52 protein-coding genes are annotated in these 57,066 nt (G+C 64.7%); 28 read left to right on the forward strand and 24 right to left on the reverse strand.

Annotated elements, in window-relative coordinates; genetic code table 11:
- Positions 1-171: 171 nt before the first annotated feature.
- Positions 172-567, forward strand: coding sequence for a group II truncated hemoglobin (locus AYJ54_RS17575; protein WP_063700570.1), 396 nt, complete (start codon positions 172-174; stop codon positions 565-567).
- 115 nt (positions 568-682) lie between these two features.
- On the forward strand, positions 683-1,363 hold the full coding sequence (locus AYJ54_RS17580; protein ID WP_063700572.1) for a transglutaminase-like domain-containing protein: 681 nt from the start codon (positions 683-685) through the stop codon (positions 1,361-1,363).
- 135 nt (positions 1,364-1,498) lie between these two features.
- On the opposite strand, the gene AYJ54_RS17585 is transcribed toward AYJ54_RS17580, so the two are convergent.
- Together AYJ54_RS17585 and AYJ54_RS17590 are read right to left on the reverse strand one after the other, a co-directional pair.
- The gene (locus AYJ54_RS17585; RefSeq protein WP_063700670.1) at positions 1,499-1,831 is read right to left on the reverse strand and encodes a PRC-barrel domain-containing protein; all 333 of its coding nucleotides are present in this window, start codon (positions 1,829-1,831) and stop codon (positions 1,499-1,501) included.
- Positions 1,832-1,976: 145 nt separating this feature from the next.
- Positions 1,977-2,762 (reverse strand): IclR family transcriptional regulator domain-containing protein, encoded by a 786-nt coding sequence (locus AYJ54_RS17590; RefSeq protein ID WP_063700574.1) that lies wholly within the window; start codon positions 2,760-2,762, stop codon positions 1,977-1,979.
- Positions 2,763-2,877: 115 nt separating this feature from the next.
- On the opposite strand from AYJ54_RS17590, the gene AYJ54_RS17595 reads away from it, so the two are divergent.
- On the forward strand, positions 2,878-4,236 hold the full coding sequence (locus tag AYJ54_RS17595) for an aromatic ring-hydroxylating dioxygenase subunit alpha (protein ID WP_063700576.1): 1,359 nt from the start codon (positions 2,878-2,880) through the stop codon (positions 4,234-4,236).
- Between the two features lie 199 nt (positions 4,237-4,435).
- A complete protein-coding gene (locus AYJ54_RS17600; protein WP_063700578.1) occupies positions 4,436-5,872 on the forward strand; it encodes a glutamine synthetase family protein in 1,437 nt (478 codons plus the stop codon).
- A 557-nt stretch (positions 5,873-6,429) separates the two neighbouring features.
- Here AYJ54_RS17600 and AYJ54_RS17605 read toward each other — a convergent pair.
- From AYJ54_RS17605 to AYJ54_RS17635, 7 genes are all read right to left on the reverse strand, one after another.
- Positions 6,430-7,143, reverse strand: coding sequence for an ABC transporter ATP-binding protein (locus tag AYJ54_RS17605; RefSeq protein WP_063700580.1), 714 nt, complete (start codon positions 7,141-7,143; stop codon positions 6,430-6,432).
- A complete protein-coding gene (locus tag AYJ54_RS17610) occupies positions 7,136-7,903 on the reverse strand; it encodes an ABC transporter ATP-binding protein (protein ID WP_063700582.1) in 768 nt (255 codons plus the stop codon). The genes AYJ54_RS17605 and AYJ54_RS17610 overlap by 8 nt, the downstream gene beginning before the upstream one ends.
- Positions 7,896-8,840: a branched-chain amino acid ABC transporter permease gene (locus AYJ54_RS17615; protein WP_063700584.1), complete on the reverse strand. Its 945-nt coding sequence runs from the start codon at positions 8,838-8,840 to the stop codon at positions 7,896-7,898. Before AYJ54_RS17615 ends, AYJ54_RS17610 begins: the two co-directional genes overlap by 8 nt.
- Positions 8,837-9,754, reverse strand: a complete 918-nt coding sequence (locus AYJ54_RS17620) for a branched-chain amino acid ABC transporter permease (protein WP_063700586.1) — start codon at positions 9,752-9,754, stop codon at positions 8,837-8,839. Before AYJ54_RS17620 ends, AYJ54_RS17615 begins: the two co-directional genes overlap by 4 nt.
- A 446-nt stretch (positions 9,755-10,200) precedes the next feature.
- Complete coding sequence (locus AYJ54_RS17625; RefSeq protein WP_063700588.1) at positions 10,201-10,419, reverse strand: hypothetical protein; 219 nt, start codon at positions 10,417-10,419, stop codon at positions 10,201-10,203.
- 1 nt (position 10,420) lies between these two features.
- Positions 10,421-11,080 carry an acyl-homoserine-lactone synthase gene (locus tag AYJ54_RS17630; RefSeq protein ID WP_063700590.1) on the reverse strand — a complete coding sequence of 220 codons (660 nt, stop codon included), beginning with the start codon at positions 11,078-11,080 and terminating at the stop codon, positions 10,421-10,423.
- A gap of 82 nt (positions 11,081-11,162) precedes the next feature.
- Positions 11,163-11,891, reverse strand: coding sequence for a helix-turn-helix transcriptional regulator (locus AYJ54_RS17635; protein WP_063700592.1), 729 nt, complete (start codon positions 11,889-11,891; stop codon positions 11,163-11,165).
- A gap of 166 nt (positions 11,892-12,057) precedes the next feature.
- Between AYJ54_RS17635 and AYJ54_RS49400 the strand changes: the two genes are divergently transcribed.
- The 10 genes from AYJ54_RS49400 (at position 12,058) to AYJ54_RS17680 (ending at position 22,124) form a co-directional block, all read left to right on the forward strand.
- The gene (locus tag AYJ54_RS49400; RefSeq protein ID WP_136623761.1) at positions 12,058-12,234 is read left to right on the forward strand and encodes a hypothetical protein; all 177 of its coding nucleotides are present in this window, start codon (positions 12,058-12,060) and stop codon (positions 12,232-12,234) included.
- Positions 12,235-12,599: 365 nt separating this feature from the next.
- Positions 12,600-13,538 carry a LysR family transcriptional regulator gene (locus AYJ54_RS17640; protein WP_063700671.1) on the forward strand — a complete coding sequence of 313 codons (939 nt, stop codon included), beginning with the start codon at positions 12,600-12,602 and terminating at the stop codon, positions 13,536-13,538.
- 132 nt (positions 13,539-13,670) lie between these two features.
- A complete protein-coding gene (locus AYJ54_RS17645; protein WP_063700594.1) occupies positions 13,671-14,549 on the forward strand; it encodes a shikimate dehydrogenase in 879 nt (292 codons plus the stop codon).
- Between the two features lie 56 nt (positions 14,550-14,605).
- The gene (locus tag AYJ54_RS17650) at positions 14,606-15,736 is read left to right on the forward strand and encodes an ABC transporter substrate-binding protein (RefSeq protein WP_063700596.1); all 1,131 of its coding nucleotides are present in this window, start codon (positions 14,606-14,608) and stop codon (positions 15,734-15,736) included.
- A gap of 106 nt (positions 15,737-15,842) precedes the next feature.
- A complete protein-coding gene (locus tag AYJ54_RS17655; protein ID WP_063700598.1) occupies positions 15,843-16,718 on the forward strand; it encodes a branched-chain amino acid ABC transporter permease in 876 nt (291 codons plus the stop codon).
- The gene (locus AYJ54_RS17660; protein WP_063700600.1) at positions 16,715-17,713 is read left to right on the forward strand and encodes a branched-chain amino acid ABC transporter permease; all 999 of its coding nucleotides are present in this window, start codon (positions 16,715-16,717) and stop codon (positions 17,711-17,713) included. Before AYJ54_RS17655 ends, AYJ54_RS17660 begins: the two co-directional genes overlap by 4 nt.
- On the forward strand, positions 17,710-18,453 hold the full coding sequence (locus tag AYJ54_RS17665; protein ID WP_063700601.1) for an ABC transporter ATP-binding protein: 744 nt from the start codon (positions 17,710-17,712) through the stop codon (positions 18,451-18,453). The genes AYJ54_RS17660 and AYJ54_RS17665 overlap by 4 nt, the downstream gene beginning before the upstream one ends.
- Before the next feature lie 10 nt (positions 18,454-18,463).
- Complete coding sequence (locus tag AYJ54_RS17670; protein ID WP_063700604.1) at positions 18,464-19,201, forward strand: ABC transporter ATP-binding protein; 738 nt, start codon at positions 18,464-18,466, stop codon at positions 19,199-19,201.
- Positions 19,198-20,256 carry a Gfo/Idh/MocA family protein gene (locus AYJ54_RS17675; protein ID WP_063700606.1) on the forward strand — a complete coding sequence of 353 codons (1,059 nt, stop codon included), beginning with the start codon at positions 19,198-19,200 and terminating at the stop codon, positions 20,254-20,256. The genes AYJ54_RS17670 and AYJ54_RS17675 overlap by 4 nt, the downstream gene beginning before the upstream one ends.
- Positions 20,253-22,124 (forward strand): bifunctional sugar phosphate isomerase/epimerase/4-hydroxyphenylpyruvate dioxygenase family protein, encoded by a 1,872-nt coding sequence (locus AYJ54_RS17680; RefSeq protein ID WP_063700608.1) that lies wholly within the window; start codon positions 20,253-20,255, stop codon positions 22,122-22,124. Before AYJ54_RS17675 ends, AYJ54_RS17680 begins: the two co-directional genes overlap by 4 nt.
- A 184-nt stretch (positions 22,125-22,308) precedes the next feature.
- Here AYJ54_RS17680 and AYJ54_RS17685 read toward each other — a convergent pair whose 3' ends face one another.
- Positions 22,309-23,481, reverse strand: coding sequence for an ABC transporter substrate-binding protein (locus AYJ54_RS17685; RefSeq protein ID WP_063700609.1), 1,173 nt, complete (start codon positions 23,479-23,481; stop codon positions 22,309-22,311).
- A 302-nt stretch (positions 23,482-23,783) separates the two neighbouring features.
- On the opposite strand from AYJ54_RS17685, the gene AYJ54_RS17690 reads away from it, so the two are divergent.
- Positions 23,784-25,049 carry an NAD(P)/FAD-dependent oxidoreductase gene (locus AYJ54_RS17690; RefSeq protein WP_063700611.1) on the forward strand — a complete coding sequence of 422 codons (1,266 nt, stop codon included), beginning with the start codon at positions 23,784-23,786 and terminating at the stop codon, positions 25,047-25,049.
- A 174-nt stretch (positions 25,050-25,223) separates the two neighbouring features.
- Here the strand turns inward: AYJ54_RS17690 and AYJ54_RS17695 are convergent, their stop codons facing one another.
- Genes AYJ54_RS17695 through AYJ54_RS17705 form a run of 3 tightly spaced genes read right to left on the reverse strand, consistent with a single transcriptional unit; the run spans position 25,224 to position 28,050 of the window.
- Complete coding sequence (locus AYJ54_RS17695) at positions 25,224-26,435, reverse strand: ABC transporter substrate-binding protein (protein WP_063700613.1); 1,212 nt, start codon at positions 26,433-26,435, stop codon at positions 25,224-25,226.
- 58 nt (positions 26,436-26,493) lie between these two features.
- Positions 26,494-26,817: a 2Fe-2S iron-sulfur cluster-binding protein gene (locus AYJ54_RS17700; RefSeq protein WP_063700616.1), complete on the reverse strand. Its 324-nt coding sequence runs from the start codon at positions 26,815-26,817 to the stop codon at positions 26,494-26,496.
- Positions 26,818-26,829: 12 nt separating this feature from the next.
- Entirely contained in the window at positions 26,830-28,050 is a 1,221-nt protein-coding gene (locus AYJ54_RS17705; protein ID WP_063700618.1) for a cytochrome P450, read from the reverse strand.
- A gap of 83 nt (positions 28,051-28,133) precedes the next feature.
- On the opposite strand from AYJ54_RS17705, the gene AYJ54_RS17710 reads away from it, so the two are divergent.
- On the forward strand, positions 28,134-28,640 hold the full coding sequence (locus AYJ54_RS17710) for a MarR family winged helix-turn-helix transcriptional regulator (RefSeq protein ID WP_063700621.1): 507 nt from the start codon (positions 28,134-28,136) through the stop codon (positions 28,638-28,640).
- Positions 28,641-29,186: 546 nt separating this feature from the next.
- Here the strand turns inward: AYJ54_RS17710 and AYJ54_RS17715 are convergent.
- Positions 29,187-31,040, reverse strand: a complete 1,854-nt coding sequence (locus AYJ54_RS17715) for a feruloyl-CoA synthase (protein ID WP_063700623.1) — start codon at positions 31,038-31,040, stop codon at positions 29,187-29,189.
- A gap of 202 nt (positions 31,041-31,242) precedes the next feature.
- Between AYJ54_RS17715 and AYJ54_RS17720 the strand changes: the two genes are divergently transcribed.
- Entirely contained in the window at positions 31,243-31,755 is a 513-nt protein-coding gene (locus tag AYJ54_RS17720) for a MarR family winged helix-turn-helix transcriptional regulator (protein ID WP_136623762.1), read from the forward strand.
- Positions 31,756-31,948: 193 nt separating this feature from the next.
- A complete protein-coding gene (gene atzF / locus AYJ54_RS17725) occupies positions 31,949-33,757 on the forward strand; it encodes an allophanate hydrolase (RefSeq protein WP_063700625.1) in 1,809 nt (602 codons plus the stop codon).
- A 199-nt stretch (positions 33,758-33,956) separates the two neighbouring features.
- Here the strand turns inward: atzF and AYJ54_RS17730 are convergent, their stop codons facing one another.
- The 10 genes from AYJ54_RS17730 to ugpB all read right to left on the reverse strand — a co-directional run bounded on the left by AYJ54_RS17730 (position 33,957) and on the right by ugpB (position 45,564).
- On the reverse strand, positions 33,957-34,679 hold the full coding sequence (locus tag AYJ54_RS17730; RefSeq protein ID WP_063700627.1) for a GntR family transcriptional regulator: 723 nt from the start codon (positions 34,677-34,679) through the stop codon (positions 33,957-33,959).
- Positions 34,680-34,683: 4 nt separating this feature from the next.
- Complete coding sequence (gene hpxZ / locus AYJ54_RS17735; RefSeq protein WP_063700629.1) at positions 34,684-35,076, reverse strand: oxalurate catabolism protein HpxZ; 393 nt, start codon at positions 35,074-35,076, stop codon at positions 34,684-34,686.
- A 1-nt stretch (position 35,077) separates the two neighbouring features.
- Positions 35,078-36,472, reverse strand: coding sequence for an AtzE family amidohydrolase (locus AYJ54_RS17740; protein ID WP_063700631.1), 1,395 nt, complete (start codon positions 36,470-36,472; stop codon positions 35,078-35,080).
- Between the two features lie 7 nt (positions 36,473-36,479).
- Positions 36,480-36,659, reverse strand: a complete 180-nt coding sequence (locus AYJ54_RS17745; protein ID WP_063700633.1) for a DUF4089 domain-containing protein — start codon at positions 36,657-36,659, stop codon at positions 36,480-36,482.
- A gap of 19 nt (positions 36,660-36,678) precedes the next feature.
- Positions 36,679-38,469 (reverse strand): dipeptide ABC transporter ATP-binding protein, encoded by a 1,791-nt coding sequence (locus tag AYJ54_RS17750; RefSeq protein WP_063700636.1) that lies wholly within the window; start codon positions 38,467-38,469, stop codon positions 36,679-36,681.
- A 331-nt stretch (positions 38,470-38,800) separates the two neighbouring features.
- Positions 38,801-39,700, reverse strand: coding sequence for an ABC transporter permease (locus tag AYJ54_RS17755; protein WP_063700638.1), 900 nt, complete (start codon positions 39,698-39,700; stop codon positions 38,801-38,803).
- A gap of 64 nt (positions 39,701-39,764) precedes the next feature.
- The gene (locus AYJ54_RS17760) at positions 39,765-40,778 is read right to left on the reverse strand and encodes an ABC transporter permease (protein WP_063700675.1); all 1,014 of its coding nucleotides are present in this window, start codon (positions 40,776-40,778) and stop codon (positions 39,765-39,767) included.
- A 299-nt stretch (positions 40,779-41,077) separates the two neighbouring features.
- A complete protein-coding gene (locus tag AYJ54_RS17765) occupies positions 41,078-42,700 on the reverse strand; it encodes an ABC transporter substrate-binding protein (protein ID WP_063700639.1) in 1,623 nt (540 codons plus the stop codon).
- Between the two features lie 338 nt (positions 42,701-43,038).
- The gene (locus tag AYJ54_RS17770) at positions 43,039-43,998 is read right to left on the reverse strand and encodes an aminoglycoside phosphotransferase family protein (protein ID WP_063700641.1); all 960 of its coding nucleotides are present in this window, start codon (positions 43,996-43,998) and stop codon (positions 43,039-43,041) included.
- Positions 43,999-44,241: 243 nt separating this feature from the next.
- Positions 44,242-45,564: a sn-glycerol-3-phosphate ABC transporter substrate-binding protein UgpB gene (gene ugpB, locus AYJ54_RS17775; protein ID WP_430641432.1), complete on the reverse strand. Its 1,323-nt coding sequence runs from the start codon at positions 45,562-45,564 to the stop codon at positions 44,242-44,244.
- Between the two features lie 213 nt (positions 45,565-45,777).
- Here ugpB and AYJ54_RS17780 point away from each other — a divergent pair, with 213 nt between their 5' ends.
- The 10 genes from AYJ54_RS17780 (at position 45,778) to AYJ54_RS17825 (ending at position 56,978) form a co-directional block, all read left to right on the forward strand.
- Positions 45,778-46,773 carry a TRAP transporter substrate-binding protein gene (locus AYJ54_RS17780; protein WP_063700645.1) on the forward strand — a complete coding sequence of 332 codons (996 nt, stop codon included), beginning with the start codon at positions 45,778-45,780 and terminating at the stop codon, positions 46,771-46,773.
- Between the two features lie 6 nt (positions 46,774-46,779).
- On the forward strand, positions 46,780-48,858 hold the full coding sequence (locus AYJ54_RS17785; protein WP_063700646.1) for a sensor histidine kinase: 2,079 nt from the start codon (positions 46,780-46,782) through the stop codon (positions 48,856-48,858).
- Positions 48,828-50,573 carry an ATP-binding response regulator gene (locus AYJ54_RS17790; protein ID WP_063700648.1) on the forward strand — a complete coding sequence of 582 codons (1,746 nt, stop codon included), beginning with the start codon at positions 48,828-48,830 and terminating at the stop codon, positions 50,571-50,573. Before AYJ54_RS17785 ends, AYJ54_RS17790 begins: the two co-directional genes overlap by 31 nt.
- A gap of 24 nt (positions 50,574-50,597) precedes the next feature.
- Positions 50,598-51,335, forward strand: coding sequence for a response regulator (locus tag AYJ54_RS17795; RefSeq protein WP_063700651.1), 738 nt, complete (start codon positions 50,598-50,600; stop codon positions 51,333-51,335).
- A 325-nt stretch (positions 51,336-51,660) separates the two neighbouring features.
- On the forward strand, positions 51,661-52,272 hold the full coding sequence (locus AYJ54_RS17800; protein WP_063700653.1) for a sigma-70 family RNA polymerase sigma factor: 612 nt from the start codon (positions 51,661-51,663) through the stop codon (positions 52,270-52,272).
- A gap of 458 nt (positions 52,273-52,730) precedes the next feature.
- A complete protein-coding gene (locus AYJ54_RS17805) occupies positions 52,731-53,429 on the forward strand; it encodes a cytochrome c biogenesis CcdA family protein (protein WP_063700654.1) in 699 nt (232 codons plus the stop codon).
- A 26-nt stretch (positions 53,430-53,455) separates the two neighbouring features.
- On the forward strand, positions 53,456-54,019 hold the full coding sequence (locus AYJ54_RS17810) for a thioredoxin family protein (protein ID WP_063700677.1): 564 nt from the start codon (positions 53,456-53,458) through the stop codon (positions 54,017-54,019).
- A gap of 102 nt (positions 54,020-54,121) precedes the next feature.
- Entirely contained in the window at positions 54,122-55,096 is a 975-nt protein-coding gene (locus AYJ54_RS17815) for a hypothetical protein (RefSeq protein ID WP_063700656.1), read from the forward strand.
- A 196-nt stretch (positions 55,097-55,292) separates the two neighbouring features.
- Complete coding sequence (locus AYJ54_RS17820; protein ID WP_063700658.1) at positions 55,293-55,886, forward strand: L,D-transpeptidase; 594 nt, start codon at positions 55,293-55,295, stop codon at positions 55,884-55,886.
- Between the two features lie 54 nt (positions 55,887-55,940).
- Entirely contained in the window at positions 55,941-56,978 is a 1,038-nt protein-coding gene (locus AYJ54_RS17825) for an amino acid ABC transporter substrate-binding protein (protein ID WP_063700660.1), read from the forward strand.
- Positions 56,979-57,066: the final 88 nt, after the last annotated feature.

Here is a 57,066-nt window from a genome sequence, read left to right on the forward strand (position 1 = left end):
CGCAAGCGATCCGATCAAACCTCACAAAGCTCTTGTGCCACGGGGGCCGTCCACATATGGGTCCCGGATCTTCGCTCCGCTTCGCTGCGCTTGTCCGGGACGACAGTGGAATTTGTGCGCGCGCCGCAATGACACTATATCCGAGCCCAACAGCAAGCTTTGGGATGAGCAATGACCGATAGCGACGTCGCGGTTTCCATGTTCGAGCGGATCGGCGGCAGCGCTACGATCGATCGACTGGTCGAGCGCTTCTACGAACGCATGGACAAGCTGCAGGAGGCGCAAGCCATCCGCGCGATGCACGCCGCCGACCTCGGCCTGATCAAGGATGTGCTGAAGCGCTATCTCACCGAATGGACCGGCGGACCACGTCTCTACTCCGTCGAGAAAGGCCACCCGCGGCTGCGCCAACGGCACATCGGCTTTGCGATCGGCGACGCGGAACGCGATGCGTGGCTGCTCTGCATGCGCGGCGCGCTGAAGGAGACGGTCGCGGACGCTGCCGCGCGCGGGGATCTCGACCGCGCGCTGTCGGGGCTCGCCGACTGGATGCGCAACCGGCAATAACGGGGATCGTCGGCGCAGCGTCTGGACGCAAATGACGGCGCGGCGTGCCCGCACGCAACGTCCTATACGTCGCGTAGTTTGAGTTCCGTGCGGGTCACCTGTTAAGCTCTCAGGCATGACCGACATTCTCCCCAACACCATCCGCCGCCTCTACACCGATCCCGGCGAGTACATCGACAGCGATCATCCGGCCGTTCAGCAATTCGCCGAGGCGGCCGTGCGAGCCGATGCGAGCGAGCGAGAGAAGGCGAGCGTGCTCTACAAGGCGGTGCGTGACGGCATCCGCTACAATCCCTACGTGAGCATGCGCGTCGCCGAGACGTTCCGCGCCTCGAGCGTGCTCGCCGCAGGCCAGGGCTATTGCGTCGGCAAGGCCGCGCTCTATGCCGCCGCGTGCCGCGTGCACGGCATTCCCGCCCGCGTCGGCTTTGCCGATGTGAAGAACCACCTCACCACCGAAAAGCTGCGCCAGAGCATGGGCACCGACATCTTCACCTGGCACGGCTTCACCGAAGTCTATGTCGACGGTGCCTGGCGCAAGGCGACGCCGACCTTCAACGATACGCTCTGCGCCAAGGTCGGCGTGGCCCCGCTCGATTTCGACGGCCACAACGACGCGCTGCTGCATCCCTTCGACGGCGCGGGCCGCACCTACATGCAATACGTCAATGACCGCGGCACCTATCACGACGTGCCGGCAAAATTCCTGATGCGCGAGATGGCGCGCGACTATGCCAACATGCAGGGCGAGGACCTCGCGGGGCGCGACATGGAGCGCGAGGCGGCGGAAGGGTAGCGGCGCGCACGACGCCCGGATGAGCGACTTGTCCGCCGCAGCTCAGAGAGCGAAGGCGGAAGCGACATCCGGAACTCTGCGGCCGGCGTCCCGGGTATGGCTTCGCTCACCCGGGCTACAACGATTACTGCACCGCTAGATCGACCAGTAATTCGGATGCTGGTAGGGCCGCGAGCGGTCGCCCCAGTCGAATGCATCGCCATCGACTTCGCAGGGGCCGCTGCTCAATTGCTCCGGCGTCAGCTCGACCTGGAAGGCCTGACGCCCCGGATCATATTTCAGCGCGCTCCACTGCAGGGGATAATGGTGGTGAGTGCCGAGCAGCCGGCCGGTCTTGATCACGGCGTAGGCGACCGTTCCGCTCACCTTGTCGAGCATCAACCGCTCGATCGTGCCGAGCTTCGTGCCGTCGCGTCCATAGACGGCGACGTGCTCCACGCGATCACTGGGAACCATGGTGTGTTGCATGGCATCCTCCCTCGTCTTTTCTGCGGGGCGCATTATAGCACGGACGGCGGGAATGTAGGGTGGCAGCTGGAGGCATAACCCATCTCTTTGCTTTCCGCGCGGATAGACGTCGGTGGGTTACGCTTCGCGAACCCACCCTACGCAGCTACAGCAATTGCGAGCGCACAGACTCTGCGCCTTCGCGCAGCAGCGGCAGAAAGCGGTCGATCAGCTCCCGCGCCGGCACGCGATCGACATGGGCGCCCATGTTGATGGCGGCAACGATGACGCCGTCGTAGCGGCGGACGGGGACGGAGATCGAGCGGAAATGCGGCTCGGCCTCGCGATCGACCAGCGAATAGCCTTGCGTGCGGTCGGCTATGATGCACGCGAGCAGCGCCTTGGGATCGGTCACCGTCTGCGGCGTCAGCGCCTCGCGGTTCATTGTCTTCAGGCGCGCAGCAAGGTCGGCATCGTCGAGTTGACCGAGCATGGCGCGGCCGACCGAAGTGCAGAACGACGGCAGCCGGTAGCCGATCTCCAGTCCGCCCGAAAATACCCGCGCCGGGCCGCCGCGGGCGATGAACACGACGTCATCGCCATCGAGCACCGCGAGCGAAGAAATTTCCTGCGCCGCGGTCGCAACGCGGTCGAGCACCGGCTGAAGCACGGCGACGAGCTGGCTCGAGCGCAGATACGAGGCTGCGAGCGTCAGCACGTGGGGTGTCAGCGAGAACAGCTTGCCGTCACCAGTTACGAAGCCGCCGCGCTGGAGCGTGAACAGCATGCGCCGCGCAGTGGCTCGCGGCAGCTCGGCGGCGCGGGCGAGATCGCTCAGCGTCATCGGGCTAGCTGTGCCGCCGAAGCACTGCAGCAGGCGCAGGCCGCGATCGAGGCTTTCGACGAAATCCGTCGCGCGCTCCCCGTTCTCGCTCCGCTTCAGCTTGGGCATGGGTGTCGGGACATTCCTGCAAAATAGTGCTTGCTGCCGATCCAAGGCATGTCATAATTCGCCCATTCGTTCAATAGGCGAACAAAACGCCCTCCAGAAAAAGGACGCGACCGCCATGATGAGCCAGGAGCAGAACGACCTGATCACTCGCACCGGGCCGAAGGACCCCTGCGGCAAGCTGATGCGGAGCTACTGGCAGCCGGCGGCGCTGGTCGATGAGCTCGAGGGCGCGCGGCCAATCCGACCCGTCAAACTGCTCGGCGAAAACCTGGTGCTGTTCCGCGACGAGCAGGGACGCTACGGCCTGATCGACCGCCATTGCGCGCATCGCGGCGCCGACCTCGCCTTCGGCCGGCTCGAACATGGCGGCCTGCGCTGCGCCTTCCATGGCTGGCTGTTCGACGCGACCGGCCAGTGCATCGAGACGCCGGCCGAGCCGAAGGATTCAAAACTCTGCCAGAACATAAGGCAGCGCTCCTATCCCGTGGTGGAGAAGAGCGGCATCCTCTGGGCCTATCTTGGTGAAGGTGAGCCGCCGGCCTTTCCCGAACTCGACTGCTTCGTCGCACCTGGCACGCACACTTTTGCGTTCAAGGGCCATATGGCCTGCAACTGGCTGCAGGCGCTGGAGGTCGGCATCGATCCCGCGCACGCGTCCTACCTGCACCGCTTCTTCGAAGACGAGGACACCTCGACCGCCTACGGCAAGCAGTTCCGTGGCGCGTCCGCGGGAAGCGACCTGCCAATGACAAAAATCCTGCGCGAATACGACCGCCCGATTATCAATGTCGAGCACACCGAATATGGCCTGCGACTGATCGCGCTGCGCGAGATCGACGAGGAGCGCACTCATGTACGGGTGACCAACCAGCTCTTCCCGCACGGCTTCGTCATCCCCATGAGCACGGAGATGACGATCACGCAGTGGCACATCCCGGTCGACGACGAGAACTGCTACTGGTACGCGATCTTCACCAGCTACACCAACCCGGTCGACAAGCAGAAGATGCGCGACCAGCGGCTCGAGCTCTATGAGCTGCCCGACTACAAGTCGCGCAAGAACAAGACCAACGACTACGGCTTCGATCCGCACGAGCAGCAGACCGCGACCTACACCGGCATGGGCACCGACATCAACGTGCACGACCAGTGGGCGGTGGAATCGATGGGCGCGATCCAGGACCGCACCAAGGAGCACCTCGGCCAGAGCGACAAGGCGATCGTGCAGTACCGCCGCCTGCTGCGGCAGGAGATCGAGAAGGTTCTGGGCGGCGAGAAGCCGATGCTGTTCCTGGACGAGGGCAATGCGCGCAGCATTCAGGGACCGGCGACCATGGACGGCATCGGGCCGACGCGCGGCTGGGAAACCTACTGGATGGAAGTCGACGTCAAGCGCCGCCGCGGCGCCCCCTGGATCGCGCCGGTGCCGAAGGAGATCGCCGATAACGTGCATCGGTTGACGGCGGCGGAGTGACAATGCCGTTTCCCGCCCGCGAGTCGCGACGGCGGCTCCACATTCTCCGCTGTCATGCCCCACGAAAGCGGGGCATCCAGTACGCCGCGGCCTCTCGTGGACACACGACCGTCTCTGGAATACTGGATCGTCCGCCTTCGCGGACGATGACGGCGTGGGCTATGCTCGCAACGATTAGCAAGGAGCAATAGCAGTGGCAGTGACTTTCGTCGCGCGTCATGCGCTGTGGTCGGATGAGCAGAGGGACGCGGCGCAGCGTATGCGGCGGCTCGTCGAGGAGAAAAACCTCGAAGTCATCCGCCTCGCCTTCCCGGACCAGCACGGCATCCTGCGCGGCAAGACCATCATCGCGTCCGAGGCGATCGCCTCGCTGGAAAGCGGCTGCTCGATCACCACGACCATGCTCGCCAAGGACACCTCGCACCGCACGGTGTTTCCGGTGTTCACCGCCGGCGGCGGGTTCGGGATGAAGGAGATGGAAGGCGCGGCCGACGTGCTGATGGTCGCCGATCCCATCACCTTCCGCGTGCTGCCCTGGGCGCCGACCACGGGCTGGGTTCTGTGCGATCTCTATTTCAATGACGGCCGTCCCGTACCGTTCGCGACGCGCGGGCTCTACGCACGCGTGCTCGATGAGCTCGGAAAGCGCGACTACGACTTCGTGGCGGGGCTCGAGGTCGAATTCCACATCTTCAGGCTCGACGATCCGCATATGCGCGCAGAGGACGCCGGCCAGCCCGGCACGCCGCCCTCGGTGAGTCTGCTCAGCCACGGCTATCAATACCTCACCGAGCAGCGCTTCGATCAGATGGAGCCGGTGCTGGAGATTTTGCGGCGCGATATCGTCGCGCTCGGGTTGCCCTTGCGCTCCGTCGAGGTCGAGTTCGGGCCGAGCCAATGCGAGTTCACCTTCCAGCCGAGGAAGGGAATGGAGCCAGCCGACAACATGGTGCTGTTCCGGTCTGCCGTGAAGCAGATTGCGCGGCGACATGGCTATCACGCCACCTTCATGTGCCGGCCGAAACTGGCCAATTTATTTGCGAGCGGCTGGCATCTGCACCAGTCGATCGTCTCGCGCGCGAGCGGCGAGAACCTGTTTATGGCGAAGGGAGGCGGCGAGCCGCTCAGCGAATTCGGCCGCGCCTATCTCGCAGGTCTCCTCGACCACGCCCGCGCGGCGACCGTGTTCACCACGCCGACCATCAACGGCTACAAGCGCTACCGCTCCTATTCGTTGGCACCGGACCGCGCGGTCTGGGGCCGCGACAATCGCGGTGTGATGATCCGCGTGCTCGGCGGGCCGAACGATGCCGCCACGCGCCTTGAAAACCGCGTCGGCGAGCCCGCCGCCAATCCCTATCTCTACATGGCCTCGCAGGTCCTTTCCGGCCTCGACGGCGTCGATCGCAAGCTCGATCCCGGCCCCTCGGCCGACACGCCCTACGAAACCAAGGCACCGCTGCTGCCGAAGTCGCTGCGTGATGCGGTCAGCGCGCTGAAGGACGATCCGTTCTTCCGCGAGAAACTGGGGGCTGAGTTCGTCGACTACTACACCCACATCAAGAACGCCGAGATCGACCGCTTCCTCGCCGAGGTGACCGACTGGGAGCATCGCGAATATTTCGAGATGTTTTAGCCCAGGCACTGTGACGCATCACACCGGAATGACAGCGCCCGCCTCACACCCCCGTGAGACGACTTCGTCCCGCCTGTTCCGACGACATCACTCCCCTCTCCGACGAAGCCATTTTCTCGCTCTCTCGAAAACCGCCGGAAAAACTGCGGCGCTAGCCTGTCACCATGTGATCAAACAGTGGAGTTGGATCATGTGGGGTCAATTGTTCAGTCTGATTTACCGATTGTCCTGCCGGACCACCCTGAGCGAAATCGGCACGCATCGCCTGGCGCGCTAGCGGCGGAAGGCGCGGTTTAGGTAAGGTGGATTGACCAGATAGCGGGGCTTCCCCCGCGCAAGCTACATCGCTCCGGGATCTATTGGGTGAGGCCGATAGCGGTCTCCGAGATGTCGTCCTGACGAAAACCAGGACACAACCCCAGGGAGAAGTTGGGCGAAGACTGGTGGTCCGCGACTGCATCCCTCCCGCCATCGATAGATTTCGCGGTATGGCTTTCGCCAGGACGACACCGAGTGACGGGCGCGCACGTGGCGTCCGTCCAGCCGTCGACCGAAGTTCAAATCCCCAGATACCGGTGCTGCAGATCCGGCTCGGCAATCAGCTCGTCCGAGGTACCGCTCCACACCGCCTTGCCGCGCTCGATGATGTAGTGGCGGTCGCAGATGCGGGCGAGATGGTCGACGTTCTTGTCGACGACCAGGATCGACTGCCCACGCTTCTTCAGCATCGACAGGCAGTTCCAGATCTCCTCGCGGATCAGCGGCGCCAGCCCTTCGGTCGCTTCATCAAGGATCAGGAGCTTCGGATTGGTCATCAGCGCGCGGCCGATCGCGAGCATCTGCTGCTCGCCGCCGGAAAGCTGGTTGCCCATGTTGGAGGCACGCTCGGCAAGCCGCGGGAACAGGACGTAGATCGCAGCCAGCGTCCACGCATTGTCGCTGCCGAAGCGGTCGGCGGCCGCCGCGACGAGATTTTCGCGCACGGTGAGGTTCGGAAAGATCTGGCGCCCCTCGGGGACCAGGCCGACGCCGAGCTTTGCGATTCGGTAGGACGGAAGCTGCCGCACTTCCGTGCCATCAAAACGGATCGTCCCCGCGCGCGCCGGCGTCAGGCCCATGATGGAGCGGATGGTGGTGGTCTTGCCCATGCCGTTGCGGCCCATCAGCGAGACCATCTCCCCACGCTTGATCGACAGGGACAGGCCGAACAGCACCTGGGAGAGCCCGTAGCAGGTTTCGATGCCGTCAACGTCGAGCAGCCTATCAACCATGGCGCGTCACCACATGCTGGTCGCCGAGATAGGCGCGCTTGACGTCTTCATTCTGCCGGATCGCGGCCGGATCGCCCGAGGCGATGACGCGGCCATAGACCAGCACCGAGATGCGGTCGGCGAGCGCGAACACCGCCGGCATGTCGTGCTCGACCAGCACGATCGAAACCTCTTTGCGCAATTCCTGCAGCAACTTCACCATACGTTGGGATTCGGTGACGCCGAGGCCGGCCATCGGCTCGTCGAGCAGCAAAAGCTTCGGCCTGCTCGCAAGCGCGACCGCGAGCTCGAGCTCGCGCCGCTCGCCATGGCTGAGCCGGGACACCACGACATCGGCGCGATGGGACAGACCGACGCGGTCCAGCGCGGCATGCGCGGCATCGCGGAGGCCCTTTTCTTTGCGCGCGTTGGCAAAGAAGCGGAAGGACGTGCCGGCATGCGCTTGCGCGGCGAGCGCCACATTGTCGGCGGCAGTGAAATCGAGCAGCAGCGAGGTGATCTGGAATGAGCGCGCAAGTCCCAGCGCGCAGCGGCGATAGGCCGGAAGATAGGTGATGTCGCGGCCGCCGAGCGAGACGGTTCCCGCGTGCGGGGCGAGATGGCCGGTGAGCTGGCTGATCAGCGTGGTCTTGCCGGCGCCGTTCGGGCCGATGATCGCGTGCAGCTCGCCGGCCGCGACGTCGAGCGAGACGTTGTCGGTCGCGGTGATGCCGCCGAAGCGGCGCACCAGCTTTTCGACGCGGAGCAGCGGTTCAGCCACGGCCAACCCTCCCGAGCACGCCCATGATGCCGCCGCGGCCGAACAGCACGATCAGCAGAAGCAGCGGGCCCATGATCAGCGCCCAGTATTCGGTGATCTGCGACAAGAACTCTTCCAGCAGCAGATATACCACCGCGCCCATCACCGGGCCGAACAGGGTGCCCATGCCGCCGAGGATGACCATCACCATGAGGTCGCCGGAGCGGGTCCAGTACATCACGGCCGGGCTGACGAAATCGGTGTTGTTGGCGAGCAGCGCGCCGGCGAGCCCACACATGGTGCCCGATATCACGAAACAGACGAGCTGATAGCGTTTCGCCGGAAAGCCGATCGCCTGCATGCGCTGCTCGTTCGAGCGCAGGCCCTGCACCACGAGGCCGAAGCGCGAATTGACGATGCGCCAGATCAGGAAGATGACGCCGAGGAGGCACGCGAGGCAGAGATAGTAGAACTGCACGCGATCCGACAGGTCGATCAGACCGGAAAAGTCGCTGCGCTTGTAGACGGTCAGACCGTCGTCGCCGCCGTAGCGCGCAAGGCCTGAGGCGACGTAGTAGGCCATCTGCGCAAAGGCGAGCGTGATCATGATGAAATAGACGCCGCGGGTGCGCAAGGAGAGCGCGCCGATCACGAGCGCAAACAGCGCAGAGGCAGCGAGCGCGACCGGAAACTGGACGAAGCCGGAGCCGATGCCCTCCTGCGCAAGAATGCCGACGGCATAGCCGCCGATGCCGAGATAGGCGGCATGGCCAAAGCTCATCATGCCGCCATAGCCCATGATGAGGTTGAGGCTTGCCGCCGCCAGCGCCAGGATGACGATGCGCGTGAACAGCGTCAGGATGAAGATGTTGCCGGACAGCGACGAATAGAGAGGCAGCAGCACGAGCCCCGCCAGCATCAGGGCCGTAACGGCCTTGCTCACGCTCAAACCCTTCATCGACGGTTGGCCGGAAACAGCCCCTCCGGCCGCACCACCAGCACGATCGCCATCAACAGGTAGATCAGCATCGAGGACAGTGCGGGCGCGGCGGTAGACGCCGCGGTCGAGCTCAGCACCTGCCGCAACAGGTTGGGCAGGAAGGCGCGGCCGAGCGTGTCGATCATGCCGACGAAGATCGCGGCAAGGAACGCGCCGCGGATCGAGCCGATGCCGCCGATCACGATGATGACGAAGGCGAGGATCAGGATGTTCTCGCCCATGCCGATCTGCACCGTGAGGATCGGCGCCTGCATCAGGCCGGCAAGGCCGGCGAGCGCGGCACCTAAGCCGAATACCAGCGTGTAGAGCAGCTTGATGTTGATGCCGAGCGCGCCGATCATCTCGCGGTTGGAAGCCCCGGCCCGGATCAGCATACCGATGCGGGTGCGCATCACGCCGAGATAGAGCAGCAGCGCGACCAGCAGCGCCACCACGATGATCGCGAGGCGATAGGCGGGATAGTGAATGCCGGGCAGGATCGGCACCGGCACCGTGAGCCAGGCCGGCAGCGGCAGCGCGAGCCCGGCCGGGCCCCAGATCAGCCGCACGGCCTCGTTGAAGAACAGGATCAGGCCGAAGGTCGCGAGCACGTGGTCGAGATGGTCGCGCCCATAGAGATGTCGCAGCGCCGTCACTTCAAGCACGATGCCGAGCACGAGCGTCGCGCCGAGCGCCATCAGCGCGCCGAGGATGAAGCTGCCCGTCCACGCGGCGAAGGTCGCGGCGAAATAGGCGCCCATCATGTAGAGCGAGCCGTGCGCGAGGTTGACGAGATCCATGATCCCGAACACCAGCGTCAACCCGGCGGCGAGCAGAAACAACAGCAGGCCGAACTGCAATCCGTTCAAGAATTGTTCGACGACGAGCAGCATCAAAACTCTTTCAGGCGCACGCAGAGTCGCGCCGGTGTTCGAACACGGTCGCCATCAGTGAAAGAGCTCCCCCTGCCTCTTCAAGGCCGAAAAATGGGTAATGGCAGTATCGTTCCGAGGCAAGAGCGATTCTACGCCAGACATGCACTTTGTTGCATCTTGATCCATGCAGCCGAGCGGCCCTGCAAGAAAGTTGCCGCGCTGAATGGGTCAACCTGCCGCACCTTCTCGAGAGGGCGCATGGTCGACATTGAACCGTCAAGGTTGTCGATGGCGTGTGGGAGCAATTCAGCGTGCATTCGCGGGATGCAGGATGAGCGCAATCGCCACGGTGATGCCGCGGCGAACGGACGCAGCGCGCCGCGATGTCATTCCCGACGGGCGATGATCTCTCCCCGCAAGCGGGGAGAGATCCGAGGGAGTTCGTAGGAGCGGAAATGATGCGCCTAGTGCGACGTCATCTGGTGAGGGAAATCGTCCGGCTCGGCCATGACGTTGTTCACGGTGGAGGCTTCCAGCGCCGCCATCCGGAACAGATAGGCGAGCGTCGCCAGTCCGGAGTCTTCCGCCAGCTGAGCGAGCTCGAGCGCCATGTCGGACATGTAGCCGAGATTCTCGTCCTTCGTCTGCGCCATGATTTGGATGTCCCGCATAATGTTCGACATCTCAGGCGATCTTTCGTTGCGCTGCGACAAGGCCGCAGCTGTTGGCACGGGCGATGGCATCGATGCGCGGACCGTCCTGACGGACGACCGACGCCATTCCGACACGTTCGTGCAGGGCGTCGAGCGTCTCCTGGCGGACATCGATGGTGGCGGCCATGGTCCAGGCGTCTTCCACCAGCGCCGGCAGACCGAGCGGCGTCACGACGAAGCCGGCCTCGTGGAAGCGCGGCAGCCACCACGTCTCCATGATCGCACTGACTTGCGCGATGCCCTGGTCGAGGCAGAACTCCTGCACAGCCGCCATCAGTTGCAGATTGAGGACGCCGTCGCGACGATCGCGTACGACGAAGTAACGTGACCATTCCCAGACCAGCGGATCGGCTGGGCAGCCGCGAACCGATGCCAGATGCGGAAAGACCTCGCTCATCATCGAGGGCTTGGTTGTTGGATAGAGCCGGTGGCCGCCAACGACGCGGCGATCCTCCAGCGCCAGCAGATAGACCGTGTCCTCGTTGTCGTAGGAGTCGATCTCGCGCCCGTCGGGCTTGCGCAACGTCTCCCAGCGCCTCTCCTCGACGAAGATCTCGTGGCGCAATCGGAAATGCTGCTCGATCACGTCTTCATAGAGGTGACGATTGGCCGCGGAAATCGCATGAATCATGAAAACCCCCATCCATCTCCAATGGGGGCAGAGTCTGCGAAAAGAGGCAGACCCGGTATTGGGAAATTTCCCAGTATGTCGCTTAGGGACTGATGATCTTGCGGCGAATCGCCAGCGCCACCGCGTGCGTGCGGTTGACGGCCCCGAGCTTGCGCGCGGCAGTTGCAAGGTGCTCCTCGGCGGTGCGCTGCGTGATGTGCAGGATCTCGCCGATCTCCCAGGCTGACTTGCCTTGCGCGGCCCAGCCAATCACCTCGCGCTCCCGCGGCGTGAGTTGCGTCGATGGATTCGACGCCGGTTCCAGCAGGCGACGGATGCGATCGAAACCGTACATCGCCATCAGATGCAGCGCCGGCTTGCTGCGGGGATTGAGATCGAGATGGACGCCGCCGAGCGACACCGCGGCCTCATAGCCGGTCAGCCCGTGGATCGGCACGATGAACCCGCGCGACATCCGAAAATCGGTGGCGCGGTTCATCACCTCCGCCGCGTTCGGCTCGAGTTCGGCGTCGTAGGGCGCTTCCGACCATTCGAACGGGTTGATCGATCGCCGGCACATCCGCACCACCGGGTCGACACGGTCGTAGTTCTTCTCGGTGTAAAGCTTGAACCATTCCGCCGGCCAGCGCTTGGCGAGCACCATCTGCGCAAACCGCTGGTTGGGGTTCGGCAATCCCGTCACGATGATGGTTTCGAAGCCGAAGCGACCGAATGCCGCTTCGAGCGCATTCATCGCGTCCGGAACTCTGCGATAGGCTTCCAGGCCTTCGATGAAGTCGAGCGCTTCCCGACCATAGTCAACGGCGGACATCGGTGCGTTTCCTGTCCCTTGCCGCTCCGTATAGCACGTCTTTGGGGGCTGCCTCAATTCGCCGCTCCCGTAGTTTCCCGGAACATCGTGCGCTCTGAAGATTTAATCTACTTGTGGAAGAATGGGCGCCAAGATACACCTTTCTTGTCCGAAGCGGGAAACCACGATGGAAGACGAGAACATCGCCCTCAACAGCGTGCTCGGGCTGGAACTCAACCGCGTGTTTTTCGCCGTCCGCGAAACGGCAAACAAGCAGAAGATCATCGAGTTCGCGCGTGAGGTCTTGGAAAGCGAACGCGCAAGACAGCCCGACAGCGCCTCGCCCGACGGGCCGGCGAGCTGAGCCGCGCAGCTGCAGCAACGGCGCCGATGAAACACATCGCGCGACGCCGCCTTTCTATTCGAACGCGCTGATTTTAGTCGAAACACTCTGACCGCGAAGCTGAGTTTCCTTCTCCCCTTGTGGGAGAAGGTGGCGCGAAGCGCCGGATGAGGGGTCTGCCTCCGCAAACTCGCTGCGAGAGATTCACGCGCGGAGACAGACCCCTCACCCGTCTCGCCGCTACCGCGGCGAGCCACCCTCTCCCACAAGGGGAGAGGGAAAGCAGGCGCTCCCTTCATCCTTGTTGACAGGCACTTGGCGCTGGATGACATCACGCTTGTCGTGAGATGATTGCCGCCGCGATCGCCTTTCGGGATGTCCAGGACATGATGACGCTGCGCCAGGTCGAAGTGATCCGCGCCGTGATGGTGACGGGCACCATCGGCGGCGCGGCAAAGCTGCTCAACGTGTCTGCGCCCGGCATCAGCCGTCTCGTCAAATACACCGAGCGCTCGCTCGGCATCCGCTTCTTCCAGCGTCAGAACGGCCGCTACTTCCCGACGCCGGAGGCGGAGAGCATTTTTGAGCAGATCAACGGCGTCTACAAGAAGGTCGACGATCTCTCCGAGATCATCTCAAAGATCGGACGCGGCGGATTGTCGGAGCTGCGCATCGGCTCGGTGCCGAGCATCTCGCAGGTGATGGTGCCGCGCGCGATCGAGCGCGTCCGCCGCCGCTATCCGGATCTCGGCATCGACATCAACATCCTCAAGCTCGAAGAAGCAATCGACTATCTCCTGCTCGGCCGCGGCGAGTGCGTGGCGATGAGCTACCGGCTCGAGCATTCCGGCCTCGACTTCATGCCGCTCGCCTCGGGCGAGCTCTATTGCATCGTGCCGCCCGGCCACGAGCTCGCCGGCCGCAAGCAGGTCTCGGCGGCCGAGATCACCCGCTATCCGCTGATCGGCATCGACCCGAACGACCCTTACGGCCGGATCATGGCCGAGATTTTCGCGCGCAACCGGCTCGACTACAACATCACCATCCGCGCGCGCTTCGGAACGACCGTCTGCGCGCTGGTGAAGGCAGGGCTCGGCATCGCCATCATCGACCAGTTCACGGTCGCCCATGGTGGCTACCCCGGCATTGAGCTGTTGAAGATCACCGAGCCGACGCGGTTCGACACCTATATCGCGGTGAAGCGGGGCGCGCCGCTGTCGCTCCATGTCGAGTATTTCATCGAAGCCTTACGCGCCGAGATGCGCGCGGTCGAACCCTCCCGCGGCAACGGCAAGGCCGCCCCCGCGCGCGGGCGCAAGAAATAACATAATGTTAGGTTTGCCGGATAAATGAGTAATTGTGTTAGGCAGAGGAAGGGCTATCGTCGCACTTGGAATTGCGCGGATTTCCCCGCTAATGGCGGGGAATCAACGCCCCTTACGAGACGATAGTGGATCATGTCGAAGCGCGGACCCGCCACCAGCAAGAAGCTCCTCACCGGCCTGCTCGGCGCGCCGATCGCTCACTCCGCCTCCCCCGCCATGCATGAGCGCGCCGCCGAGGCGCTCGGCTTGCGCGGCCACTACCAGCTCATCGAGATCGCCGGCGCCGATGCCGCGCAGCTCAGCACGCTGCTAGAGGGCGTGCGCCGTCTCGGCTTTGCCGGCATCAACGTCACTTATCCCTACAAGGAGGCCGTGGTCCCGCTGCTCGACGAACTGGCGCCCGGCGCCGCCGCCATGGCCGCAGTCAACACCGTCGTCGTCAGGGACAGCCGGCTGATCGGCCACAACACCGACACCACGGGATTTGCGCGCGCGGTGGCGCCGCTGCTGGCGCCATCGAATAACGCCGTCGCCGTGATCGGCGCCGGCGGCGTCGGCAAGGCGATTGCATTTGCGCTGGCGAGCCGAAACGTGGCCGACATCCGCATCTTCGACAGCGAGCCCGGACGTGCCGAGAAACTCGCCTCACTGCTTGTAGCGCGAAGTGGCGCCAGGGTCGCTTTGAGCGTCGAGGATGCACTTGATGGCGCAACCGGCCTCGTCAACGGCACGCCGGTCGGCATGCTGCCGAACCGGGAGATGCCGGTCCCGGCCACGCTGCTGCACGAAAGATTGTGGGTCGCCGACGCCGTCTATTCGCCGCTGATCACGCCGCTGCTGGCGGCTGCGCAAGCCAAGGGCGCGCGCATCATGACCGGACGGGAGCTCGCGATCTACCAGGCGGCCGACGCCTTCGAGCTGTTCACCGGCCTTGCCCCATCGACCGACGTCATGGGAGAGGCCTTCGACGAGGTGATGGCGGCACGAAGCTCGGCGTACTACGCAGCGTAAACCAAGCGGCCGGACACAAGGCCGCCGACAACATCAACACAACGGGAGGAGAGACGATGAAATCGACCATTCTGGCGGGCGCCCTGCTTGCCTTTGCCGCCGCGACCGGCGCCCACGGACAGGCGATCAAGCTTGCCGACGTCGCCGAACTTTCGGGCGGCGGCGCCACCGTCGGCACCAACTGGAAGAACGGCATCGACCTCGCGATCGAGGAGATCAACGCCAAGGGCGGCGTGCTTGGCCGCAAGCTCGAAGTCACCCACGCCGACTCGCAGTCCAACCCCGGCGTGGCGCGCGCCCAGGTGCAGAAGGCGCTCGACGCCGAGCCCTATGTGCTGCTCGGACCCGGCTATTCCGGCTCGGTCAAGGTGACCGCGCCGCTGGCGGCGGAAGCCGGTATCGCCCAGATCATGGGCGGCGAGGCTGCCGAGCTGACACAGGCCGGCAACAAGTTCCTGTTCCGCACCTCGTTCGGCCAGCAGTCCTCGATGCCGAAGGTCGCAAAGTACATCCACGACGAGATGAAGGCGAAGACGGTCGCTGTCGTCTGGGTCAACAATGACTTTGGCCGCGGCGGGCGCGACGTCATCGTCAAGGAGCTCGACCGTCTCGGCTCCAAGGTTGTCGCCGACCTCTCCACCGAAGCGGGCCAGGCCGATTTCGCCGCCGACGTCGGCAAGATCAAGGCGGCCAATCCAGATGCCGTCTTCGTCTACCTCAACGAGGAAGAGAGCGCGCGCATCCTCAAAGAGCTGAAGCGCCAGGGCGTCACTGCGCCGCTGATGGGTGAGACCACGCTGATCGGCCAGAAGGTGATCGAGCTTGCCGGCGACGCCGCCAACGGCGCACGCGGCCATGTCGGCCTCACCACCGACGCGCCGGTCGACCTGATCAAGGCGTTCCGCGAGAAGTTCGCCAAGAAGTACAACTACGTGCCCGACCACAACGGCCTGAAGGGTTACCTCGCCGTCTACATGGTGAAAGCCACCACCGAGAAGATGGGCAAGGTCGATCCCAAGGCTTTCGCCGATACGCTGCACGGGCTGACGATCAAGGCCGCGGACGAGCCTGGCACCCTGATGGACGTCACCTTCGACCAGAACGGCGACATCGATCGCCAGAGTTTTCTGGTGGAGGTGGTCGAAGGCAAGCAGGTCGTGAAGCAGGTGCTGCCGAAGGTGAAGTGAGCTCGCGCCCTTCTCCCTCTCCCCGTAGGGACGGAGAGAGGGAGTGAGATGGACCTGAATTCGCGTCAATCCAGTTCGTTCGGGCTCTAACGATCAAAGAGAACCCATGTCCAATCTGTTCGATCTTCTGGTCGCGGGACTTGCCACAGGCGCCATCTACGCGCTGGTGGCGGTCGGCTTCACGCTGCTGTGGCAGACCTCGCAGACCATCAACTTCGCGCAGGGCGAGTTCGTGATGCTGCCGGCCTTCCTGATGCTGGCGGCGATGCATGTGGGGGCGCCGTTCTGGCTCGCCATCATCCTCGGCATCCTGCTCTCGATGATCCTGCTTGGCCTCGCCTTCAAGCTGCTGCTGGTCGATCCGATGATGCGTCACGGCGTGCTGCCGCTTGCGATCGCCACCATGGCGCTGGCGATCGGCATCAAGGAGGCCGTGAAGCAGTTCTTTAGCGCCGAGGCCTCGCCGTTCCCCTCGATCGTGCCGACCGGCGACATCTCGGTGCTCGGTCATGCGGTCTCGCTGCAGAGCATCGGCGTGCTCGTCGTCGCCATTCTTGCCGTCTTCGGCCTGACCACGCTTCTGAACCGCACCTCGCTCGGCCACCAGATGCAGGCGGCGGCGCAGAATCCGACGGTGGCGCGCATTATCGGCGTGCCCGTCGAGCGGATGATCCTCCTGACTTTCCTGATCAACGCCTTCCTGGTCGCGCTCGCCTCGCTGCTGATCACGCCGATCTATCTGGCAAAATTCTCCTCCGGTGAGGTGTTGGGCCAGGCCGCCTTCATCGCCGCGATCGTCGGCGGCTTCAACCAGGTGCGCGGCGCCATCGCCGGCGGCCTCCTGATCGGCGTGCTCGACAATCTCGCGGCCGCCTACGTCTCCACGCAATATCGCGCAGCGGTACCGCTGATCTTCCTGATCGTCGTCATTCTGTTCCGGCCGCAAGGGTTGCTCGGCCGCGCCGAGGAGCGCACGGTATGAGCGGATTTGCCAAACCTCTGAAGATCGCGCTCGGACTCGCCGTCATCGCGGCGCTGATCGTCGTCCCCATGAACTTCAACCGCTACGGCCTGTTCATCCTGAGCCAGTGGGCGGTGATGACCATCGCCGCGATGGGCCTCAACCTCACGCTCGGCTATGCCGGCCAGGTCTCGCTGGCGCAGGGAGCGTTCGTCGGCATCGGCGCCTATGCGGCGGCGATCATGACGACCCATGGCTGGCCGCTGCCGGCGGCGATCGTGGTCGCGATCGTGCTGAGCTTCGCGGTCGGCTGGGTGCTCGGCTATCCGGCGCTGCGCGTGCAGCACCATTACCTCGCCTTCGTCACGCTGGCCTTCTCCACCCTCGCCTTCCTGGTGTTCCGCAACGAGAGCTGGCTGACCGGCGGCATCTACGGCATCTCCAACATTCCGCGGCCGCACATCTTTGGTCTCGCGACCAACAAGCCGCTGCCGTTCTATTATGTCTGCCTCGGCTCGCTCGCGATCGTGTCGCTCGCGGTGTGGTGGCTGATCCGCTCGCCCTGGGGCCGCGCCTTCATGGCGCTGCGCGAAAATCCGCTGCGCGCGCAGTCGCTCGGCGTCGACACGCGGCGCTACACGCTGATGGCCTTTGCGATCGGGTCGGCGCTCGGCGGCGTCGCCGGCGCGCTCTATGCGCCGCTGACGCAATATATCGATCCCGTGCCATTCAACCTGTCGCTCTCGCTCGACCTGTTGATGATGGTGATCGTCGGCGGGGCCGGCTTCTACTTCGGCCCGTTCCTCGGCGCGATGATCGCGGTGCTGCTGCCGGAATGGCTGCGCTTCACCGAGGGCTACTATCTGATGCTCTACGCGGTCGCGGTGATGCTGCTGCTGATCTGGTCGCCGACCGGCATCCTGGGAATCCTCGATCGCTATATGGCGGCACGCCGCACCAGGGCAGCCTCCGCGCTGCGCGCCGTCGCGAAATCACGCCTGGAGACGGCGCAATGAGTGCGGTTCTCGAAGTCACAAACATCAAGAAGAACTTTGGCGGCATCAGCGCCGTCGACGGCGTCAGCTTCGATGTCCGCGAGGGCGAGATCCTCGGCCTGATCGGGCCGAACGGCTGTGGCAAGTCGACCCTGTTCAACTGCATCCTCGGCCAGCTCACCCCGAGCGGCGGCGAGGTCAAGCTCGACGGCAAGGTGGTCACGGGCCTGCGTCCCTCCGAGCTCAACAAGCTCGGCGTCAGTCGCACGTTCCAGCTCTTGCAAGTGTTCCCAAAACTCTCGGTCCGCGAGAACCTGATCCTCGCCGGCCAGGAGCACCAGGGCAACATGGCCTCGCGCCTGGTCGGCCGCTCCGATGCCGGGCTGACCGATGCCGCCGACCAGATGATCGGCTTCTTCAAGCTCGATCATCTCGCAGTCGAGCCGGCCGGCGGCCTCTCCTACGGCCAACAGAAGCTGCTCGACGCCGCCATGGCCTTCATGGGCGGGCCACGCCTGGTGCTGCTCGACGAGCCCGCCGGCGGCGTCAACCCGTCGATGCTGGCGGACCTCAAGGACCGGCTGGTCGCGATCAACCGCGAGAAGAACGCCACCTTCGTCGTGATCGAGCACAACATGGAATTCGTGATGTCGCTGTGCTCGCGCGTGATGGTGATGGCGGAAGGCAAGGTGCTGGCAATGGGACGGCCGGACGAAGTCCGCAAGAACCCCGCCGTGATCGAAGCCTATCTCGGACATTAGGAAGAGAGCCATGAGCGACCCGATCCTCTCGGTTCACAATCTCGTCGGCGGCTACGGCAAGATGACCATCCTGAACGGCACGACCTTCGCCGTGCCGCAGGCCACCATCACCACCATCATCGGCCCGAACGGCGCCGGCAAGTCGACGGTGTTCAAGGCGATCTTCGGCCTGTTGAAGCTGCGCGAAGGCAAGATCGGCTTCGCCAACCGTGACGTCACCAACTTGAGCCAGCGCGCGCTGCTCAATGCCGGCATCTGCTACGTGCCGCAGGGCCGCAACATCTTTCCCGAGCTGTCGGTGCGCCACAACATCGAGCTCGGCGGCGTCGCGGCGGAGAAGGGCATCGACCTACAGAGGCGGATCGAAGCCGCGCTCGACCTGTTCCCGGCGCTGCGACGGAAATCCACGCAGCAGGCCTCGACATTGTCGGGCGGCGAGCAGAAGCAGCTCGAGATCGCGCGTTCGCTCCTGCTCGAGCCAAAGCTCGTGCTGATCGACGAGCCTTCGATCGGCCTGTCGCCGCTGATGGTGCAGCAGACCTTCGATATCCTGAAATCCCTGCGCGACCGCGGCGTCACGATCCTGATGATCGAGCAGAACGCGCGCTCGGCGCTCGAGATCTCCGATTTCGGCATCGTGCTCGAGCTCGGCCAGACCCGCATGGTCGACAAGGCCGAGCGCATCCTGAACGATCCTCGCATCGGCCAGCTCTTCCTCGGCGGCGCCATGGAGGAGAGCGCGGCATGAGCGCGAAGATGCGCATCGCCGTTGCCGGCGCCGGCCTGATAGGCCGCCGCCATATCGAATTGATCGAGGCGTCAAAGGATTGCGCGCTTGCCGGCATTGCGGATCCTTCGCCTGCGGCAAAGGACTATGCACAGGCGCGCGGTGTAAACTGCTATGCGGACCATCGCGCGCTGCTGGAGCAGGGAAAGCCCGACGGCCTCGTCATCGCCTCGCCAAACACGCTGCATCTGCCGATGGCCCTCGATTGTGCGGCGGCGGGCGTGCCGGCGCTGATCGAAAAGCCAGTGACCGATACGGTTGCCGCCGCGCAGCGCCTCTGTGCCGCGATCACGCGGACCGGGGTGCCGATGCTGGTCGGCCATCACCGCCGGCACAATCCGATCATCAAGGCCGCCCGCGAGGCGGTCACAACCGGCAGGCTCGGCCGGCTCACTGCCGTGGTCGGGCTGTGGCTCCTGAAGAAGCCCGACGACTATTTCGAGGTGACCTGGCGGCGCGAACAAGGCGGTGGGCCGCTTCTCATCAACCTCATCCATGACATCGACAACCTCCGTTTCATCTGCGGCGAGATCGCCGAGGTGCAGGCGCTGACCTCGAATAGGATCCGCGGCTTTCCCGTCGAAGACACCGCGGCGCTGCTCTTGCGCTTCGCCAACGGCGCGCTGGGGACGGTGACCGTGTCGGACGCGACGCCGGCGCCGTGGAGCTGGGAGCTGAGTTCGGGCGAGAATCCCGTCTACCCGAAACAGGATCAGCCCTGTTACGTCTTCGCCGGCACGAGCGGCTCGCTGTCGGTGCCGACCATGGAGCTGTGGTCCTACCCACAAAACCCCGGCTGGCATGCGCCGCTGGTTCGCGAGGCCGTCGCACCCTCCGCGTACGATCCGCTCGTCGAGCAGCTCCGGCATTTCCTGGCCGTCATCGCAGGCCGCGAGCAGCCCCTGATCTCCGTTGAGGATGCGATGGGAACGCTGGCTGTCATCGAGGCCGTTAGCGAAGCCGCCCGCACAGGACATAGCATTTCGCCGGGCCGGATCATGGAGCAGGCAGCATGAACAAGCGATCAATCGCAACGGTTTCCCTCTCGGGTGCTCTCGATGAAAAGCTCCGCGCCATCGCTGCCGCCGGATTCGACGCGGTCGAGATTTTCGAGAACGACCTGCTGTCGTTCGGCGCAAGCCCGCGCGAGATCGCAAAACTCTGTCGCGATCTCAATCTCGAGATCTGCGCGTTCCAGCCGTTCCGTGATTTCGAGGGCATGCCGGAGCCGCAGCGCGCCCGCAATTTTGCCCGCGCCGAACGGAAGTTCGACCTGATGCAGGAGCTCGGGACCGACCTGCTCCTGATCTGCTCCAACGTCTCGCCGGCTTCGCTCGGCGGCATCGATCGCGCAGCGGACGATTTTCGCGAGCTCGGCGAGCGCGCCGCGAAGCGCTCCTTGCGCGTCGGCTACGAGGCGCTCGCCTGGGGACGGCATGTCAACGATTACCGTGACGCCTGGGAGATCGTGCGCCGCGCCGATCATCCCGCGATCGGTGTCATCCTCGACAGTTTTCATGCGCTGGCCCCTGGCTTTTCGACCCGCGCGATGGCCTCGATCCCCGGCGACAAGATCTTTCTGGTGCAGCTTGCGGACGCGCCGAGGCTCGAGCTCGATATCCTGTCGTGGAGCCGGCACTTCCGCTCCTTCCCCGGACAGGGCGATCTGCCGGTCGGCGAATTCATGGAGGCGATCGCGGCGACCGGCTATGCCGGGCCGCTGTCGCTGGAGATCTTCAACGACCAATTCCGCGCCGGCTCGGCCGCACAGACCGCGATCGACGGCCTGCGGTCGCTGATCCTGTTGCAGGACCAGCTAGCAGAGAAGTGGCCGAAGGCTTCCACCAGGTCGCTTGCACCAAGGGCCGCGAGCCGCGGCACCGGTTTCGTCGAGTTCGCGGTCAACGAGACCAAGGCGGGCGATCTCGCCCGCCTGTTCGAACAGCTCGGCTTCCGCAAGACCGGCACGCATCGCAGCAAGGCGGTCGAGCGCTGGTCACAGGGCAAGGTCGAGCTCGTGATCAATTCCGAGACCGACGGCTTTGCGCATTCACACTACGTCACGCACGGCCCCGGCGTCTGCGCCATCGCGCTCGATGTCGACGATGCCGCGCGCGCCATGGCACGCGCGGAAGCGCTGAAGGCGCGCACCTTCTACCAGCCGGTCGGGCCGGGCGAGCTGGAGATCCCGGCGATCCATGGCGTCGGCGGCAGCCTTCTGTATTTCCTCGATCAGGCCGGCAAGAACTGGGACACCGATTTCGAGCCGGTCGCAAGCGACGCTAGCGCGGACGCCCTGCTCGCCGTCGACCACATCGCGCAGTCCATGCCCTACGACGAGATGCTCTCGTGGCTCCTGTTCTACACCGGCATTCTCGACCTGACGCGGCTGCCGCAGATGGAGATCGCCGATCCCAGGGGGCTGGTGCAGAGCCAGGCCGTCATCAATGGCGACCGGAGCCTGCGCTTCGTGCTCAACGGCTCCTCCGCCAACCGCACGCTGCCGGCGCGGTTCATCTCGGAATTCTTCGGCTCAGGCGTGCAGCACGTCGCATTCTCCTGCGAGGACATCTTCGCAACGGTCGCCGCGATGCGCGCGCGGGGGGCGGATTTCCTGGATATTCCTGATAACTACTACGACGATATCGAAGCCAAGTACGACCCTGCGCCCGAACTGATGGCGCAACTTCGCGCCAACCACATCCTCTACGACCGCGAGGGCGACGGCGAATTCTTCCAGGTCTACACCCACATCTTCGACGAGCGCTTCTTCTTCGAGATCGTCGAACGAAGGAACTATCAGGGGTTCGGTGCAGCCAACGCCGGCATCCGCCTCGCCGCGCAGGCCCGCGAAGTGCGGCCCGCGAGCGTGCCGCGGGTGTAGACTCTTACCTCTCCCCTTGTGGGAGAGGGTGGCTCACCGCGAAGCGGCGAGACGGGTGAGGGGTCTCTCTCCGCGCACGCAACTCTCGCAGAGAGTCTGCGGAAGCAACCCCTCATCCGGCGCTTCGCGCCACCTTCTCCCACAAGGGGAGAAGGGAACGCAGCTCGTTCGTGGCTGAATCAGCTCACTTCATCGGGCACTTGTCGTGGAAGCGATCCTGGTCGTTCTCGACGATGGTGGCGACCGTCTTCAGCGAGAGCTGGCCTTCGGCGTCCTTGACCACGTCCTGGAGGTAGAAATTCTGGATCGGGATGTGGTTGTTGCCGTATTTGTAGGAGCCGCGCACCGATTTGAAGTTCACCTTCTCCATCGCGGCCTTCATCGCGTCCTTCTTGCTGGTGTCGCCCTTCACCGCGACCACGGCGCTGTTGATGAGCTGGGCGGCGTCGTAGGTCTGCGCGCCGTAGAAGCTCGGCCGCAGGCCAGTATACTTCTTGCGGTAATCGGCGACGTAGCGCTTGTTTTCCTCGTTAGGCAGGTCGTTCACCCATTGCTGCGCGCCGGGAACGCCGAGCGCGTTGTCCTTCTGGAGCGGCAGCGACAATTCGTCGATGGTGAAGGCGGTGTAGAGCGGGATCTGCTGCTTCAGGCCGGCCTGGGTATATTGGTTGAGGAACTGCACGCCCGCCGCACCCGGATAGAACACGAAGATGGCGTCCGCCTTGGAGTTGCGCGCCTTGGAGAGCTCCGCGGAGAAGTCGAGCTGGCTCGGCCACACCGTATACTCCTCGCCGATCACCTGGCCCTTGAACGTGCTCTTCACGCCGGCCAGCATGTCCTTGCCCGCCGCATAGTTCGGCCCGATCAGGAACACGTTCTTGATGCCCTTCTGGTTCATGTAGAGGCCCATCGCCTGCGGCGTCTGGTCATTCTGCCAGGAGGTCGAGAACACGTAAGGCGAGCAGAGCTCGCCGGCGAGCTGCGACGGACCGGCGTTGGCGGAGATCATGAAGGTCTTCGAGTCGACCGCGGTCTTCAGCGAGGCCAGCAGCACGTTGGACCAGATGTAGCCGACGATGAAATCGACCTTGTCGGACTGCACCAGCTTCTCGGTCTTCTGCTTGCCGACATCCGGCTTCTGCTGGTCGTCCTCGTAGATCACCTCGACCGGCTTGCCGTCCATCTTGCGCCCGAGATGATCGAGCGCGAGCTCGAACGAGTTGCGCATGTCGTTCCCGATCACGGCGGTCGGGCCGCTGAAGGTCGAAACGAAGCCGATCTTGATGGTGTCGCCGGCCACCGCCGGGCTTGCCAGCGCGAGCGCAGCCGCGCCCGCCAGCCAGAATGCCGTCCTCATAACCACTCCCCTCCTCATTTATTAATCCCGGAGACGGGATGATCGCCGCCCCCGGGTCGGTCTCTATTGAACGCAAAATCTGTCGCGCCGCCAATGGCTCAGCGCCCGCCCCTGCACCATATTTCGCCCAAATCGGGAATGGCAAGAAATATAATTCTACCCACTTTGGCGAGGACTGCGGCGCTTTTTCGCGGGCATCGATACACCCCGCCTATTCCTCGATTGATGACGGCTATTGGACCGCGACGCCCGATCCGCTCTTAAATAAAGGAGAAGAGACCAGCGAGATTCGAGGGCGCATCATGACCACGACACCCCACCGCGTCGTCATCGTCGGAGCCGGCTTTGGCGGGCTGGAGACGACCTACCGGCTCGCAGGCAGCCCGGTCGAGATCACGCTGATCGACCGCCGCAACCACCATCTGTTTCAGCCGCTGCTCTACCAGGTCGCGACCGCCTCGCTGGCGACCAGCGAGATCGCCTGGCCGGTTCGTCATCTGATGCGCGATCGGCGCGAGGTGACAACGCTGTTTGCTACGGTGAGCGGCGTCGACGCCGAACGGCGCTGCGTCCTGATCGACGACGGCAGCGAGGTGCCCTACGACACGCTCGTGCTCGCGACCGGCGCGCGCCATGCCTATTTCGGTCATGACGAATGGGAGCAGTTCGCGCCGGGCCTGAAGACGCTGGAGGACGGGACCACGCTGCGCCGGCACATCCTGGTGGCGTTCGAGCGCGCCGAACGGGAGACCGATCCGGCGCGGCGCGCCGCCCGGCTCACCTTCGTCATCATCGGCGCCGGCCCCACCGGCGTCGAGCTCGCCGGCACCATCGCCGAGATGGCGCATCACACCTTGCCCTCCGATTTCCGCAACATCGATACGCGCAAAGCGCGCGTCGTGCTGGTCGAGGCGGGCCCGCGCGTGCTGGCGGGTTTTGCCGACGATCTCTCGGCCTATGCGCAGGCCTCGCTGGAAAAGATCGGCGTCGAGGTCGTGCTGGGACAGGCCGTCACCGAGATCGACCGCGACGGCGTGGTCTATGGCGGACAGCGTTTGCATGCCAAAACCCGGATCTGGGCCGCCGGCGTGCGCGCTTCGCCCGCCGCCGAGTGGCTGGGCGCGCCGGCCGATCGCGCCGGGCGCGTGCAGGTCGAAGCCGACCTGACGATCCCCGGCCATCCCGAAATCTTCGCGATCGGCGACACCGTGAGCATCAACGCCTGGGAGGGCAAGCCGGTGCCCGGCATCGCGCCGGCCGCCAAGCAGCAGGGCCGCCATGTCGCCGAGACCATCAAGGCGCGCCTGCGCGGGGAGACGGTGGGCGCGTTCCGCTACAAGCACGCCGGCAGTCTCGCGCAGATCGGCAAGCGGCTCGCGGTGATCGACTTCGGCCGCATCAAGCTGCGCGGCACGATCGCGTGGTGGATCTGGGGCATCGCCCACATCTACTTCCTGATCGGCCTCCGCCACCGCCTCAGCGTCGCGCTGAGCTGGCTCTGGATCTACGCCCGCGACCAGCGCGCCGCGCGACTGATCACGCAGGGCAGCAGCAAGGTGGTGGGGTGACTCTTTCCTTCTCCCCTTGTGGGAGAAGGTGGCGCGAAGCGCCGGATGAGGGGTTCTCTCCGCGAACCAGATGCAAGAGATTCACTCGCGGAGCGAGACCCCTCACCCGGCTTCGCTTTGCGAAGCCACCCTCTCCCACAAGGGGAGAGGGTGCAGCAGCGCTCTCGGCTGCAATTACTTCACCAACTCACACCCGCCCTCCGCCATTGGACGGAACGCCTGCTCCGCGGGGATCGTCGAGATCAGCTTGTAGTAGTCGTACGGATATTTCGACTCCTCCGGCTTCTTCACCTCGAACAGGTACATCGGATGCACGACGCGGCCGTCCTGGCGGATGGCGGTGTCGCCGAACAGCTTGTCCTTTCCCTTGAACTTCTTCATCTCGGGCACGACGTCCTTGGCGTTGTCGCTGCCGGTGGCGGCGACCGCGTTGAGATAGGCGAGCGTGGAGGCATAGACGCCGGCCTGGTTACCGCTCGGCATCTTGCCGTTCATGCCGGGCCTCGCGGCAAAACGCTTCGCAAAAGCGCGGGTGTCGTCATTCATGTCCCAGTAGAAAGCTTCCATGAGCTGGAGGCCCTGAGCGACCTTGATGCCCATGCCGTGAATGTCGTTGATGAAGAGCAGGAAGGCGACGAGCTTCTGACCGCCCTGCTGGATGCCGAACTCGGCGGCCTGCTTCACGGCGTTGATGGTGTCCCCGCCGGCATTGGCGAGGCCGATCACCTGCGCCTTCGAGCCCTGCGCCTGCAACAGGAAGGAGGCGAAATCCGACGTGCCGAGCGGATGCTTTGAGGAGCCGAGCACCTTGCCGCCGTGGCCCTCGATGTATTTCTGCGCCTCCGCTTCGATGCCCTTGCCGAGCGCGTAGTCGACCGTGAGGAAGTACCAGTCCTTGCCGCCGCGCGACATCATCGCGGCCGCCGTGGTGTTCCCGGTCGCCCAGGCGTCGTTGACCCATTGGATGGTGTTGGGCGAACACGCCTTGCCGGTGAGATCAGAACTTGCCGTGGAGGACGCCAGGAACGTCATGCGGCTGTCGCGCAGCAGCGCATTGATGGACAGGCCGACGGCAGAATTCGGCACGTCGACGATGGCATCGACGCCTTCGACATCGAGCCATTTGCGCGCGATGGCATTGCCGACATCGGCCTTATTCTGATGGTCGGCGTAGACGATCTCGACCTTGATGTTCTTGCCGCCGCCGTTGAAATCCTCGGCGGCCATGCGCGCGGCTTCGACCGAGCCCATGCCGTTGGTGTCCTGGAAGATGCCGGAGATGTCGTTGAGCACGCCGACGCGCACGACATTGCCCGAGATCTCGGCGCTCGCCGCGCCGCTCAGGAGGCTCGCGGCCAGCGCGAGCGTCCACTTCAGATGTCTCATAGTTCCCTCCCCTCGTTGATTAGTTGCCACGCCAGTCGTTGCCGGCGCATCCAAGACTTCAGACCTGCCGCTCGGGCATCTTCAACACGAGCCCGTCGAGATCGGGCGTGATCACGATCTGGCAGGACAGCCGGCTCGCCGGCTGGCGCTCCGCGGCAGCGCCGTCGAGCAGCGCATCTTCGTCGTCGGCCATCGCGGGCAGCCGCGCGAGCCAGCTCGCGTCGACATAGACGTGGCAGGTCGCGCACATGGCGTTGCCGCCGCATTCTGCCAAAATGCCGTCGAGGCCGTGGCGGGTCGCAGCCTGCATGGCGCTCTCGCCGTCGCTGGTCTCGACGCGGTCGGACTTGCCGTCGGGATGGATGAAGGTAATGGCGGGCATCAAGACTCCTCGTCAGGCCGGGGTTATGGTCACCGGCAGGCTGTCGAGCCCGCGCAGCGTGTTGTTGAAACGGCGCTTGGGCTCGCCGGTGATCTCGATCCTGGCGACGCGCTTGGCCAGCGCCGTCAGCATCACCTCGCCTTCGAGGCGGGCGACGAGCTGGCCGACGCACATGTGGATGCCCGAGCCGAAGCCGACATGGCCGGAGGTGCGACGGGTGATGTCGTAGCTGTCGGGCTTGTCCCAGCGCCGCGGATCGCGATTGGCGGCGGCAAGGAACATCAGAACCTTCTCGCCCTCGCCGATGGTCGCACCGGACAGCTCGACATCGCGCGTGGTGGTGCGGAAGAAGGTCTGCACTGGGCTTTCGAAGCGGACCGCTTCCTCGAACGCGTTGCGCGCGAGCGAGAGATCTCCGCGCAGGCGCTGCCATTGGTCGGGGAAGCGGGCGAGGCAATAGACCGCGGCGCCGATGCCGTCGACGGTGGTGTCGAGACCGGCCGACAGCAGCGAGCGCACCAAGAGCGGCGCCTCGGTGGCCGTGATCTCACCTTCATCGACACGGGCGTGAATGCAGGCACCAAATCCGCCGGGCGCGAGATTCTGGCGCTGGCATTGCTCGGCGACATAGGCCTGGTGCGGCGCCGAGCGCTCGATCGCCTCCTGGCGCAACTGGTTGGGCGGACCGAAGGCGTTGAACACCACGCTTGCATAGGGAATGAGGTGCTCGCGGCCTTCCGGCTTCAGCCCCAGCGCATCCGGGAAGATCGAAAGCGGATAGGCTTCCGCAAGGTCAGCGATCGCATCAAAGCTGCGCTTCTCGAGCAGCAGGTCCACCCGCTCCTCCGCCGCTGCGGTAAAACGGTCGCGCACCTGCTTCATCACGGTCGGCGACAGCACCTTTGAGAGCACGGCGCGGGTACGGGTGTGCGCGGGCGGGTCGGCCTCGAGGATCAGGCTCGGCGGCCGCCACGGCTTCTCTTTCTTGAAGTCGCTGAGGCCGACGCCGCGGCTGGAGCAGAACGTCGCGGGATCGTTCAGGACAGCGTGGACCTCGGCGTAGCGCGCCACGCCATAGACGTTCCACTTGTCGAGATAGACGACCGGTCCCGCCTCCCGCAGCACCTCATGCGTGGGATAGGGATCGGCAAAAAAGTTCATCGCGAACGGGTCGACGTCGAGATGCGGAATGGCCGACGGACCACCGGTTACAGGGGAGCCGGATACACTCATGGAAGTTCTCCCTCACTTTGATCTTGTGAAAGGGCGGCGCATGCCCTTAGGTCTGCGGGCACACTGAAAGTCAAAAGCCCTATATGCCGCCGCCTTCGACCAGAACCCGACAGAAGCCTGCGCCCACTGAAACGGGACCGACGCTCGACCTCGACCGTTACGTTCCCGCCTTCATCACCTTCATCGCCAACAAGCTCTCGAACAGCGCGACCGCGTTCTATCAGCGGCAGTTCGGCGTCAACGTCACGGAATGGCGGATCATGTCGCTGCTGGCGATCGAGCCCGGCATTCCGGCCTCGCGCATCTGCCACGTCATCGGCTTCGACAAGGGGCCGGTGAGCCGGACGCTTGCGGGACTGGAGAAGCGTGGGCTCGTGTCGATCCGCACCGACCCGAACGACGGCCGCACCCATTCGATCTCGCTGACGGCGAAGGGCCGCGCCACCCATGACAAGGTGATCGTCGCGGCATTCGAGCGCGAGCGGCGCCTGTTGTCCTGCCTCAGCAAGGACGAGCGCGAGGTGCTGATCGACCTGCTGCGCCGCCTGCACGAGAATCTCGGCGCGGTGACCGGCAGCACTGACAGCTGAATCGCCACGCCGGGCGCGCGGTTCACTGTTGTCGTCGGGCACGCGCCGACGTTTGCCGGCGATACCATTCCTGCCGAGCATGTTTCCTCCAGATCAGACGCGGCGGTTCCCCCGCCGTCATCCTTGCTTGGAACGGTTCGCACACATTAGTTGCTTAGGCAACAAAAGAATCGCGAGGGACGAATGCGGCAGAATGGCTGGCCTATTGTTCGGCTGTTTCGCACCCGGATACCCGGTGCTGAGGCGATTGCGCCGCCGCCTCACTCTCAGGCGTCGTCGCCCGGTCCGCACACTTGACCGGGCGACCGAGTACGCTGCGGCCTCACCGTATACGTCCGACGTCTCTGGAATACTGGATCGCCCGCCCCAGTGCACAATTGCGCACAAGGCGGGCGATGACAACTGAGAGGATGGAGAGATCGTGCCTCAAGCCCGTTATTGCGAGCGCAGCGAAGCAATCAAGAATGTCATCGCGAAAAGATTCTGGATTGCTTCGCTACGCTCGCAATGACGATGTGGTACGAGCGCTCCGTGACGCCGGCTTGTTCAGCCGGCGCAGCCGACCCACTCGGCCGACGCATCGTCGTTCAGCCGCGCCACCGCGTCGGCGCGGCGCGTGAGCACGGCGCGCTGATTGATGTAGCCCTTGTCGGTGATCTCGCCGCCGTCGACCGATGGCGGCTCGACGAGCAGCAGCGCGCGCGTGGCGTGGCCGGAGGAGTTGGCCCCCTGCTGCTTCAACTTGGTGAGGCCCTGCGCGATCGCGGCCCTGACGTTGTCGTGCGCGAGCACTTCATTCACGCCTGCCGTCTCGGCAAGACCGGCATGGGCGCGACAAGCCGCAACGTTCGGGAAGACCAGGAAGCGCACCTCGTCGCCGCCATGGCCGGTGACGACGATGTCCTGCGCGAGCGGCGCCAGCGCGGCGATGCCGGCGACGCGCAGCGTGCCGACGCTGACCCAGGTGCCGGAATTGAGCTTGAAATCCTCCGCGACGCGGCCGTCGAAGAACAGGCCACGTTCGGGCCGCTCCGCGTCGGCGAACTTCACGGCATCACCGATGAGGTAAAAACCCTCCTCGTCAAAGGCCTGCTTCGTCAGCTCCGGCGCCTTCCAATAGCCCGGCGTGACGTTGGGCCCGCGCACGCGCACCTCGAGCTTGTCACCGGAAGCGACGAGCTTCAGCTCGGTGCCGGGAATCGGCACGCCGATATTGCCCGAGCGCTCGGCGAGGAAATGGCAGTCGGTCGCGAGCGGCGAAGTCTCGGTCGAGCCCCAGGCGGACACCATCGGCAGCGGGCGACCGACCGTCTCGATCGATAGCTGCGCGAGCGCGTCCCAGAGATTCTGCGGCAGCGCGGCGCCGGCATAGAAGGCAAACTTCACCTCGCCGAAGAAGCGGCGGCGCAGCGCTTCGTCGCTGCGCAGCGCCGCGATCAGCATGTCGAAGCCGCGCGGCACGTTGAAATAGACCGTCGGCATCACGCTTTTCAGGTTCGCAAGCGATGTCGCGAGCAGGCCGGGCGCAGGCTTGCCGCCGTCGATATAGAGAGAGCCGCCGTTGCGAAGCACGAGATTGAAATTGTGGTTGGCGCCAAACGTGTGGCTCCAGGGCAGCCAGTCGAGAATGACGAGATCGCCGCCTTGTTCAAGGAACGTCCAGGTCTGCGCCTTGGCCTGCTGGCTGGAAGTCAGCATGCGCTGGGTGTTGATGACGGCCTTGGGCGTGCCAGTCGAGCCCGAGGTGAACAGCAATTTCGCGATCGTATCCGGCGTCACCGCAGCGAATGCTGTTGCGACATCGGGTGTTTCCGGAGCCGCGGTGATGGCGCGGAACGCAAGCGCGTCGGCATCGTCGGCGTTGCCGCTGACGATCTGCGCCTGATGCAGCGGCTTGATTGCGGCGAGTGCCGCCGCAAACGGCTTTGTGGCGGAGACGTAGATCGCGCCCGGCTCGAGCAGCGCGATCATGCTTTTCAGCTTGTCGAAGTCTTTCGACATCAGCGAATAGGCCGGCGAGATCGCGGCCGAGGGCACGCCGACATGCTGCGCGGCAAGCGCGAGCAGCGCGTGGTCGATGCTGTTGTCGGAGAGGATCACGACGGGGCGTTCGGCGCTCAGACCATGCGCCAGGATCCAGGACGCCGCCGCGCGCACCTGCCGCAGCGCCTGCGCGTAAGTGACGGTGGTCCAGGGCGCTTCGACATTGCCGCGCTCGGCGAGGAAGATCGTGTCAGGCGTCTGCCGCGCCCATTGCTCCAGCCAGTCGCCGATGCAGCGCGCGCTGTCGCGCAGAGGGTCTGGCGAGCGCAGCAGGATACTGCCGTCGGCGCGATGCTCGGCAACGGTTTTGGGCGTTGCGAACAGGCTTGAAGCGTCACCGCGTGCGGCGGCTGTCATGTGTTTCCTCCTCGCCCGGACTCGCGACCGGCCGCAGCCTCGTTCCGGGCTGCTTTGGCCTTAATGTTGGGCACGGCAATTGTTGTCGTCAACAACAATCTTTCCTTCGGTGCCGACGAGCGCTACGCTCGATGCGATGGTGGGCCTCTCCCCGCAAGCGGGGAGAGGCGAAGGAGCGTGTCGATCTGGTCGGAGAAGGTACGTGTCAGAGAGAACGAACCAAGGTGAGATCGATATCGCCACCTCCCCGCGCAAACGGACCGGCAACGGCGCAGCGCGTCATCATGACGCGGACGAGATCGGCCTCGATGCGCTCGTCGGCCACGCCGGCTATGCGGTGCGACGCTTCCAGATCTGGATCTTCCAGGACTTCATCAAGACACTTGCCGACGTCGACATCCGTCCGACGCAGTATTCGGTGATGACGGTGATCGGCGCCAACCCCGGTCTCTCCCAGATGGCTGTCGCAAAACGGCTCGGCATCGAGCGCGCCCGGCTCGTGCATCTCCTCGACAGCCTCGAATCCCGCAGGCTGGTGAAGCGGATCAAATCGAAGACGGACCGGCGCTCCCATGCGCTGCATCTCACCGCCCAGGGCGAGACGGCGCTGGCGAAGTTCAAGCGGCTCGCCGCCGAGCATGAGCGGCATGTCGAGGAGAAGATCGGCAAGGAGAACCGGGAGCACCTGCTCCGGATCCTCGCCGGCTTCACCTGATCCGCACTGCCCAGGATTTGGGCAAATGCCCCTATTGGGGCGCGGGCACGGCGGCCCTTCGGCCATCGAAATATCGCCTAACCGCATGATCCTTCGATAATATCCGGAGCGCCCGCTCTGCCCGGCTTCTGCACACAATGGCACATCGCTTGCTTCAATCCGGGCGAAGACAAGTTGTCGGAGTTTTGTCGCCATGAGGGCTGAGCAGCCTGAAACGATCGCCGCGATTGTGGCCGCGCATCGCGCCGGCACAGTCACGCCGGCTCAGACGATCGCGCGCAGCTATCAGCGCATCCGCGACCACAACGATCCCGCGGTCTTCATCAGCCTGCGCGACGAGAAGGATGCGATCGCGGAGGCCGAGAAGCTCGCCGCGCGAAAGGATACAGCAAACCTGCCGCTCTACGGCGTGCCGGTCGCGGTGAAGGACAATATCGACGCGCTCGGCTTTGCGACCACCGCGGCCTGCCCGGCCTTCGCCTACACGCCGACGCATGACTCGACCGCCGTGAAGCGCCTGCGCGCCGCGGGCGCCATCATCATCGGCAAGACCAATCTCGACCAGTTCGCAACCGGCCTCGTCGGCGTGCGCTCGCCCTATGGCATCCCCAGAAATTCGATCCGCGAGGATCTCATCCCCGGCGGATCGAGCTCGGGCTCGGCGACCGCCGTCGGCGCGGGGCTGGTGCCGCTGTCGCTCGGCACCGACACCGCCGGCTCAGGCCGCGTGCCGGCAATGCTCAACAACATCGTCGGGCTGAAGCCGAGCCTCGGCATGATCTCGACCGCGGGCGTCGTACCGGCCTGCCGCACGCTCGATTGCATCTCGGTGTTTGCGCTGACGGTCGACGATGCCGCGCTCGCGCTTTCGGTGATGGCGGGGCCGGACCAGGCCGATCCGTTCTCGCGCGACCGGCCGCTGGGCGCACTCACACGGCTTCCCCCCAACTTGCGCCTCGGCGTGCCGCGCAACGGGCAACTGATCTTCTTCGGCGACAAGAAGGCGGAAGCAGCTTACGGCGAGGCGCTGAAGCGCTGGACGTCGCTTGGCGCGACGCTGGTCGAGTTCGACCTCGAGCCGTTCTACGAGACGGCGCGGCTGCTCTATGAGGGACCGTGGGTTGCCGAGCGCTATCTCGTGATCCGCAACCTGCTCGCCTCCGCGCCGGATGCGATCCATCCGGTGACGCGCGAGATCACCGCCGCCGGCGCGCGGCTCACCGCGGCGGAGACCTTCGCCGCGCTCTACCGCTTGCAGGGCCTGCGCAAGATCGCCGAGCGGACCTTCGCTCATCTCGATGCGCTGGTGCTGCCGACGGCGCCGACCGTCTATTCGACCGCGCAGGTGCTCGCCAATCCAATCGAGCTCAATAGCCGCCTCGGCACCTACACCAATTTTGTAAACCTGCTTGACCTCTGCGGTCTCGCGCTGCCCGCGTCGATGCGCCCTGACGGCATTCCGTTCGGCATCACGCTTCTCGCCCCCGCAGGACATGATGCGATGCTCGCCAGCATCGGCCGCGTCTTCCATGCCGACACCAAGCTGAGCGTCGGTGCGAAGGGCGTTGCGCAGGCTCCGCTCGCGCCGCTGCCTGCAGGCAGCGGCGACGAGATTCCGATCGCGGTGGTCGGCGCGCATCTCTCCGGCATGGCGCTGAACGGCGAGTTGAAGGCGCTGAACGGACGCCTGATCGAGGCGACCAAAACCGCGCCGGACTACAAGCTCTATGCGCTCCAGACCACGCCGCCGAAGCCGGGCATGCTGCGCGTCGACGCCGGCAGGGGCGCGGGAATCGAGCTGGAGATCTGGGCGCTGTCGGCGTCGGCATTCGGCAAGTTCGTCAACGCGATCCCCGCGCCGCTGTCGATCGGCACGGTGCGCCTCGCCGATGGCCGCAGCGTGAAGGGATTCATCGTCGAGCCCGAAGTGCTCGCCGACGCGCGCGACATCACCGCCTATGGCGGCTGGCGCGCGTATATGGCGGAGAAGGCGACGGCGTAGGTCCGTGAATTCGTGGGTGGTGCGCGTTCAACGGACACTGTCGTCCCGGACAAGCGAAGCGCAGATCCGGGATCCATAACCACAGGGAGAAGTTTGGCAAAGACTCAGGGTTACCGGTTTCGCGCCATAACTACTCCCTGGAGTCATGGGTCCCGGCTTTCGCCGGGACGACACCGAGTAAGTTGGACCGCCGGCGGCTCTAAACCGACACCGCGTAAATCTCATACTCCCCGCGAACCAGTTCGATATGCGCGCGCATCGCGGCGGCGGCGCCCTGCTTGTCGCCGCGCATGATGGCGACGACGACGCGGTCGTGCTCGGCTTGCGACTTGGCGAGGCGTCCGAGGTTGCGGAACTGGGCGCGGCGGAATGGCTGCACTCGCACGCGCGTCGCCAGCGTGATCTCGGCGATGTAGCCGTTCTGCGAGCCGGCATAGATCGCGTTGTGGAAGCGCTCGTTGACCTCGTGAAAGCGTTCGGGATTGCCGGTGTAGCTCAAAACCCGAAGCTCCTCGTGGATGGCCTCCAGCCCATGGCGCTCGGCCGCGGACATGCGCTCGGCGGCGAGCCCCGCACAGAGCGCCTCGAGCTCCGCCATCGCCTCGAACATGCTCTTCAGCCGCTCGATCGAGGGCTGCGCCACCACCGCGCCGCGATGGGCCCGCGCCTCGACGAGGCCGCTGGCCACGAGCTGGCGCAGCGCTTCCCGCACCGGCGTGCGCGAGACGCTGAAGCGCCGCGCAATGTCGGTTTCGTCGAGCGGCGCGCCGGGGCGCAGGCTCCCGCGCACGATCTCGTCGGCGAGCTGCAGGCGCAGCTCCTCTGCACGGGTCACCTTATGCACCGTCGGCAGCGGCCGATCGACGCGCGGCACCACCGGCTCGGCCGGCAGCGCCCCGGGCGGAAAGTCGTCAAGCGTCATGCGATCACGTCTCTTTCGACTCGTCGATGATGCTGACATGGGCGGCGACGACGCGCCAGCCCTCAGGGAAGCGAATCCAGGTCTGCATCTGCCGGCCGACCTTGCCGGGCGCCGTGTCGCGATAGAACAGGGTAGAGGCGACCGCGGTGTCGCGGCCATAGCTGGTGATCACGGTTTTCGCCGTGCGGCGGTTCAGGCCCACCGGCGAGCGCGCGGCACGAAAGCCGGAGATCGCCTCATAGCCATAGAGGTTCTCGCCGATGCCGTAGCGCAGCGTACGGGGGTCGTTGCGGAAGAGCTCGCCGAGCACGGCGACATCGTTGCTGACCAGCGCCGTCTCGTAGCGCTCGAACGCGGCTTTGACTTCCGCGATCACGTCGGGGAGATCGATCTCCATCTCAAAGTCCTCTCGGCGACGGCGCGGATACGACGCCCATCTGCTCCAGTGCATGCGCGACGCGCAGTGCGATGTCCTCGCGCCAGGGCGCTGTGATGATCTGCACGCCGATCGGCAGCGGCTCGAGCGGCACCGGCACGGCAACCACGGGAAGGCCGATGAACGAGATCGGCTGGGTGTGGATGCCGATATTGGCGCGCACCGGCATTTCCACGCCGTCGAGCGTGAAATTCACCTGGCCAAGCTTCGGCGCGGTGCAGGGCGTTGCCGGGGCGAGCAGCACGTCGATCGACTTGAACAGCTCCGTGACTTGCGAGCGATACCAGCGGCGAAACTTTTGCGCGCGGTCGACCAGCGAGGCCGGCACCATGGCCCCGGCGATCAGCCGGTCGCGCACCGCCGGATCGAAATCGTTGGGGCGCTTGCGCAGGCGATCGAGATGGAGTGAAGCGCCTTCGGTCGTGGTGATGACATAGGCCGCCGCGCGGGCGCGCGAGGCTTCGGGAACGTCCACGACGTGCGTCGCGCCAAGCGCCTTGGCGACGCGGCTGACGGCTTCGATGGCCTCGGGAAACACGTTCTTCTGGAAGTGCCCGCCGGCAATCGCCACGCGCAGGCCCGCGATGGGGTCGCCGAGCAGCGGCGAGACCGGCTCGACACCACGCGTCGTGCATGCGGCATCGTCCGCATCCTGTCCCTGCATCGCGTCGTAGGCGAGCGCGAGATCGGTGACGGAGCGCGCAAACGGGCCGAGATGATCGAGGCTCGCGACGAACGGAAAGGAGCGCGCCCGCGACAGCCGGCCATAGGTCGGTTTCAGGCCGAAGATGCCGCAGAACGAGGACGGCACGCGGATCGAGCCGTTGGTGTCGGAGCCCAGCGCGATCGGCACCAGCGCGCCGCCGACGGCGCTGCCCGAGCCGCCCGACGAGCCGCCGGTCATGCGCGTCGTGTCATGTGGATTGCGCGAGGGGCCGTCATGAACGTTCTCGCCGGTGAAGTCGTAAGCGTATTCGCCCATGTTGAGTGCGCCGACCAGCACGGCGCCGGCGGCTTCCAGCCGCTCGATCAGCGTCGCATCGCGCTTAGCCGGCGCAAGGTCGCGGTTGATCTTCGAGCCGGCGCGCGTCGAGAGCCCTGCGACGTCGAACAGGTTCTTCACCGCGAAAGGCACGCCGGCGAGCGGGCCGACCTTCTTGCCCGCAGCGATGTCGGCATCGATCGCGCGCGCTTTGGCGCGGGCGCGCTCGACGGTGACGTCGGTGAAGGAATTGAGGATGGTGTCATGCTGCTTGATGCGCGCGAGCGCAGCTTCGACCGCAGCAACCGCGGACAATTGGCCGCCGGCCACCGCCTTGGCGATATCAGCAGCCGTCGACTCAGGTTTGTTCGTCATGGCGGCGTCAGGCCGTGAACACGGGCGCCGGCTCGGTCTCGTCCGGCAGCGCGAATTCGTCGACGAGGCGGCCGAACCGCAGCGAGACTTCGAGATTGGCGCGCACGGCCGGCCGCCAGGCCTCCTCGAGCGGCAGCGCCAGCGCTTTCGATACGGCGTCGATATAATCGTCCAGCGGTTCGGCCATCACGCTCCCACGCAGTCTCTCAGTGAACCGGCAACGGCGGATGCGGGATCGCCGTCAACAGTTCCTTGGTGTAGTCGTCCTGCGGATCGCTGAGGACCTTCTCGGAAGATCCTTCCTCCACGATTCGACCCGTCCGCATCACAATGACACGATCGCACAACAAGCGCACCACATTCAAATCATGCGAGACGAACAGATAGCTCATACCCAGCCGCTGCTTGAGATCCTCCAGCAGATTCAGGACCACCGCCTGGACTGAGACGTCGAGCGCCGCGGTCGGCTCGTCCAGGATGACCAGCTTTGGATGCAGCGCGATCGCCCGGGCGATGCCGACACGGGCCTTCTGACCGCCCGACAATTGATGCGGGAAACGGTCGAGCAGATTGAGCGGCAGGCCGACCATCGCCGCCAGCTCCTCGCAGCGGGCGCGGAGTGAGTCGCGCCCCCTGATATCGCCGAGCTGCATGATCGGATCAGCGATCGCACGCGCGGCGGTGAAGCGCGGATTGAGGCTGTCGGTCGGGTCCTGGAACACCATCTGGATCCGGCTGCGCAGCGGCAGCCGGGCAAAGGCGCTCGGCATGATGCTGCCGATCTCCTCGCCGTCGAACTGGATGCGGCCCGACGTCTGGTCCAGGAGCCGCATCACCATCATCGACGTGGTCGATTTGCCGCACCCGGATTCGCCGACGAGGCCGACGCTCTCGCCATGACCGATGGAGAAGCTGATGCCGTCGACCGCGCGGAACACATCCGGCTCGACCGGCGGCTTGCGGCCGAACAGCTTTCCGAGCACGGCTGTGGCACCCTGACGGGGGTATTCCTTCACGAGCTTTTCGATGAGGAGGAGGGGTTTCTCGCCTGCTTTCACCTCGTCACCCCCGGGCTTGACCCGGGGGTCCATCGAACCAGAAGCGTCTTGCGAAGGGTGATGGATGGCCGGGTCAAGCCCGGCCATGACGGTTGAGGGTTGCTGAGCGCCCTCTTCCTCCGGCAACAGATCTCGCAACGACACGCCGATCCGTGGCGTCGCGCGCATCAGTTTTCGCGTGTAGGGGTGCTGCGGGTTGGCGAAGATGTCGGCTGCTTTCGCGGTCTCCACCACCTGGCCCTTCTCCATCACGACAACACGGTCACAATAGGCGGCGGCGAGACCGAGGTCATGCGTGATCAGAATGGTCGACATCGCGCGCCGCCTGGTCAGCTCGACGATCAGGTCCATCACCGCCTTCTGCGTGGTGACGTCGAGGCCGGTGGTCGGCTCGTCGGCGATCAGGAGCTGCGGATTGCAGGCGAGCGCGAGCGCGATGACGACGCGCTGGCACATGCCGCCCGACAGCTCGAACGGATAGGCGTGATAGCGCTCGCGCGGGCGGGCGATCTTGACCTGCTCCAGCGCCTCGATCGCCTTCTCGCCGCGATCGGCGACCTGCGCCTGCTGCACATGGGTGCGCAGCACGTCCTCGATCTGGTCGCCGACTTTCCGGATGGGATTGAGCGCGGCGCGCGGGTTCTGGAAGATCATCGAGACTTCGCGGCCGCGCAGGTCGCGCATCTGGTCTTCGGTCGCGGCCTTCACATCGATGCCGGAGAACATCACCGAGCCTTCGGCGATCCGCCCGGCGCGGTCGAGGATGCGCATCACCGCGTAGGACGTCACCGACTTGCCCGAGCCGGACTCGCCGACGATCGCGAGCGTCTCGCCCTTGGCGACGGAGATGTCGACGTGCTGCACCGCCTTCACGATGCCGCGGCGGGTGGTGAATTCGACCGTGAGGTTCTGGACGTCGAGCAGGGGCTGGGCGGTCATGACGGCCTCCGGTCCGCTGACACGTCAGTCAAAAATCGCGAAAACAACCCCATGCAAAGTAGAACGGGGCCGGTCCGGACGGACGCGCGCGCGGAGGGCTGAAGCGCGCCAGGCGCTTGAGACAATTCGAACATTTACGTCCTCCGCGCGGCTGCGCTCCCTCCCCCCTTGCGGGGGAGGGTTGGGGAGGGGGGTAGCCCCGGGAGAGGTCTGAGTTCGTGGCTACCCCCCTCCCTGCCCCTCCCCCGCAAGGGGGGAGGGAATGAGAGGATGGTGCCCGCCTCACATGCGAGCTTCGCGCTCCTCTCCCCGCACTTGAAACCAAGCATCCTCACGTCCTCCGCTGCGGGTCGACGATGTCGCGGAGGCCGTCGCCGAGCAGGTTGAAGCAGAACACGGCAATCATCAAAGCGAGGCCCGGGAACAGCGCGATCCACCATTCGCCGGAGACCATGAAGCCGGCGCCCTCGGCGATCATGATGCCCCATTCCGCCGTCGGCGGGCGGACGCCGAGGCCGATGAAGGAGAGGCCCGCGGCATTCAGGATCGCGTAGCCCATGGTCAGCGACATCTGCACGATCATGATCGGCATGATGTTGGGCAGGATGTGCACCAAGAGGATCCGGAACTCGCCGTTGCCGGAGAGCCGCGCCGCCTGCACGAAGCCGGCATTGCGGCGGACATTGGCTTCGGCACGCGCGACGCGCGCGTAGAGCGGGAAGTTCACGATGGCGGTGGCCAGGATGATGTTCTGCACGGTGTTGCCGAGTGCAGCGACGATGCCCATCGCCAGCACGAACAGCGGGAATGCCATGATGGTGTCGGCGATGCGGCCGACGATGCGATCGGTCCAGCCGCCGAAATAACCGGCGGCGATGCCGGCGAGCCCGCCCATCAAAAACACCAGCACGACGGAAGCAACCGCGATGAAGAAGTCCAGGCGCGTTGCGACGATGACGCGGCTGAAGATGTCGCGCCCCAGCTGATCGGTGCCGAACCAGTGCGCCGCCGATGGCGGTTTTAGCGCCGCCGCCGTATCCGAGGCGAGCGGATCGTATGGCACCACATAGGGCCCGAACAGCGCGGCGAAGACGATGATCAGGAGCAGCAGGAAGGCGAAGCCCGTGACCCTGTTCTCGCTCAGCACATAGCGGGTCTGTTCGAGGATCGCGACAAGTCCCGACGTGCGGGCGGGACCGACCGGTTCAACAGCAGGCGCGACGGAGCTCATGCTTCACCTTCGTTTGGCGCATGATCTTGTCGGAAAACCGGCCTCCACTTTTCCGGATCATGCGCTACCCTTCCAGCCTGACGCGCGGATCAATCACGCCATAGAGAATGTCGATCACAAGATTGAGCAGCACGTACATGACCGCCATGGTCAGCACAAAACCCTGCACCGGCGCGAAGTCCGACGAGATCAGCGCTTCCACCGCGTAGGAGCCGATGCCGGGCCAGGCGAACACCTTCTCCACCAGCACGTTGGCACCCAGCAGGAACGAGAACACCATGCTGAGCGTGGTGATGACCGGCAGCATCGCATTGCGGAAGGCGTAGGTGACGATGACGGTCGACGGCGACAGGCCGCTGGCGCGCGCGGTGCGGACGAATTCCGAAGCCAGCACCGCCAGCATCGAGGCGCGCGTCATGCGCGCGATCGGCGCCAGCGAGAAGATTGCAAGCGTGGTCGCCGGCAGGATGAGCTGGCTCAGCGCCGAGCGGAACGCCTCGACGTCACGCGCGATCAGGGTATCGATCAGATAGAAGCCGGTCACCGTCGGCGGCGCGCTGTAGAACACGTCGAGGCGGCCAAGCGGCGCCGGCGACCAGCCGAGCCGGAAATAGAAGACGTAGACCAGCACGAGCCCGGTGAAGAATACCGGCAGCGACACGCCGGCTGTCGTCGTCACCCGGCAGAGATGGTCGATCCACGATCCCGGCCGCGTCGCCGCCAGCACGCCGAGCGGGATGGCGATGGCGATCGAGACGATCAGGCCGAGCAGCGTGAGCTCGGCGGAGGCCGGCAGGCGATTGCGGATCTCGGTCGCCACCGGCTGGCCGGTCGTCAGCGAGGTACCGAAATCGCCATTCGCGAGATCGTTGGCATAGCGGAAGAACTGCTCGACCAGCGGCTTGTCGAAGCCAAGTTTTTTCCGGATCTGCTCGACGGCCTCTTTCGTCGCGGCGGGACCGGCGAAGTACGCAGCCGGATCACCCGGCAGCGCGCGTGTGAGCAGGAAGGTGACGATGACGACGCCGATCAGCGAGGGGATCGCGAACATCAGCCGCTTGCCGATCATGGTCAGCATGACGAGGCGCTCCACTTACGCGACTCAAGAGAACGAGCGGCGGCCACCTGCTCCGCTGCACTCCCTCCCCCCTTGCGGGGGAGGCATAGGCCGCCTTCGGCGGCCGTCCTTCTAGTCAACGCCGAAGCGAAGCTTCGGCTATGGGAGAGGGGTAGCCCCGGGCGAGGTCGGAGTTCGGGGCTACCCCCCTCCCTGCCCCTCCCCCGCAAGGGGGGAGGGAATGCGGGAAGTGTGCTCACCTCACTCGAGTGAGAGATGCGGAGAGACACGGACATGTCGCTCGCGCCGATCATGACAACTCACCCCTTCGCCATCGCGCGGTAATCGAGCCTGCGGTGGAACCAGTACTGATAGCCGGAGATGTTCTTCTGCATCGCGACGTTGACGAAGGGCTGGTACAGCGGGATGCGGGGAATGTCGGCGTAGGCAAGATCGACGAAGCCCTTCACGTCGGTGTCGTAGGTTGCCTTGTCGCCGATGGCGGCAGCAGCGCGCGCGCCGTCGATCAGCCTGTCCATCTCCGCCGACTTGTAGCTCATGGTGTTGAAGACGGAATTGTTGCCGTGATAGCACCAGTAGAAGAAGTACTCGGGGTAATCGAGCCAGCCCGAGAACACGTTGGTGAAGAGCGGCATCTCCTTCTTGTTCAGCTCGGTGCGCCAGTTGGCGCCGGGCACCTTGTTGATGGTGGTCTTGATGCCGAGCTGGGCGAGCGACTCCTGCACCAAGACGCAGAGCGGCTCGTTGACGCCCGCAAAATTGAGGTCGAACGAGATCGTGGTCTCGAAACCGTTGGCGTAGCCGGCCTCGCCAAGCAGCGCCTTCGCCTTCTCCATGTCGGTGTTGTATTTGTGCGGCTGCGGCCAGGCGACCTCGGTGGGCTTCTCGGCCGCCGCACCGAACATGGGATTGCCGAGGCCGAACAGCACGGCGTCCATGATCTTCTGGTATGGCATCGCGTAGGCCATCGCCTGTCGCACCTTCGGATTGTCGAACGGCGGCTTGGTCACGTTCATGCCGATGTACTGGATGCCGTTCGAGAACGGCAGCGACACCACGTTGAGCTTGCCGTTCGCCTTCATCTCCTGGAAATCCTTGAACGGCAATTCATAGGAGATGTCGGCATCGCCGCGCTCCAGCAGCGCACGCCGGTTGCCGGCCTGCGGCACCATGCGCCAGATCACGCGCTTGATCTTCGGCAGGGGACCGCAGACCCAATCCTCGTTGCGCTCCATCACCACTTCGGTGCCCGCCGTCCACTTCGTCACCTTGTAGGCGCCGGAGCCCGCGGTCTGCTGTTTTGTATATTCGAGGCCCCAGGGATCCTTCTCGCTCGCGTTCTTCTTCACCAGCTCGGAATTGACGACGCAGGGCACGATCACCGCGAGATCGGGAATCGTCAGCCTGTCTTTCTTCAGGAAGTCGACGCGCACGGTGTAGTCGTCGACCACGACGAACTGCTCCGGCTTCGTCAGCGAGCCCGCGCTCATCTGGAAGGTCGGAAAGCCGCCGACAGAGACCGCGCGATCGAGCGACCACTTCACGTCCTTTGCCGTGACCGGCGTGCCGTCGTGGAATTTGGCGTTCTTGCGCAGCCTGAAGGTGACCGACATGTCGTCGATCTTCATGTCCTCGGCGAGCTCGCCCTTGAACTTGTCGCGATCGTAATAAGGCACGCCGCCGGGACCGCTCTTCATCTCGTGGCTGATCAGGCGGTCGTAGCAATTCCAGGACACCTCATAGCCAGGCACGTTGGTGCCGACGCCGTGGATATCGAGATTGTTGGGTCCGCCTTCGGAGACGATCAGCAGCGTCTCGGAGCGCGCATCGGCGTGGGCGGACGAGATCACGGAAGGCATGGCCGGAAGCGCCGCGCCAGCGGCCAATCCGGAGACGGACTTGAGGAAATCGCGGCGCTTCATGCAATGGCTCCAACACAAACGTTTCTGGTTGGAGCTGGCATCGCAAGGTTCGTGCCAAGACGAATATTGACGATAACAACGTGAAAATTTGATGGATTTTCCGATTTTGCGACGCCGTGACCGAAGCCTCGCCCGGGCGCCATTGCATACAAAGAGGATAAATTGCTCAATAAATAAGCTTAGCGAAATATGAGCCCGCCCAATAAGTAACACCTTGTCATTCCGGGGCGATGCGTAGCATCGAACCCGGAATCCATCCGGCCGCAGAACGCATGGGAAAATGGATTCCGGGCTCGCCGCTTCGCGGCGCCCCGGAATGACGGAGAGAGAGGGGGTACTTACCCCGGCCAGATCAAATCCTGCAACTCGACGAGATCGTTCGCCTTCTCCTGCCAGCCCTCGATGCAGATGTGGCTGTTCAGATCGCTGGCGCGATGCAGCAGCATCAGCGCCATCAGCCGGCGCTTGAGCGCGAAGTCGAGCTTTGAGTAGCCGAAACCTTCGAGCAGGCTGCGGACCCGGCCCGGCCGGCCCGCCGCCATGAAGGCGCTGGGGCCGAGCAGGTCGTAGTCGCGCCATCCCATCAGCACGTCGCCGAAATCGAACAGGCCGCCCAGCGACCATTCACCGTCATGGCAGGCGAGCAGAAAATTCTCCGGAATGTATTCGCCGATCAGAATCACCGGCGGTGCATCCATCGGGATGAGCTCGGCCGCTTCGCGCAGGAGCTCGTCGAGGCCAGCGAGAAATTTCGGCGCAAGGCCGAGACGTTCATGCCTGCTACGGCAGCCCTGCATCTGCCTGCGCATGAATTCGTCCCAGCGCGGCTCGATTCTCCCGAGCGACCCGAGAGGAGCGCGCTGCACGGCCGCGATGGTCTCGCCGATCTGGCGCAGCACGCGCTCCTTCTGCGCTTCCGATAGAAGCGGCCACACCTCCGAGCCGAGCGTGCCGGAAAGACGCGTGATGATCAGATAGGGCCAGCCGTCGCGCTCACCTTCCGCGACGATCTCCGGGATCGGCAGGTGAAGACGGCCTGCAAGCTGCGTCAGCGAGCCGCGCTCGGAGACGAATTGCGCGCGCAACAGCGGCGGGAAGATCTTCAGGATCAGCCGGTCGTCGAGCCCGACGACGAGATTGGTGCCGGTCGGGAAAACCTGCGGCGAGCGGCTGTCGAAGCCATGGCCGCGGGCGATGTCGAGCGCGATCGGCAGCCATCGCGGCGGATCGGAGCGCCAGGCGCGAAAGCTTTGCGCATCGGCGAAAGCCGGCAACTCTTGCGGTGTAACGTTGGTCATCTGCGCTCGCAATCGGCAGGCCGCATCCAAAGCAGAATCTGTTTTTGTTGCTTCAGGGCAAGCCGAGAACGTAGGTCCACCTCTCCCGCTTGCGGGGGAGGTCGGCGCGAGGCGCCGGGTGGGGGCTCTCACCATACGGGGAGTGTCTCCATCGCGGAAGCACCCCCACCCCAGCCCTCCCCCGCAAGCGGGAGAGGGAGCGCACCTCATTCGCGAATGCAGGCAGACCTAATCTCACCAGTTCTACCGGTCCGGGCTTGCGCGCTCGAACTGGCGCAGGAGCTTGTTGCCGCGCTCGACCGCGGAATCGAGCGCGGCCTGGGCACCCTTCTTGCCGGCAAAGGCCTGCTCCAGCTCGTCCTCGATCGCGCCGCGGATCAGCACGAAGGAGCCGAGCCGGATGCCCTTGGAGTTGTCCGTCGGCGGATGCAGCGTGATCTCCTCGAACGAGATCGCGGAGCCCGGGTTGCGCTCATAAAAACCCTGCGCGCGCGTCAGCTCGAAGGCGGCGCGGGTGATCGGCAGATAGCCGGTGTTCTGGTGCCAGGCCGCCTGCACGCCGGGCTGCGACAGGTAGGCGAAGAACCTCGCCACGCCCTTGTATTCATCGCGCGGGCGATCGCGCAGCACCCACAGCGTGGCGCCGCCGATGATCGAGTTCTGCGGCGCGTCCTTCACGTCCGGCCAATACGGCATCATGCCGTAGCCGATCTCGAACTTCGAATTCGCCTTGATGTCGGCGCGCGTTGCCGAGGAGCCGATGAAGATGCCGCATTCGCCGTTCTGGAAACGCGGCTCGGCCGACTGCCCGCGGCCGCTATAGTCGAACACCTTGTCCTTCTGCCATTCGGCAAGCTGGGCGACGTGACGCACCAGGGTTGCGTTGTTGATGGTCAATTCCGCGTCCAGCCCGGCAAAGCCGTTGGTGCGGGTCGCGAGCGGAAGGTTGTGAAAGGCGGAAAAATTCTCGACATGGATCCAGGACGGCCAGGACGTGGTGAAGCCACACACGGCTCCGCGCGCGCGCAGGCGTTTTGCAGCAAGCCCCAGCTCGGGCCATGTCTTCGGCGGCTTCTCCGGATCGAGCCCCGCATCGCGGAACATGGTCTTGTTATAATAGAGGATCGGCGTCGACGCATTGAACGGGAACGACAACAGATTGCCGGTGGCATCGGTATAGTAGCCGGAGACCGCGGGAAGGTAGGCATCGGGCGAGAACGGCTCGTTGAGGTCGCGCATCAGGCTGAACACCGGATAGATCGCGCCCTTCGCCGCGGTCATGGTGGCGGTCGCGACCTCGTTGACCTGGACGATCGCGGGCTGGCCGCGCGAGCGGAAGGCGAAGATCGCCGCGGTCACGGTCTCGGTGTAGTTGCCCTTGTAGCTCGGCACGATCCGGTAGTCGGACTGCGAGGCGTTGAAATCAGAGGTCAGCTTCTCCAACTGCCGGCCGAGCTCGCCGGACATGGCGTGCCACAGCGCGATGTCGGTGGCGGCGCGTGCCGGAGAGGTCGAGGCAAGCACCGCTGTGGCGGCGGCGACCTGCAAGAGGCGCGAAGCTCGAATCACGATCGCTCATCCCGTCGGTTGCGAACAAAAAGGCGGCTGTCGTTCGCTCGTGCTTAAGGCCCTGCATCTCCGGTTTCAACCGGGAATAAAGACCGCTCGCACCGCACAATCGGCCGCCGGCTCGGGCCGGGATAGCCTTCCCTTGACCATCTGCTAGATTGCATTGAACCTTTTCGTCCCGCCATAGACTCCATCACTGAGGGGTTGAGTGTGCCAGTGTTGAACCGTGCCGAACTCTCGCGGACCGGGGTGGTACTCGTCGTGCTCTTGTTCGCGATGTGCGCGACGGGGGCGTTTGCGCGTGAATTTCGCGCCGCCGACACCCAGTCCGAGGATTATCCGACCGTCCAGGCGTTGCGTTACATGGGCGCCCTGATCGCTGAGCGCACCGGCGGCCGGCACGAGATCAAGGTGTTTCACTCCCGCCAGTTCGGCGAGGAGAAGGAGACGATCGAGCAGACCCGGGCCGGCGCGATCGACCTCAACCGGACCAACGTGGCACTGATCGGCAACTTCGTCCCGGCGATGAACGTGCTCGCCATGCCATTCCTGTTCCGCTCCATCGAGCACATGCAGAAGGTGCTGGACGGGCCGATCGGCAGCGAGATCCTTGACAGCTTCGAGCCCTACGGCTTCGTTGGTCTGGCCTTCTACGATTCCGGCGCACGGTCGATCTACAACGGCGTCCGGCCGGTGAAGAGCGTGGCCGACCTCAAGAGCTTGAGGATCCGGGTGCAGCAGTCGGAGTTGATGAGCGAGATGATCCGCTCGCTCGGCGCGGAGCCGGTCGAGCTGCCCTATGGGCAGGTGCTCACGGGGCTTGCGATTCATCTGATCGACGACGCAGAGAACAACTCGCCCTCTTTCGTGACGACGGACCATTACAAATATGCCGGCTACTATACGCTCACCGAACACACCATGAGCCCGGAGGTGCTGGTGATCTCGCTCAAGGCCTGGCAAAGCCTGTCGGCGGACGACCGCAAGACCTTCAAGGAGGCCGCGCTGCGCTCCAGCCATTTCATGCGCGAGAAGTGGCGCGACCTCGAGGAGCAGTCGCAGCACAAAGCGGAGGCCGCCGGCGTCACCATCGTCAGGGACGTCGACCGCAGGCGGTTCGAAGACGCGATGGCTCCGATCTACGCCAAGGCCGCGCGCGATCCCGCCGCGGCCGCGCTGATCGAACGCATTCGCAAGGTGGAGTGAGGTTCGTTGACTGCGCCAGGACACAGCGAGCTCGCAGACAGGCTGCCCGGCCGGGTCGGGCGGCTGCGCGCACGCCTGGTCGGCGTCTTGCGGGCGGTGCCGATCCGCTGGCGCATCCTGTCGATCGCCGCGCTGAACTCCGCCGTGGTGGTGGTGCTGGTGGGCCTGATCTGGAACGGCTCGCAGGTGCTGAGCTCGGCCTGGGACGACGTGCGCCAGGTGCGCGAGTCCGATAAGATCCTGGCGCTGCTCGAAAGCGAGACCGGGCGCCTGCAGAACCTGATCCACCGCTACATCAACCAGCCGAGCCCGGACCTGTTCGCCGAAATCCTCCTGCTGCGCGAGGCCGTGCTGGGCACACTGACCAACCGCGCCGCCAAGGACCCGATGCTGGCCGGCTCGGTCGAGGAGCTGGAGCGCACCACCGAGCGCTTCCTCAACGGCTTCGGCGAGCTGCGCAGCGTGCAGGCGACCATCGCCAAAACCTATGAGGAGCAGGTGCAAGGCCCGGCCAAGGACATGGCGGGCCTCTATTCCATCATCGAGGGCGCCACCGGCCACCGCGACGCACTGATCTGGCCTTCGCTCGGCAAATCCCGCGAGGCCTTCACGGCCATGCTGGTCGCGGCGAATTCCTACTATTTGTCGCTGTCGCCCGGCGCGGCCGAGGACGCGCGCCACAACACCGAGACGATCGAGACGACCATTCCGGTCATGCTCGATCTCGCCGACAACGATCTCCAGCGCATGGCGCTGCAACGGCTCGCGACCCGCACCGCCGCGCTGCGCGAGGGCTTTGCAAAACTCTCCGAGCAGCTCACCAGCCGCACCGAGCTGTTGCGCAACACCATCGACGCCAGCCAGGCCGAGGCGATCGGCGCCATCGACGATCTCTCGACCAAGATGCGCCAGCGCGAGCAGAAGGCGCAGGAGACGTTCGACCGCACGCTGTCGGACATTTCGCGGCGGGTGCTGTCGATCGCCGTGATCTTCCTCGGCATCATCCTGAGCGTCGGCGTGCTGATCGCGCTGTCGATCCGGCTGCCGCTCCAGCAGATCATGGCGGCGATGCGCGCGATCACGATGGGCGATCTCGATCGCGAAGTGCAGGGCATCAAGGCGCGCGACGAGGTCGGCGCCATGGCGCGCGCGGTGGAGGTGTTCCGCGAGAACGCGATCGCCAAGCGCAAGGCCGAGGACGAGCTGCGCGCGTCCAAGGAGAAGGCCGAGAGCGCGCTGCTCGAGCTCAATACCGCACAGCAGAACCTGATCGATGCCGAACGGCTCGCCGCGCTCGGCGGGCTCGTCGCCGGCGTCGCTCACGAGGTCAACAATCCGATCGGCATCAGCCTGACGGTTGCTTCCAGTTTTGCCCGGCGCAGCGAGATCTTCGAGGCGCAGCTGAAGGGCGACGGCGGCCTGCGCCGCTCGCAGCTCGAAGAGTTCGTGCAGGCCTCGCGCGACGCCTCGCAGCAGCTCGTCGCCAACCTCCAGCGTGCCGGCGAGCTGATCCAGTCATTCAAGCAGGTCGCAGTCGACCGCTCCCATGCCGAGCGGCGGCAGTTCTCATTGAGCGAAGCAACCGACCAGATCATCGCGAGTCTGCGCCCCGTCCTGAAGCGCTCGCCGATCACGCTCCAGGTCGATGTGCCCGAGGGGCTGCTGCTCGACGGCTATCCCGGCTCCTACGGCCAGATCCTGACCAACCTCTTCCTCAACGCCGCCAACCACGCCTTCGCCGACGGCCGCGCCGGCACGATCTCGATCTCGGCACGGCCGCGCGGGTCCGACGACATCGAGATCATCTTCGCCGATGACGGGGCCGGCATGACGCCCGACGTGCAGCGCCAGGCCTTTGACCCTTTCTTTACCACCCGGCGCAATGAAGGCGGCACGGGCCTTGGCCTGCATATCGTCTATAACCTGGTCACCCAGCAGCTCGGCGGGCGGATGATGCTGGAATCCAAGCCGGGACAAGGCACTACTTTTCGGATTATCATGCCGCGGGTCGCCAAGGGCGGCGCGCAAAGCACAGAGACTGACGGGACTTCTCAATGGCCGAACAGGACGATGTCCTCCACCTGATCGACGATACCGGTACCGCGTCGGAGGATACCAGCTCCCGCAAATGGAAGATCGCCGTCATCGACGACGATCCGGCCGTGCATGACGGCACCCGCTTCGCGCTGTCCGACTACAGCCTCAACGGCCAGAACCTGGAGATCCTCTCCGCCTATTCCGCGGCGGAGGGTCGCAAGCTGATGGCCCAGCACCACGACATCGCCGCCGTGCTGCTCGACGTCATCATGGAGACCGATGTCGCCGGCCTCGAGCTCGTCGAATTCATCCGCAACGAAATCCGCAACGAGACCGTGCGTATCATCCTGCGCACCGGCCAGCCCGGCCAGGCGCCCGAGCGGCGCGTGATCGTGCAGTACGACATCAACGACTACAAGGCCAAGACCGAGCTCACCGCCGACAAGCTGTTCACCTCGCTGACCGCGGCGCTGCGCTCCTATCAGCAGCTCGAGCGCATGGTGCAGACGCGGCGAGGGCTCGAGATCATCATCGATGCGGCCTCGACGCTCTACGACTTCAAGTCGATGCAGCGACTCGCCGAGGGCGTGCTGACCCAGCTCGCCTCGCTGCTCAATGTCGATTGCGCCGGAATATTGGTCCTGCGCGACAATGGCGGATCGGATGCCGAGCTTTCGGTGCTCGCCGGCAGCGGCTGCTACAGCCGCTTCATCGGCACGACCTCGTCGAAGGCGCTCGACCCCGATCTACGCGAGCTGGTGGAGGCCGCGTTCCAGCGCCGCAAGAACGAATTCGCCGACCATCGCAGCGTGATCTATTTGCGCACCGGCAGCGGCCGCGAGGTCGTGGTACTGCTCCAGGCCGAGCGTGAGCTGTCCGAAACCGACCGCTCGCTGGTCGAGATCTTCTCGAGCCGGCTCTCGATCGCCTTCGACAATGTGATCCTCTACCAACAGCTCCAGGACGCCAACACGCAGCTCGAGGACCGCGTCGCCCAGCGCACCCGCGCGCTGATGCAGGCCAACCGCCGCCTGTCCGCGCAATGGCTGCGGCTGCAGCGCGCCAACGGCTTCAAGAACGAGATTCTTGGCACGGTCGCGCACGATCTGAAAAATCCGCTTGGCGTGATCCTCGGCCGCACCGAGATGCTGAAGGAGCTGATCTCGACCGGTGCGTCGGAAGGCGGCGTCATCGCCCAGGTCGACCACATTCGCGACGCCACCAAGCGGCTGACCACGATGGTCGATCATCTGATCTCGGACGCGATGGCCGATGCCTTCGACATCACCATCCGCCGCGAGCCGGTCGATGTCGCCGCGCTGGTCCAGGAGGTCGCCGACGCCAACCAGCCGCTCGCGGTCAACAAGCAGCAGACGATCAGCGTCGCGGCGCCGCCGAACATCGTCACCATGTGCGACACCGACCGCATCCGCGAGGCGATCGACAACCTGATCAGCAATGCGATCAAATACAGCCCGATCGGCGGCCAGATCGCCGTGGCGGTCAGCCATGAGGGCAACGACACCATCATCCGCGTCACCGACGAGGGCGCGGGCCTCTCGCCGGAGGATCTCGGCCGCCTGTTCGGCCGGTTCCAGCGGCTTTCGGCCAAGCCGACCGCGGGCGAGAGCTCGACGGGGCTTGGGCTTTCCATCGTCAAGCGTATTATCGACATGCATGGCGGCGAGGTGACCGCCGAGAGCGACGGCCCCGGCAAGGGGTCGACCTTCACCATCACGCTGCCCGCGACCGAAATGCCCTGATCCCAGTGCCAAGATCTGAGTGATATGACCCAAAGCCAGCACATCATGATCGTTGACGACGAGGCCCCGGCCCGGGAAATGGTCGGCGACTACCTCAAGATGCACGGCTTCACCGTGACGCTGTGCGACGGCGGCAAGAGCCTGCGCGCAGCGATCGAGGGCGGCATGCCCGATCTCGTCGTGCTCGATCTCAACATGCCCGAGGAAGACGGGCTGTCGATCATCCGCGACCTGAAGAGCCGCATCAATGTCCCGGTGATCATGCTGACGGCAACGGCAAGCCCGATCGACCGCGTCGTCGGGCTCGAGCTCGGCGCCGACGATTATGTGGCCAAGCCGTGCGAGCTGCGCGAATTGATGGCACGCATCCGCTCGGTGCTGCGACGGAGCGCGCCGGTGAAAGCCGTGGCGACGGAAGCGGCGGCGGCGAAATCGGAAAAGGATCAACTGGTGCGCTTCGGCACCAAATGGCTCGACCTCGAAGCGCAAGCCTTGCGCGACGACGAGGGCAACGAGCATCCGCTCACCGCGTCCGAGTTCGGACTGCTAAAGGTGTTTGCGGCCAATCCGAAGCGCGTGCTGTCGCGCGAGCGTCTGCTGGAATTGGCCAATGCGCGCGACGCCGAAGCGTTCGACCGCGCCGTCGATCTGCGCATCATGCGCATCCGCCGCAAGATCGAGCCAGACCCGACCAAGCCCGCGGTGATCCGCACCATCCGCGGCGGCGGCTATCTGTTCTCGCCGGCGGGCGAGAAGGCGTAGGCAGCAGCAACAATCTCAGTGAGTCGTCCCGGCCTAGTGCGCAATTGCGCAACTAGGCCGGGACGACGGCGTGAATCGAGGCGGCAACGAACGCAAGAGCCCGCAATTCGTTCCCAACCCCGCGAAGTCCGCACCCCCGTATTTTCCGTACATTGAAATTGCACTACTTTTTGCCCCGAATGTTTCGTCGCGCGGTTTGCGACGAAACAATTTGGCGACGCATGAAACCATTTTCCGCTTGTCGCGCAGACGTCCCGAAACGCTGGCTCATTAACACTTTGGTCCAAGGAAACGCCGCCGGTTGCGGCGCTACGGGGAGCCAGTCATGCAGAACGTCGTCGCCATCAACGCCGAAGCCAGCCAGAGCATCATTGCTGCTCAGGCGACCTCGGACGACATGCTCCTGGAAAGCATCGCCGACGGCAACCGGACGGCCATGCACATCCTCTATTGCAGGCACAATGTGCGGGTGTACCGCTTCATCCTGCGTATCGTGCGCGACGCCACGACGGCTGAAGACCTGGTGAGCCAGGTTTTCCTGGACGTGTGGCGGACCGCCAGGCAATTCCAGGGCCGCTCGCAGGTCTCGACCTGGCTGCTCTCGATCGCCCGCTTCAAAGCCCTGACCGCGATGCGCCAGCGCCGCTTCGAGGACATCGACCAGGAAGACGTGCGCCAGATCCCCGACGAGGCCGACACGCCCGAGACCTCGCTCGACCGCAGCGACACCAGCGCGATCCTGCGCGCCTGCGTGGCAAAACTGTCGCCCGCGCATCGCGAGATCATCAATCTGGTCTACTACCATGAGAAGTCCGTGGAGGAGGTCGGCGCGATCATCGGCATCCCCCAGAGCACGGTGAAGACGCGGATGTTCTATGCCCGCAAGCAACTGGCCGACCTGCTTAGGGGCGCCGGCGTCGACCGCTTCGCCGCGTAAAGATTCGAGATTTCAATTGGATAGGACCATCGCTACGGCCCTATCCCGGACACGAAAGTGTTACCGCCGACGAAACAATTGAAACAAAGCACAACATCAGGCGGAAAAACTTCGACACTATAAAGTCCGCATACGGTTTTGGTTAGACCTCCCAAGGACCTCCAACGACCCGGTCGGGATGCCCCCCTCCGGGTCGTTTTGTGTTTGAGGCTGGCACCGCTCTCTCATTCGCTCCCCCCTTGCGGGGGAGGGGCAGGGAGGGGGGCAGCCACGAACTCCGACTTGGCCCGGGGCTACCCCCTCTCCAACCCTCCCCCGCAAGGGGGCAGGGAGCGCGCCGTGTTCGCGGCGGGTAACGCACCGTCTTTGGGGCAGCACACCGGTCACGAACGTGTGACGCGTGTAACGACTGATGTATCGCGCACGAACAACCTCGTGACCCATTCACGAGTGGCCCGATGCTCGACCTGACCTTCGCTGTCCTCGCCGGCATCCTCACAATTGCTGCCCCCTGCACGCTGCCGATGCTGCCGATCCTGCTCGGCGCCTCGATCGGCCGCACCTCGCATTTGCGCCCCGCCATGATCGCGCTCGGCTTCGTCATCGCGTTCTCCGCGACCGCGCTGCTGCTCGGCGCGATCACGCGGCTGTTCGATTTCGACCCCAATTTGCTGCGCTCGGCTGCGGCGATCCTGTTGCTCGGCTTCGGCCTCTTGATGCTGTGGCCGGCGCCGTTCGAGTGGCTGTCGATCCGGCTCAATGGCTGGCTCGATCTCGGGGCGTCACAGGCCGCGCAGCGCGAAGGCGCGCTCGGCGGACTCGTCCTCGGCACCACGCTTGGCCTGGTCTGGACGCCCTGCGCCGGCCCCGTGCTCGGCTCGATCCTGACGCTGGTTGCGACGTCGAAGAACCTGTCCTGGGCCGGCACGCTGCTGGTGGCCTACGCAATTGGCGCGGCGATCCCGATGCTGGCGATCGCCTATGGCGGGCAGGCCGCAACCACGCGCGTGCGCAGCCTCGCGCGCATCTCGCCGCGCCTGCAGCAGGGTTTTGGCGTCGTCGTGATCGCCTTCGCGGTCGCCGCCTACTTCCAATACGACACGCTGATCGTGGCGTGGCTCACCGGCTTCTATCCCACCGGCCAGATCGGCCTGTGATTATCATCGCACCGGAGGACGCTTCCATGACCCCCAAACTGCTCGCCGTATCTGCCGCACTGATCGGCTTTGCCGTGACCGGCGCCGTGATTCCCGGCATCTGTGACGAGGCTTCGCGCGCGGCGCCGATCACCGTCGCTGCCGCAAGCCACGAAACCGCACCGGACTTCACCGGCATCAACAACTGGTTCAATTCAAAACCGCTCACCATTGCCGATCTCCGCGGCAAGGTCGTGCTGGTCGACTTCTGGACCTATGGCTGCGTCAACTGCGTCAACACGCTGCCGCACGTCACCGAGCTCTATGCCAAATACAAGGACAAGGGCCTGGTCGTGGTCGGCGTGCACACGCCGGAATTCCCGTTCGAGCGCTCGGCCGCCAACGTGCAGGCCGCCCTGAAGCGTCACGGCATCACCTATCCGGTGGCGCAGGACAACGATTCCCGCACCTGGAACGCCTACCGCAACCAGTATTGGCCGGCGCAATACGTCATCGACCAGAGCGGCAAAATCGTCTTCCGGCATGCTGGCGAAGGCAGCTACGACGAGATCGACCGGACGGTGGCACGCCTGCTCAACGCCAGCAGCTGATGCCGCACGAACATCGCGTGACTGGTTCCGCTTGCCGCTGTTGTTGCTTGACTCCACGGATATGTCCGTGGAGTTTCGTGCCGACGGAATCAGCCGCCCGAAATGGACGACGCGACCACCAGCAACGAAATTCGCCTTCGTGAAGGCTCCTCCATTGCGCAGCGGCTGGTCATGGCCGGCTTTGCGGCAGCCGTTTCCCTCTGCTTCACACCCGGCCTGTTCACGCACGATTACCTGGAAGTGAGCATATCCGTGCTCGCGCTCCTATTGGGAGCCGCGTTCATCGCCGGCGTCATGCTGGCGCCGGCGGTGGTGTGGATCATCACGCCGAATGAGATCCTGATCGGGCAACAGCGTCCCTTCGGACGGCTCCGCACGAGGATCGTCGCGAAAGACGACATAGCGGGACTGCTGGTCCCGGGAAGCAAGGCTTCCAAAGCCCGCTTCCATCTGGCCTTCACGCTTGCTTCGGGCGAGCGCCTGACGTCCCCGCCGATCTCCGACGTCACGCATGTGCGTGAAACGGTCGCTCGGATCGCCGCGCAATTCGGCGTTCCCAACGTCGAGGCACCGGTCAATCCGCTCGATGCCACCAATCCCGAGATGCATCTTGGCGAACCCGTCGAGCCGTTTTCCAAAAGGGACGTTCGGATCGTTGCATTGATCGCCGTCGGACTGTCCGCCGTTCCCTACGCCTACAAGCTCTGGCGCGGTCTGTCGCCCGGCCCGGTCGACATCATGCTGCTGCCGATCGGCGCGATCGCTGCGTTCGCCGTGCACCGATACGCCAATCTCGTGACCGGCGCCTTCTGGATCATCCGGCAAGGGGATATTCGCGTTGAACGCCTGTCCGGCGACGGCAAGCTGCGCGCGGACCATATCGAGGGGCACGACGTGAAGGCGATCACGGTGGAACGCCGCGGACGATCCGAGGACGAGCACTGCATCGTCGTGATCAGATTGCGGTCCGGGCAAAGGTTTCGCAGCCCCCGCATCGGCTCGAGGAACGAGGCGCGCGCCGTGGGCGCCGAAATCGTCCGGCGCCTCGGGATCGAGCCTCAGAACAACCAGATCTGACATGCCTCCGCCCGCCGGGGATGCTGCTGCCACTGCTTTTCGCGCCATGCCCCCACTTCGTGGCATTGATGCATGTCAAAAAACCAAAGTATTCTCGTTACATACCGGCCGGGCGCGCCATTAACTTGCCATGAACTTGCCCCTGAGATTTGATGGTTCCGAATGATTTGCGCTTTGGCAGCGGGGAGAGCCTGATATGACGGATTTTCGTCGCCTGACCGGGATGTTCATCGCCACACTCGGTCTGGTCCTGTCCACCTCATCTGCCTTCGCCCAGCAGCCTGACCGCGGCGATGAGCCCGGCCTGATCGCGGACGACAGTTACCAGCTCGATCCGGAATGGCAGAAGCAGGTCGTGTATTTCCGCACCACTGAGACGCCGGGTACCATCATCATCTCGACCGCCGAGCGTCACCTCTATCTGGTGCAACCCGGCGGGCGCGCGATCCGCTACGGCATCGGCGTCGGCCGCGACGGTTTTCAGTGGCAGGGCCTCCTGAACATCACCAACAAGAAGGAATGGCCGGACTGGACGCCGCCGCCGGAGATGATCCAGCGCCAGCCCTATTTGCCGCGCTTCATGGCCGGCGGTCCCGGCAATCCGCTCGGCGCGCGCGCGATGTATCTTGGCACCACGGTCTACCGCATCCATGGCACCAACCGTCCGGACACGATCGGCACCAAGGTGTCGTCGGGCTGCTTCCGCCTCGTCAACAACGACGTGGCCGATCTCTATGATCGCGTCCCGGTCGGCACCAAGGTGGTCGTGCGGCAGAAGCCTGAACTCTGATCTTCCCGCCTTCGCCAATAGCCCTTTTCCCGATTATTTCGAGAGAGAGACATCATGCGCACTTTTCGAGGCGGCCTGCTGATCGGACTCGCGGTCGCCGTGCTGGTCGGCGCCCTGGCGGTCATCTATGAATTCTACGACACGCGCACGCTGAAGCGTACCGTGCGGCGCGGCGAGGTGCTGTGCGGCGTCAACAAGGGCCTGCCGGGCTTCTCGATTCCCGACGACAAGGGCAACTGGACCGGCTTCGACGTCGATTTCTGCCGCGCGGTGGCCGCCGCCATCTTCGACGATCCGAGCAAGGCGAAGTTCGTTCCGCTCGACGCCAGCGAGCGCTTCAAGGAATTGCAGAGCCGCAAGGTCGACATTCTCTCGCGCAACTCGACCTGGAGCATGGCGCGCGAGCTCGACTACGACCTCTATTTCCCCGCGGTCGCCTATTACGACGGCGCAGGGTTCATGGTGCCGCGCTCGCGCAACAAGGAGACCTCGCTGGATTTGAACGGCAGCAAGGTCTGCGTGCAGGCCGGCACCACGACGCTGCTCAACCTCACCGACTACTTCCGCGCCAACAACATGAAGTTTGAAGAGGTGAAGCTCGACAAGCTGGATGACGTCGTGAAGGCGTACGACACCGGCAAGTGCGACACGCTGACCGCCGACGTCTCCCAGCTCTACGCGCTGCGGCTGAACCTCTCGAAACCCGGCGACCACATGATCCTGCCGGACATGATCTCCAAGGAGCCGCTCGCTCCCGTCGTACGCCAGCGCGACGACGACTGGATGATGATCGTGAAGTGGACACTCTACGCGATGATCAACGCCGAAGAGCTCGGCGTCACCTCGGAGAACATCGACGAAGCGCTGAAGTCGAAGAAGCCCGAGGTGATGCGGCTGGTCGGCACCGAAGGCAATTACGGCGAGCAGCTCGGCCTCACCAAGGACTGGGCCGTGCGCATCATCCGCCACGTCGGCAATTACGGCGAAATGTACGAGCGGAATATCGGCGAAAAATCCAAGCTGAAGATCCCGCGCGGCATGAACCAGCTCTGGAACGCGGGTGGTGTGCAATACGCGCCGCCGATGCGGTAGGCGGTCTCTCCATCGTCATTGCGAGCGAAGCGACGAAGCAATCCAGATTGTCGCCGCGGAGAGATTCTGGATTGCTTCGCTGCGCTCG

Source organism: Bradyrhizobium centrolobii, assembly GCF_001641635.1.
In the GTDB taxonomy this organism is placed as follows: Bacteria; Pseudomonadota; Alphaproteobacteria; order Rhizobiales; family Xanthobacteraceae; genus Bradyrhizobium; species Bradyrhizobium centrolobii.

Coding starts and splice junctions, on each gene's coding strand:
- AYJ54_RS17575 (WP_063700570.1), top strand. CDS start 172: ATGACCGATAGCGACGTCGCGGTTTCCATGTTCGAGCGGATCGGCGGC.
- AYJ54_RS17580 (WP_063700572.1), top strand. CDS start 683: ATGACCGACATTCTCCCCAACACCATCCGCCGCCTCTACACCGATCCC.
- AYJ54_RS17585 (WP_063700670.1), bottom strand. CDS start 1,831: ATGCAACACACCATGGTTCCCAGTGATCGCGTGGAGCACGTCGCCGTC.
- AYJ54_RS17590 (WP_063700574.1), bottom strand. CDS start 2,762: ATGCCCAAGCTGAAGCGGAGCGAGAACGGGGAGCGCGCGACGGATTTC.
- AYJ54_RS17595 (WP_063700576.1), top strand. CDS start 2,878: ATGATGAGCCAGGAGCAGAACGACCTGATCACTCGCACCGGGCCGAAG.
- AYJ54_RS17605 (WP_063700580.1), bottom strand. CDS start 7,143: ATGGTTGATAGGCTGCTCGACGTTGACGGCATCGAAACCTGCTACGGG.
- AYJ54_RS17615 (WP_063700584.1), bottom strand. CDS start 8,840: ATGAAGGGTTTGAGCGTGAGCAAGGCCGTTACGGCCCTGATGCTGGCG.
- AYJ54_RS17620 (WP_063700586.1), bottom strand. CDS start 9,754: ATGCTGCTCGTCGTCGAACAATTCTTGAACGGATTGCAGTTCGGCCTG.
- AYJ54_RS17625 (WP_063700588.1), bottom strand. CDS start 10,419: ATGTCGAACATTATGCGGGACATCCAAATCATGGCGCAGACGAAGGAC.
- AYJ54_RS17630 (WP_063700590.1), bottom strand. CDS start 11,080: ATGATTCATGCGATTTCCGCGGCCAATCGTCACCTCTATGAAGACGTG.
- AYJ54_RS17635 (WP_063700592.1), bottom strand. CDS start 11,891: ATGTCCGCCGTTGACTATGGTCGGGAAGCGCTCGACTTCATCGAAGGC.
- AYJ54_RS49400 (WP_136623761.1), top strand. CDS start 12,058: ATGGAAGACGAGAACATCGCCCTCAACAGCGTGCTCGGGCTGGAACTC.
- AYJ54_RS17640 (WP_063700671.1), top strand. CDS start 12,600: ATGATGACGCTGCGCCAGGTCGAAGTGATCCGCGCCGTGATGGTGACG.
- AYJ54_RS17645 (WP_063700594.1), top strand. CDS start 13,671: ATGTCGAAGCGCGGACCCGCCACCAGCAAGAAGCTCCTCACCGGCCTG.
- AYJ54_RS17650 (WP_063700596.1), top strand. CDS start 14,606: ATGAAATCGACCATTCTGGCGGGCGCCCTGCTTGCCTTTGCCGCCGCG.
- AYJ54_RS17655 (WP_063700598.1), top strand. CDS start 15,843: ATGTCCAATCTGTTCGATCTTCTGGTCGCGGGACTTGCCACAGGCGCC.
- AYJ54_RS17660 (WP_063700600.1), top strand. CDS start 16,715: ATGAGCGGATTTGCCAAACCTCTGAAGATCGCGCTCGGACTCGCCGTC.
- AYJ54_RS17665 (WP_063700601.1), top strand. CDS start 17,710: ATGAGTGCGGTTCTCGAAGTCACAAACATCAAGAAGAACTTTGGCGGC.
- AYJ54_RS17670 (WP_063700604.1), top strand. CDS start 18,464: ATGAGCGACCCGATCCTCTCGGTTCACAATCTCGTCGGCGGCTACGGC.
- AYJ54_RS17675 (WP_063700606.1), top strand. CDS start 19,198: ATGAGCGCGAAGATGCGCATCGCCGTTGCCGGCGCCGGCCTGATAGGC.
- AYJ54_RS17680 (WP_063700608.1), top strand. CDS start 20,253: ATGAACAAGCGATCAATCGCAACGGTTTCCCTCTCGGGTGCTCTCGAT.
- AYJ54_RS17685 (WP_063700609.1), bottom strand. CDS start 23,481: ATGAGGACGGCATTCTGGCTGGCGGGCGCGGCTGCGCTCGCGCTGGCA.
- AYJ54_RS17690 (WP_063700611.1), top strand. CDS start 23,784: ATGACCACGACACCCCACCGCGTCGTCATCGTCGGAGCCGGCTTTGGC.
- AYJ54_RS17695 (WP_063700613.1), bottom strand. CDS start 26,435: ATGAGACATCTGAAGTGGACGCTCGCGCTGGCCGCGAGCCTCCTGAGC.
- AYJ54_RS17700 (WP_063700616.1), bottom strand. CDS start 26,817: ATGCCCGCCATTACCTTCATCCATCCCGACGGCAAGTCCGACCGCGTC.
- AYJ54_RS17705 (WP_063700618.1), bottom strand. CDS start 28,050: ATGAGTGTATCCGGCTCCCCTGTAACCGGTGGTCCGTCGGCCATTCCG.
- AYJ54_RS17710 (WP_063700621.1), top strand. CDS start 28,134: ATGCCGCCGCCTTCGACCAGAACCCGACAGAAGCCTGCGCCCACTGAA.
- AYJ54_RS17715 (WP_063700623.1), bottom strand. CDS start 31,040: ATGACAGCCGCCGCACGCGGTGACGCTTCAAGCCTGTTCGCAACGCCC.
- atzF (WP_063700625.1), top strand. CDS start 31,949: ATGAGGGCTGAGCAGCCTGAAACGATCGCCGCGATTGTGGCCGCGCAT.
- AYJ54_RS17730 (WP_063700627.1), bottom strand. CDS start 34,679: ATGACGCTTGACGACTTTCCGCCCGGGGCGCTGCCGGCCGAGCCGGTG.
- hpxZ (WP_063700629.1), bottom strand. CDS start 35,076: ATGGAGATCGATCTCCCCGACGTGATCGCGGAAGTCAAAGCCGCGTTC.
- AYJ54_RS17740 (WP_063700631.1), bottom strand. CDS start 36,472: ATGACGAACAAACCTGAGTCGACGGCTGCTGATATCGCCAAGGCGGTG.
- AYJ54_RS17745 (WP_063700633.1), bottom strand. CDS start 36,659: ATGGCCGAACCGCTGGACGATTATATCGACGCCGTATCGAAAGCGCTG.
- AYJ54_RS17750 (WP_063700636.1), bottom strand. CDS start 38,469: ATGACCGCCCAGCCCCTGCTCGACGTCCAGAACCTCACGGTCGAATTC.
- AYJ54_RS17755 (WP_063700638.1), bottom strand. CDS start 39,700: ATGAGCTCCGTCGCGCCTGCTGTTGAACCGGTCGGTCCCGCCCGCACG.
- AYJ54_RS17760 (WP_063700675.1), bottom strand. CDS start 40,778: ATGCTGACCATGATCGGCAAGCGGCTGATGTTCGCGATCCCCTCGCTG.
- AYJ54_RS17765 (WP_063700639.1), bottom strand. CDS start 42,700: ATGAAGCGCCGCGATTTCCTCAAGTCCGTCTCCGGATTGGCCGCTGGC.
- AYJ54_RS17770 (WP_063700641.1), bottom strand. CDS start 43,998: ATGACCAACGTTACACCGCAAGAGTTGCCGGCTTTCGCCGATGCGCAA.
- AYJ54_RS17790 (WP_063700648.1), top strand. CDS start 48,828: ATGGCCGAACAGGACGATGTCCTCCACCTGATCGACGATACCGGTACC.
- AYJ54_RS17795 (WP_063700651.1), top strand. CDS start 50,598: ATGACCCAAAGCCAGCACATCATGATCGTTGACGACGAGGCCCCGGCC.
- AYJ54_RS17800 (WP_063700653.1), top strand. CDS start 51,661: ATGCAGAACGTCGTCGCCATCAACGCCGAAGCCAGCCAGAGCATCATT.
- AYJ54_RS17805 (WP_063700654.1), top strand. CDS start 52,731: ATGCTCGACCTGACCTTCGCTGTCCTCGCCGGCATCCTCACAATTGCT.
- AYJ54_RS17810 (WP_063700677.1), top strand. CDS start 53,456: ATGACCCCCAAACTGCTCGCCGTATCTGCCGCACTGATCGGCTTTGCC.
- AYJ54_RS17815 (WP_063700656.1), top strand. CDS start 54,122: ATGGACGACGCGACCACCAGCAACGAAATTCGCCTTCGTGAAGGCTCC.
- AYJ54_RS17820 (WP_063700658.1), top strand. CDS start 55,293: ATGACGGATTTTCGTCGCCTGACCGGGATGTTCATCGCCACACTCGGT.
- AYJ54_RS17825 (WP_063700660.1), top strand. CDS start 55,941: ATGCGCACTTTTCGAGGCGGCCTGCTGATCGGACTCGCGGTCGCCGTG.